Source organism: Streptomyces callyspongiae (genome assembly GCF_047200695.1).
Lineage (GTDB): Bacteria > Actinomycetota > Actinomycetes > Streptomycetales > Streptomycetaceae > Streptomyces.
Map to the genome: position 1 here is coordinate 1 of NZ_JBJZOM010000016.1, position 57,671 is coordinate 57,671.

Here is a 57,671-nt window from a genome sequence, read left to right on the forward strand (position 1 = left end):
CCCGCCGCCGGCCCCGGCGGCCCCCGCCCCGCCCCCCCCCCCCCCCCCCCCCCCGGCTCGCTGTGTTTTTCACGCTCCCCGCGGCAAGAACTCTGCCCCCCCCGACCGGCGGGTGAACGACGGACAGTCGACCTGTCGTCCCGCCGAACCCCAGAGTAAAAGAGGGATCCACTCAAAGCTCTCTTACTGCTGTGGAGGTACGCATGATCCATTGTGGTCCGGTGTCATTTCATGACGAATTACGTGTCGTCGCGTCCCCTGTGTTGCGTCCCTTTCCAGAATGTGCCCTTCCCCGGTCATGCGTAGCGAGGAATCTGCCCCTGAAGGGGGCGTTTCCGTTCTCCGCGGCGTTCGCGGGCGGGGATGAACGCATCGGGGTTCGACGTACGGGACGGTGCCGTCGACGTGGCTCCTCCGAGGGGCGGAGGCGAGGGGCAGGGGCGGCATGCGACCGGACGAGTCCGGTGACCGGCGGCGCCTCTCTGCCGACGGTCCTTTACCATCCATGACGCACCGAATGTCGCCGCACACAGGGGGCCATGTGAGTACGCAGACCGAGACCCACGAGTTCCAGGCGGAGGCGCGGCAGCTGCTGCGCCTCATGGTTCACTCGATCTACTCGAACAAGGACATCTTCCTCCGGGAGCTCATCTCCAACGCCTCCGACGCCCTGGACAAGGTGCGGCGGGCGAAGCTCGTCGAGCCGGACCTCGACGTCGACACCGGCGACCTGCACATCCGCATCGAGGCGGACCGGGAGCAGCGCACGCTGACCGTGCGGGACAACGGCATCGGCATGTCCCGTGACGACGTGGTCGAGCTGATCGGCACCGTGGCGAAGTCGGGGACGGCCGAGCTGCTGGAACGGCTGAAGGAGGCGGAGGACGGCGAGGGCTCCCGGGAGCTGATCGGCCAGTTCGGCGTCGGCTTCTACGCCACGTTCATGGTGGCGGACCGGGTGACGCTGGTGACCCGCCGCGCGGGCGAGGACGTCGGCACCCGCTGGGAGTCCGACGGCGACGGCACCTACACCGTCGAGCCGGTCCCGGACGCCCCGCAGGGGACCGCGGTCACCGTGCACCTCAAGCCGAAGGACGAGGAGGACCGCCTCTTCGACTACACCGAAGAGTGGAAGATCCGCGAGATCGTCAAACGGTACTCCGACTTCATCGGCTGGCCGATCCGGATGGAGGTGGAGCGGCCCGGTGACGGGGACGCCGAGGCGGACGCGCCGAAGCGCGAGCTGACGACGCTCAATTCGATGAAGGCGCTCTGGTCCCGCCCCCGCTCGGAGGTGAAGGACGAGGAGTACAAGGAGTTCTACCGGCACGTCAGCCACGACTGGAACGATCCGCTGGAGACGATCTCGCTCCGGGCGGAGGGGGCGTTCGAGTACGAGGCGCTGCTGTTCATCCCGTCGCAGGCACCGTTCGACCTGTACACGCGCGACAGCCGTTCCGGGGTCCAGCTGTACGTGAAGCGGGTGTTCATCATGGACGACTGCCAGGAGCTGATGCCGGAGTACCTGCGCTTCGTCAAGGGTGTGGTGGACGCGCAGGACCTGTCCCTGAACATCTCCCGCGAGCTGCTCCAGCAGGACCGGCAGATCCATCTGATGCGCCGGCGCCTGGTGAAGAAGGTGCTGTCCACGGTGAAGGGGCTGATGAAGTCCGACGAGGACCGCTACCGCACCTTCTGGCGGGAGTTCGGCCGCGCCGTGAAGGAGGGCCTGCTCAGCGACACCGACAACCAGGGCGCGATCCTCGACATCGCCTCGTTCTCCTCCACTCACGACCCGGAGCAGCAGACGACGCTGGCCGGATACGTGGAGCGGATGAAGGAGGGGCAGGAGGAGATCTACTTCATGACCGGTTCGTCCCGGTCGCAGATCGAGAACTCCCCGCACATGGAGGCGTTCCACGCCAGGGGCTACGAGGTGCTGCTGCTGACCGACCCCGTGGACGAGATGTGGGTGGAGGCGGTGCGCGAGTTCGACGGGAAGCGGCTGCAGTCCATCGCCAAGGGGCAGGTCGATCTCGACGAGGCGGAGGGCGAGGACGACGCCAAGCCGGAGGACGAGGAGCGCAAGGAGGAGTTCGCGCCGCTGCTGTCCTGGCTGCAGGGCCGGTTGGGCGAGCAGGTCAAGGAAGTCCGCCTGTCCACCCGGCTCACCACCTCGCCGGCCTGTCTGGTCAACGATGCGCACGACATGACGCCGACGATGGAGAAGATGTACCGCGCGATGGGGCACAGCGCCCCGCCCGTCAAGCGGATCCTCGAGCTCAACCCCGGGCATCATCTGGTGACGGGGCTGCTCGCGGCCCACGGCAAGGATGCGGACGATCCGGCGCTGGCGGAGACCGCCGAGCTGCTGTACGGCACCGCTCTGCTGGCGGAGGGCGGGGAGTTGGGCGACCCGGCCCGGTTCGCCCGTCTCGTCTCCGACCGTCTGGCCCGTTCCCTGTAGGGGGCGGATGCCTCCCGGCACGTCCGTGCGGGATGTGTCGGGAGGTATGAGGAAGGGCCGGGTCGGGGTGACCCGGCCCTTCGCCTGTGGGCCCGGTCGGGCCGGTGGTCGGTCAGGTGGTGCCGAGGAGCTGCTTCACCGGTTCGATGGCGAAGTACACGAGGAAGAGTGCCGCGGTGCCCCAGAGCAGCCAGTGGACCTCGCGGGCCTTGCCCAGGCACGCCTTGATGACGACGTAGGCGACGAAGCCGGCGCCGATGCCGTTGGTGATGGAGTAGGTGAACGGCATGACGGCGATGGTGAGGAACGCGGGGACGGCGAGTTCGTAGCGGTCCCAGTCGATGTGCCGGACCTGCGTCATCATCAGGAATCCGACCGCGACGAGGGCGGGGGACGCGGCCTGGAGGGGCACGATGGTGAGCAGCGGTGTCATGAAGAGCGCGAGAGTGAACATGCCGCCGGTGATGACGCTGGCGAAGCCGGTGCGGGCGCCCTCTCCGACGCCGGCGGCGGACTCGATGTAGGTGGTGGCGGAGGAGGCGGAGGCGGCGCCGCCGGCCACTGCCGCGGTGCTGTCGATGAGCAGGACACGTCCCAGGCCGGGGACCTGGCCGCGTTCGTCGAGGAGTCCTGCCTCCGCGGTGACGCCGACGACCGTGCCCATGGTGTCGAAGAAGTCGGACAGGATCAGGGTGAAGGTCAGCAGGACCACGGTCAGGATGCTGACCTGTCCGAATGCGCCGAGGACGTCGAACTGGCCGAGGAGTCCGAAGTCGGGGGCGGCGAGGGGGTGGTCGGGCAGCGCGGGGGTGGTCAGGCCCCAGGTCTCGATGTCGGCGAGGGCGTTCACGACGACGGCGAGGACGGTCATCAGGACGATGCTGATGAGGATGGCGCCCTTCACCTTGCGGCTGAGGAGGACGATCGTGACGAGCACGCCGAGGCAGAAGATGAGCATCGGCCAGCCGGTGAGGGTGCCGGTGCCGAGCTGAACGGGCACGGTGGTGTTCGCGGCGTCCGGGATGCGGGTGACGAACCCGGCGTCGACGAAACCGATGAAGGCGATGAAGAGGCCGATGCCGACGCTGATGGCCTGCTTCAGTGCCTGCGGGATCGCATGCATGACGGCCTCCCGGAGGCCGGTCAGCACCAGGACGCAGATCAGCAGGCCCTCGAGCACGATGAGGCCCATGGCGTCGTCCCAGCTCATCAGGGGAGCGACCTGGAACGCCACGACTGCGTTGAGGCCCAGGCCGGCTGCCAGCGCCAGTGGCAGGTTGCCGCCCACTCCCATGATCACCGTCATCACCGCTGCCACCAGGGCCGTGGCGGTGGCCAGTTGGGTGGCATCGAGAGTCTGGCCGAATTTGTCCTCGGTGCCGCCGAGAATGATCGGGTTGAGTACGAGGATGTAGGCCATCGTGAAGAAGGTGGCGAACCCACCGCGTATCTCCCGGCCGATTGTCGAGCCGCGTTCGGTGATGCGGAAGAACCGGTCGAGCGGGCCGACGGGGCCGGTGGCCGGTGGGGCCTTCGTCGGACTGGTCGTGCTGGTCTGCATGACTGCGTCTCCTGGATCTGGCAGGGAGGTGGGGCAGAACGTGCCGCACGGTGTGTGACAGGAATCGTGCGATCACACATGTGGCATGACGGGAGCGGATCTTACGCGGCTGATTCGGGGCCGCAATCGCTCTGCGAAATCCCGTAGTTGACGCCAGAACAGACCGTTGTAGCTTCCTACGGAATCCGCAGGGAGTAATCAGTTCATGTCGGGAACGGGCGAAACCTGTCATGGTGTTGCCGTGGGTAACTCCCTACTCTCTGCCCGTGCATCCACCGCTCTCCTTCAATGCGCGCGCTGCCCGCACCTTCCGGGAGAAGCTCGCCATGACACCCGGTCACGTCGCGCACGGCATGCGTGTCTCCTACGGCATGACGCACATCACGCCTCACCACGTCGCCGCGTGGGAGCAAGGCGAGGCCCTTCCCGATTCCTCGGAGATCGCCGCCCTCGCAGGTGCTCTGTGGTGCGCCCCCGGCGACATCATGGGCAGGCCGCGCACCCTGTTCGAACACCGTCTGGCGCGCGGAGTCGCCGCCGAGGACATCGCCAGGGCCACCGGGATCCGGCTCGGCGACTACCAGCGCATGGAGGAGACCGGCCGCTGGACGGGCGACAGACGCCAGTCCGCCAAGCTGGGAAGCCTTCTCGAACTTCCGCCGCGAGACTTCGTCGCCGTGACCGGACTCGAGGACGAACTCGCCGAACTTCTGAGAGAAGCCGTCTCCACCCGCTGGCAGGCGCACATCCGCGCCATCGCCAAGCTGGTCTCCATGGACCGCAGCGAGCTCAAGGAGCCGCTGCGGTCCATGCATCACGAGTACCAGACCCTGATCACCGCGACCCTCAGCAGAGCCGGCAGCGACACCGCCGCCGGCTCCGCCGGCAACCGCTACCTCGACGAGATCGTCCAGCACTTCTGGGACCGGCTGCCGGACAGCTGACAGCCCGGGCCGGTTCCGCCCCCCCCCGAACGCGGGTGCAGGCCCGGGCCCGGGCGTCGCTCAGGTCGCGGTGCGGGTCTCCGGCGTGCTCGTGGAGGCCGGGGCGGCGGTTACCGACCGCAGGGCGGCCCGGTGGGTGAGCCAGCCGACCACCTGCCGCGAAGCGGAGCCGTCGGCCTCGGCGCTGCTCCGTGACGCGTCCGCGAGGACCGGGATGCCGGAGGGCGGGGCCTCGGCGAGCACGGTCAGCGCGCCGGGCAGCGGGGTGTCCGCGGTGACCGGTGTGGGCCGGGCCGCGACGTCCGCCGCGGTGCGGGGTGCGCTCTCCCGGCCGGTCCGGTCGCCCAGCGCGTCGGCCACGGTCCGGACCGTCAGCGTGCCGAGATACCTCCCGTCGGTGTCGCACACCGGGAGTGCGCCGTGGGCGGAGGCGTTGACCAGGCGCGCGGCGCTCTCCAGTCCGGCGTCGGCCGGGACGTGCGGCGGCGCGGCCTCCATGACCTCCCGGACGGCATGGTTCGCCGCCCGTACCGGAGGCGGCGGCCCGTTCAGGTCGATGCCGCGGCGGCGGAGCTTGAGGGTGTAGATCGTGTCGTTGCTCAGCAGGCGGCTGGTCACGGTGGCCAGCACGATCGCCAGCATCATCGGCAGGATGATGCTGTACTGCCCGGTGAGTTCGAAGAGGATCACCACCGCGGTGATCGGGGCCCGTGAGGAGCCCGCGAAGACCGCACCCATGCCCACCAGCGCGTAGGCCCCGGCGGCGCCCGCGATCCCGTCGGGCAGCAGCGCCTGCGTCCCGGCGCCGTAGGCGGCGCCGAGTGCCGCACCGATGAACAGGCTGGGGGCGAACACCCCGCCGGAGCCGCCGATGCCGATGCTGAGGCTGGTGGCGAGCATCTTCCCGACGACGAGCAGCAGCAGGAATCCGGCGGCGTATCCGCCGTGCACCGCGTTCTCCAGCACCGGGTAGCCGACGCCGTACATCTCGGGCAGCACGAGCAGCACGGTCCCGAGGAGCAGTCCGCCGGCCGCGGGGCGCAGCCATTCCGGGCCGCGCCAGGCCCAGTCGCAGGCGTCCTCGACGAGGTACAGGATCCGGGTGAAGCCGATGCCGACGACTCCCGCCGCCGCACCCAGCACGGCGAAGAGGGGGTACTGGGCGAGGTGGTCGACGTGGAAGGGCGGCAGGGTCAGGAACGCGACGTCGCCGAGGACGGCGCGGCTGATGACGGCCGCGGTGACGCTGGAGAGCACCGCGGCGGCGAACGCCTCGACCGTGAAGGCGCGCAGGATCAGCTCCATGGCGAAGAAGACGCCGGCCAGCGGGGCGTTGAACGTGGCCGCGATGCCGCCGGCGGCTCCGCAGGCGACGAGCAGGCGCATCCTGCCCTCGGTCACCTTCGCGACGCGGCCCAGCGTGGAGCCCAGCGCGGACCCGATCTGGACGATGGGGCCCTCGCGCCCCACCGAGCCGCCGGAGCCGATGCACAGCGCGGAGGCGAGGGACTTCACGACCGCGACGGCGGGTTTGATGCGGCCGCCCTTCCGGGCGACGGCGTACATCACCTCGGGCACGCCGTGGCCGCGGGCCTCGCGTGCGAAGCGGTGCACGAGCGGGCCGTAGAGGAGTCCTCCGGCCACGGGGGCCAGGAGCACGAACCACGGTCCGAGGGCGGGCAGCTGCGGGTGTGCGGCGTGGCCCGCTCCGGCGTAGTCGGCGTGGCCGGAGAAGACGACGGTGAAGGTGTCGACGAGCCAGCGGAAGGCGATGGACCCGAATCCGGCCATGGCGCCGACGACGAGCGCGAGGAGCAGCAGCGTGCCGGAGACGTGGGGCGCGCTCGAAGGCAGAGGGCGGGGGCTCGCGCGCCGGGTTCCCGGTGGTGGTTCGGGGGGTGGTCCGCTCGCGGCGGGGGCGGTGCGGCCGGGACGTGCGGTGCGGGTGTCGCGGGTGGCGGTCTCGGTCGGTGCGGCGGACTTCTCTGGCTCGGTGAGGCTCATTCCTTCCCTTCTGTCTTCTTTGTATTATGCAAAGTTTGTCAAGTGCGGGTTTCCGGGGGCCGGGCGAAGTGGCACGGTTGCCGATCCGGGCGGGCGCGCGATTGGTAGAACGGGAGGCATGACCGAGCACGTACGCGCCCCGGGGGGCTGCGAGGACGCCTGTGGGGATGCCGGTGGAGGGGTGGTCCCGCCGGCCGGTGGGGCCCAGGAGGACGTGGCCGAGGTGACCCGTGCGGTGCTCACCGCGTCACGGCTGCTGGTCGCGGTCTCCGCCCGGTCGCTCGCGGCGGTGGAGGGGCGGGTCACGCTGCCGCAGTTCCGGTTGCTGGTGATGCTCTCCGAGCAGGGCCCGGGGAAGCTGGTGGTGCTGGCCGCCCGGCTGGGTGTGAACCCGTCCACCGCGATGCGGATGGTGGACCGCCTGGTCGCCGCGGGGCTGGTGGACCGGCGCACGAATCCGGAGAACCGGCGCGAGAACGTGCTGAGCCTCACGGACCAGGGCAGGGAGTTGGTCGCGGAGGTCACGGCCGTGCGGCAGCGCGAGATCGCGGAGATCGTGACGCGGATGGAGCCGGAGCACCGCACGGCGCTGGTGGTCGCCCTGGACGCCTTCGGCCGGGCGGGCGGCGAGGCGCCGGCCGCCGCTCCGGAGGGCCGCGACCCCTACCCGCTGGGTTGGCCGGAGCCCGGCCCCCGGCCGGCCGCCGACTCCTAGTGCCCTGCCGGTGCCGGCAGTCCCCTCCGTTCCCTCCGGCACCTCGGGCGTCCCGTCGTCCGGAGGCTCCGTGCGGATTCTCGCCGTTCACCCGAACGAAGGGTTGCGGATAGCCAGGGCGGGGTATGACCTCTACCCTCTCAAAGCATGGTCGAGATACCCACTGAGGACGTACACGCCGAGCAGGCCGCCGAGCCCGCACCCCGCGCGGCCGGCCCGCCGGTGTTCGTCGGCGGCTGCCCCCGTTCGGGCACCACACTGCTCCGCACGATGCTGGACAGCCACCCCGACCTGGCCGTCCCGCACGAGACGCAGTTCGTCGTCCCCGCATGGCGTCGGCGGAACGAGTTCGGCGACCTCTCCCGGGCGGACAACCGCCGTGCCGCCGCGCGCTGGGTTCTCGAGCTGCCCAAGAGCCGCTTCTCGGAGCGGATCGGCATCCCGGAGGACGAGCTGGTGGAGGCCTTCGGCGAGGCCTCGCCCACGATCGGCTCCCTGATGGCCACCCCGTTCGTCCGGTACGCGGTCCACGCGGGCAAGCCGCGCTGGGGGGACAAGCGGCCGTCCTACTCGCAGAACCTGGACGCGCTGTTCGCCATGTTCCCGGACGCACGGTTCGTCAACGTCGTCCGCGATCCGCGTGCCTGCGTCGCCTCGATGGGCAAGCACTGGAAGGGCTGGGGCAACCTGCCGTCCGCGGTGAACATCTGGGAGCGCACCGACGAGAGCGTGCGCCGCGCGATGCGCAGGCTGCCGTCGCACCAGATCACCGAGATCCGCTACGAGGACCTCGTCGCGGATCCGCGGGCCGCGATGGAACGCCTCTGCGCGTTCTACGACCTCGACCCCGCGGGCATCCCGCACATGCTCGCCTACCACGAGGGCGAGAACCTGCCGACGGGCGCCATGCACGAGAACGCCGGCAAGCCGGTGACGGACGCGCCGCTGGAACGCTGGCGCGAGGAGCTGAACAAGCGGGCCGTCGCGTTCGTGGAGCATGTGCTCGCCGAGAACATGGAGCACCACGGCTACGAGCGCTCCGGCGTGAAGGCCGAACCGAGGCCGCAGGCCCTCGAGAAGCTCGAGGCGGTCCGGAAGCGCCGTGCCAAGGAGGACCGTCGGCGGCGCCTCGTCGAGTTCAGCCGGAAGTTCACCTACCGGCAGCCCGTCGCGGCCGTTCCGCCGCAGTAGTCCGCCGCGCCGGGGAGCGGAAGTCGAAGGACAGGCTTCCGTCCCCGGCGGTGCGGACCCGGGTGCCGAAGGGCTCGCACGCCTGCTGAAGGGTGCTGCGGAGCCAGGCGGTTTCCTCGCGGGAGGCGCGTCGCAGCCGCATGCGGCGCGCCCGGACGGGCACGGCGCGCAGGGCTGCCGTTCGGCCGGTGCCGGCCCCGACCTCCGCGAACCACAGGAGTCGCAGGTCGTCGCGGTACTCCTCGTGGCCGGTGATGCCCTCGTAGTCGTCGACGAGATCGCCGCAGCCGTGGAGCACGAGCCTGCCGCGGTGGACCTCGACGGCACGCGGGTGGTGCGAGGAATGCCCGTGCACCACGTCGACCCCGCGGTCCACCAGGGCGTGCCCGAACCGGACCTGCTCCGGCGGGATGCGGTGGCCCCAGTTGCTGCCCCAGTGCACCGACGCGAGGGTGACGTCGCCGGGGCGCGCCGTTGCGGCGAGGCGGGCGGCGACGGCGTCGGCCGCGGCGTCGGAGGGCTCGGTGACCAGGTGCACCCCGGCCGTGTCCCGGGAGGCGGCCCAGCTCACCGGGATGCCGCTGGACGGCATCCCGAAGGAGAGGACGACCACCCGGCGGCCGCCGCCGACGGGCACCGTCACAGGGCGCGCGGCCTGCTCGAGGTTCCGCCCCGCGCCCGCCGCGGGGAGTTCCGCGGCCTCCAGCGAGTGCAGCGTCTCGGCCAGTCCGCGGCGGCCGAAGTCCAGCACGTGGTTGTTGGCCAGGGCGCAGACGTCGGGACGCGCGGCCGCCAGGCACGGCAGGTTGGCGGGATGCATCCGGTAGTGCACCTGCTTGCCGGGAGCGAACGCGCCGCTCCGGGTGACGCTGGTCTCCAGGTTGACCACCCGGACGTCCGGGGCGTTCTCGTCCAGCACGGCGAGGGCGTCGCCCCACGGCCGGGCGGGGTCGACGGGGTGGGGGAACGGGCCGTTCGCGGCACGGGCCAGGGCGACGTAGGAGCGGGCGTCGGTCAGTGAGGGTTCCCGCAGGGCGGGGTCGCCGGGGTGGGGAAGGATCTGGTCGACGCCCCGGCCGAGCATCACGTCGCCGCACAGGAACAGCGACACCGTGCCGCCGTGCACCTCTCCACGCTAACGCCGGTGCCGTTCGTCCCAGGTGGTCACGTGCAGCCGCCCGGGCGGGGCCGAGGGGGCCGGAGGTGCCGGGAACCCGTCCCGGCCCGGTGTGAGGGAGCCGAGCACGCTCGCATGCCGGGCGCCGGTGCACGAGGGCGCGGTGCCGGGCAGCCCGTGCACGCTCAGCCAGCCGAGGACCGCGAACGCGTACGCCTCCTTGGCCGCCGCGGGGACGCCCAGCGCGTCGGAGGGGTGCAGCGCGACGCCGTCGCCCAGTTCGGCGCCGAGTCGCCGCATCATCTCCGGGTTCCGGACGCCGCCCCCGGAGGCGAGCACCTCGCTGCCGCCCACGCTCCGCACCGCGTCGGCCACGGTGCGGGCGGTGAGCGCGGTCAGCGTGGCCGCCAGGTCCTCCAACGCGGGCTCACGCCCGGCCAGCGCCGCGCGCAGGTGCCCGAGGTGGAACAGTTCCTTTCCGGTGGTCTTGGGGGCGGGGCGTGCGTAGTAGGGGTCGTTCAGCAGTGTGCGCAGCAACTCGTCGTCGACGCGCCCGCGGGCGGCGAGCGCGCCGTCCGCGTCGTAGCGCAGGCGTCCGTGGGTGGCGTCCGCGACGGCCGCGTCGAGCAGGGCGTTGGCCGGCCCGGTGTCGAAGGCCAGTGGCGCGTCCCCGTCGACGACGGTCAGGTTCGCGATGCCGCCGAGGTTCAGCGCGACGGGCCGCCCCGGCCTGCTCGCCAGCCACAGCGCGTCGAACAGGCCGACCAGGGGGGCGCCCTGCCCGCCGGCGGCGACGTCCCGGGTGCGCAGGCCGGAGACGACGGGCAGGCCGCTCTCCTCGGCGATCCACGCCGGCTCGCCGAGCTGCAGGGTGCCGAGTACCCGGCCGTCGTCCACCCAGTGGTAGACGGTCTGGCCGTGGGAGACGGCCAGGTCGGCGCGCGCATCGCACAGTTCCTCGTTGGCGCGGCACGCGGCGCGGGCGAAGGCCCGGCCGATGCCGGTGTCCAGCCGGCACACCTGGTGCAGGCTGGTCGCCGACGGGGGGAGGGCCGCGGCCAGTTCGTCGCGCAGCGCGGCGTCGTAGGGCTCGGTGAGCATGCCCAGCGGGTGCAGCACCAGGGTGTCTCCGTCCTGGTGGAGATCGGCGGCAGCCGCGTCGATCCCGTCGTGGGACGTGCCGGACATGAGGCCGATGACGCGCCTCACTCGGCGGCCTTCCCGGTCGTGCCGGATGCCGTGCCGGGCTCGGGGGTCGCGATGCGCTCGGTTCCCGCGGTGCGCCGCAGGGGGCGCAGGTGGTCGTCGCCGCGCAGTGTCCACAGCGCGAGGGCGCTGACGGCACAGGTCGCGGCGGCGTAGTAGGCGGGGATGTCGACGTCACCGGTGCGCTTCACGAGTTCGGTGATGATCAGGCCCGCGCTGCCGGAGAAGACAGCGTTCGAGAGCGCGTAGGTCAGCCCCAGGCCGGTGTACCGGACGGAGGTCGGGAACATCTCCGACAGCATGGCGGGGCCGGGGCCGGCGAGCATGCCGACGGCCGCACCGGCGGCGAACACTCCCGCGCCCTTCACGGCCGTGGACGTGTCCGGGGCCTGCAGCAGGTTGAGCAGCGGCCAGGACAGCACGGCGATCAGCAGGGCCCCGGTGAGCATGACGGTGCGTCGGCCCAGGCGGTCGCTGAGGCGTCCCGCGGGCAGGATCATCGCGGTGAAGCCGGCGTTGGCGACGACGGTCGCCAGGAGTGCCTGCTGGAAGGAGGCGTCCAGGGTCGCCTGCAGGTAGGAGGGCATGACCACGAGGAAGGTGTAGCCGGCGGCGGACCAGCCCATGAGTCGTCCCGCTCCGAGGAGGATCGCCTTCGCGGTCTCCGCGGCGGAGGGCTTCCCGTCCGGCGCTGCGCTCGGCGCGTCCGCCGCGCCGGAGGCGCTCTCCCCGCCCTGTTCGCGGACGAACTCGGGTGTCTCGTCGAGCCGCAGGCGCACCCACAGTGCGACGAGGCCCAGCGGCAGGGTCAGCAGGAACGGGATGCGCCAGCCCCAATCGGTCAGCGCCGATTCCGTCAGTGCGGTGGCGAGCAGCGCGGCCATGCCCGCGCCGGCGAGCAGACCGAGGCCGACGGTGAAGGACTGCCAGGCGCCGTACAGGCCGCGCCTGCCGGGCGGGGCGAACTCGGTCATGACGGACACGGCGCCGCCGAACTCGCCGCCGGCGGAGAGGCCCTGGAAGATCCGCAGCAGGGTGAGCAGCCAGGGTGCCGCGGCGCCGACGGTCGCGTACGTGGGCAGCACGCCGATGAGGGTCGTCGACACGGTCATCAGCAGCAGGACGAGGACCAGCGTCGGCTTGCGTCCGAAGCGGTCCCCCACGCGGCCGAACAGGGCGGCGCCGACCGGGCGGAAGAAGAAGGCCAGTGCGAACGACGCGTAGGTCTTCACCAGCGACTCGAGGTCGCTCCCGCCGTTCGCGCTGAAGAAGTTCGCGGCGATGACGGTGGCGAAGTAGCCGTAGACGCCGAACTCGTACCACTCGATGAAGTTGCCGACGGAGCCGGCGACGAGCGCCCGGCGCGGCGGTGCGGGAGATCTCGTCGCGCCGGTGGTGGCGGCGGGAGGCGTGGACGACATGGCAGGAGCCCTCCTGGTGCCCACGGCGGGGCGGAAGCGGGTGCGGCGATTCCCCCGGGTGGAGTAGACCAATTCCGTGCTGGGTGGTCAAGAGTCGGGGCGCCCCGCTCCGGGCCTCCGCTGCGTACGCTGTGGCGGTCCGTCCCGGCGGCTTCCCGGGGCGCACCCGCGACGGAAGGACGGCAGCACGTGACCGTTCACGACTCCCCGGTTCCGCGTTTCCACCTGGCCGTACCGGTCGACGACCTGGACGCGGCCCGCCGCTTCTACGGCGGGCTCCTCGGTCTGGAAGAGGGCCGCAGCGCCGACAGGTGGGTGGACTGGAACCTGCACGGTCACCAGTTCGTCACCCACCTCGCCCCCGGGGTTCCCCGACCCGCCCACAACCCTGTGGACGGGCACGACGTTCCCGTTCCGCACTTCGGGCTGCTCCTCGCGGTGCCCGAGTTCCACGCACTGGCCGACCGGCTCCGTGCCGCGGGTACCGCGTTCGTCATCGAGCCCCATCTGCGTTTCGAGGGCGAGCCCGGCGAGCAGTGGACGATGTTCCTCCTCGACCCGGCCGGAAACGCCCTGGAGTTCAAGGCGTTCGCCGACGACGCGCAGGTCTTCGCCCGCTGAGGCAGGGAGGGGCGGACGACCGGCAGCCGTCGCGCCCCGTACCGCCGGCGCGACGACCGCACTACCGTGGCGCCATGAACGCCGCTCTCCGCGCCGTGCGTGCCGCTGCGGCGGCCGTCCTGGACACCGCCGGCCCGGCCGCGCGCACGTGGCGGCCGCACCGGGGGCGAAGCCGGCGCGGCGCCGGTGACCGTGCGGAGGAGGCGGCCTTCGAGGCCCTGCACCTGGCGTCGCTGGCCTCGCCGGAGCTGCGCGGTGGGCTGACCGAGCGGTCCGCGGGCGCGGCGGCGGGACATCTGCGGGCGCTGCTGGGGGTGCCGGCACTCGCCCTCACGGACACCGACCGGCTGCTGGCCTGGGACGGCGTCGGGAACCCGTGCGGCGCCTCCGCGCTCGGCGGCCGGTCGGAACGCCGCGGGCGGGCCGGACACCACGCGGACCACGCGGACCGCACGGTGGAGCTGGCGACCCCGGCGCTCCACGGCGGGCGGGTGTCCGTGGCCTCCGGCCAGCGGGTGCGCTGCTCCGCACCGCAGTGCTCGCTGCGGCAGGCGGTGCTCGCCCCCCTGGTCGTCGACGGTTCGGTGACCGGGGCGCTCGTCGCCCACGCCCGTGACGTGACCCCCGGCCTGGTCCGGGCGTGCCGCGAGGTCGCGCGCTGGGTGTCGGGGCAGCTGGAGATCGCCGAGCTGCAGCGCTCCCGCACCCTGCTCGTCGAGGCTGAGCTGCGGGCGTTGCGGGCGCAGATCTCGCCGCACTTCATGTACAACGCGCTCGGCGCGATCGCCTCCTTCGTGCGGTCCGATCCGGAACGGGCGCGCGAGCTGCTGCTGGAGTTCTCCGACTTCGCGCGCTACTCCTTCCGGCGGCACGGCGATTTCACGACGCTGTCCGAGGAGCTGCGCTCGATCGGGCAGTACCTGGCCCTGGAACAGGCCCGGTTCGGCGACCGCCTCCGGGTGACGGTGCAGGCCGCGCCCGAGGTGCTTCCGGTGTGCGTCCCGTTCCTCTGCCTGCAGCCGCTGGTGGAGAACGCGGTGCGTCACGGCCTCGAGGGGAAGGCCAGCACCGGCCACCTCCTCGTCGTCGCCGAGGACGCCGGCGCCGAGGCGCACATCACGGTCGAGGACGACGGCGCGGGGATGGACCCGGCGCAGTTGCGGCGCGTGCTCGCCGACGAGGCGGACGGCGACCCCTCGGCCGCGGCGGGTTCCGGCAACGGCATGGGGCTGGCGAACGTGGACAGCCGGCTGCGTCACATCTACGGGGACGCGTACGGGCTCGTCGCCGAGACCGCACCGGGGGCCGGCACGAAGGTCCATGTCCGGGTGCCGAAGTATCAGCCCGGCGTGGCCGCCTCATGACCGGCCGTCCACGACCGGGCCCGCGCGCCGGAGCGGGGGTGCCGCCGTGGTTGACCGGCTCTGTCACGGGTGCCCACAATCGCCGGATGCTGCACCTGCTGGCGGTCGACGACGAACCGCCCGCCCTGGAGGAGCTGTGCTACCTGCTCCGCCGGGACCCGAAGGTCGGCCGCGTCGAACCCGCTGCGGACGGCTCGGCCGCGCTGCTGGCCCTGGACCGCGCGCTGGAGGCGGGAACCCCGGTGGACGGGCTGTTCCTGGATGTCAGCATGCCGGGCCTGGACGGGCTCGGCGTCGCCCGCGTCCTCTCCCGGTTCGCGGTTCCGCCGCCCGTCGTCTTCGTCACCGCCCACGAGGACTTCGCCGTCCCCGCCTTCGAACTCCGGGCCGTCGACTACCTGCTCAAGCCGCTGCGCCCGGAACGCCTCGCCGAGGCGGTGCGCCGCGTGGCCGCGCTCCGCGGCGGCGGCGACCGTACGGCGGCCGGTCCGGCCGTCCCGGGGCAGGCCCCGTCGACGGCGGCGGACGACCCGGTGCTCGCGGTCGAACTCTCCGGAGTGACACGCTTCGTGCGCCGCTCCGAGGTACGGCACGTGGAGGCGCGGGGGGACTACGCCCGGTTGTGCCTGGCGGCCTCCGACCACCTGGTGCGCGTGCCGCTGAGCACCCTGGAGGAGGAGTGGGCGGACGCCGGCTTCATCCGCATCCACCGCCGGCACCTGGTGGCCGTGGACCACATCGAGGAGGTGCGCTTCGAGGGCGGTCGGCTCACGGTGCGCGTCGGTGACGCGCTGCTGCCGGTCAGCAGGCGCAGCACCGGGCGTCTGCGTGAACTCCTCGTACGGAGGAGGCCCGTGGCAGCGGCCGCGGACGCCGGCACCGAGGAGGCGGCGGATGGCTAGGCGTCCGAAGCGGGAGGTCGTCACCCACCCCCGCACCAGGGCCGCGCGCCCGGGGCCGCACCACACGGTCGCTCGCGAGGTGCGGGAACAGACGCCGCTGGGCGAGGTGTACCTGCGGGCACTGATGCGTTCCCAGCTCCGCCTGGGAGTCGCGGTGGCTGCCGGGGTCTGCGTGCTGCTCGGATCGTTGCCGCTGGTCTTCGCGCTGTGGCCGGAGGCGGGACTGTGGGGTCTCTCCCTGCCGTGGCTGGTGCTCGGTGTGCCCGCGCACCTGCTCCTCGTCGCTTCCGGCGCCCTGTACGTCCGGCGGGCCGAACGCAACGAGCGCGCTTTCGCCGAACTCGTCGACCACTCCTGACGTGTGACGGGACGGCGCCCATGAGTCTGCTGCTGAACTCGGTCGCGGTGGTCCTCGTCTCGGTCGCCAGCGTGTGCGTCGGCGCCTACGGCCTGCGTTCGCGCAGCACCTCGGACTTCTTCGTGGCCTCCCACAGTGTGTCGCCGCTGCGCAACGCGGCGGCCGTCGGAGGCGAATACTTGTCGGCCGCCTCCTATTTGGGGATCGCCGGGCTGGTGCTGGCCTTCGGCGCGCCCATGCTCTGGTACGGCATCGGCTACACCGCGGGATTCCTGATGCTCCTGGTGCTGGTTGCCGCACCGCTGCGCCGGAGCGGGGCCTACACGGTCTCGGACTTCGCCGAGGCCCGCCTGGGATCGCTCGCGGTGCGCCGGGCCGCCACCGCCTTCGTCGTGCTCATCGGCTGGCTCTACCAGGTGCCGCAGCTCCAGGCCGCGGGGCTGGCGCTGCGCACCGCCTTCGAGGCCCCGGCCTGGGCGGGGGCGCTGCTGGTGTCCGCGGTGGTGCTGCTCAACGTGCTGGCGAGCGGGATGCGCAGCGTCACGCTGGTGCAGGCCTTCCATTTCTGGTTCAAGCTCGCCGCCCTGGCGGTCCCCGCGCTGGTCATGGTGGTGCTGTGGGGCAACGGCTGGCATCTGGACGGCGGTTCGGCCGACGACGGTTCGGCCGGCCCGGGTGTGCCGGCACCCGCCGCGTCCGGACCGGGGCCGCTGCCCTCCGGCGCCGGACCGGAACTGTACGGCCTGTACTCGCTCATGGTGGCCACGTTCTTCGGCGCGATGGGCCTGCCGCACGTCGTGGCACGCTTCTACACCAACCCCGACGGCCGCACGGCCCGGCGCACCGCGGTCGGCGTGCTCGGACTCCTCGGCGCCTTCTACCTGCTGCCGGCGGTGTACGGCGGGCTGGGGCGGCGCTACGCCTCGGACCTGGTCGGGTCGGGCCACGCCGACGCCGTGGTGGTGCTTCTCCCCGGACGGCTGGTTCCGGGCCCGGCCGGGGCCGTGCTGACGGCCGTGGTCATCGCCGGCGCGTTCGCGGCCTTCCTGTCGGTGTGCTCCGGCCTGACGCTCTCGGTGGCCTCGGTGCTGTGCCAGGACGTGTTCGGGGGCGGGGTGCGGGGCTTCCGGAGGGCGACGGTGACGGCTGCGGCCGTGCCGTGCGGGCTGGCGCTGCTGCTGTCGGCCCCCGGCATCTCCATCGCCCGGGAGGTCGGGCTGGTGTTCGCGATCGCGGCGTCCTCCTTCTGCCCCCTGCTGGTGCTGGGGATCTGGTGGCGGCGGCTGACCGCCGCCGGGGCGCTCGCCGGCATGCTGGCCGGGGGTGGCCTGGCGACGGCTGCGCTGGTGCTGACCCTGCTCGGCGTCCCCGGCGGCGGCTGGTGGGGGGCGCTCGTGGGGCAACCGGCCGCCTGGACCGTCCCGCTCGCTTTTCTGACGATGGTGGCCGTCTCGCTGGCGACGCAGTCCCGGGTTCCGGCCGGGGCATCGCGGGCCCTGGCCCGGCTCCACCTGCCCCAGACGCCGGCCTGACGCCCGGGGATCCCGGTGCCGGGCGCACCGTTCGCCGCGCCCGGCCGACCGTTCGTCGCGCGCCGGGCACCGTCCGCCGCACCGGGGCCACCATCCGGCGACCGGCGGTGCGTGACGCCTCCCCGGCCGGGTGCCGACTCCCTACCGTCGGGCTCGACCGGCATCCGTGCGATGCAGCTCGACCGTGCCGCGCGCCGTGCGCGCACGGCACCGACAGGAGGTCCTCCTGTGAAGGAAACACCACCGGCCGCGAGAGCGGGCGCGTCCCGGAGCTACCGCGACGTGCAGGGCAGTGCCGAGTTCGGCGCGCTGCGCCGCGCCCACCGGTCCTTCGCCTTCCCGCTGACCGTGGCGTTCATCTCCTGGTACTTCCTCTACGTCCTGTTGTCGATCTACGCCGGCGGCCTGATGGGCACCGAGGTCATCGGCAACGTCAATGTCGCCCTGGTGTTCGGCGTGGCCCAGTTCCTCTCCACCTTCGTCATCGCCTGGTGGTACTCCCGCCACGCCGCGACGAAGCTCGACCCGCCGGCCGATGCCATCAAGTCCCGTGTGGAGGGCGACGCATGAACACCATCACACAGCTTGCGGCGTCGGACGCGAGCGAACACCGCACACTGATCATCACGCTGTTCTCCGTCTTCGTGGCCGCGACCCTGGGCGTCACGGTCTGGGCCGGGCGGCGCACGAAGGACGCCACCGACTACTACGCGGGCGGACGTTCCTTCAGCGGTTTCCAGAACGGCCTCGCGATCTCCGGCGACTACATGTCGGCCGCCTCGTTCCTGGGCATCGCCGGCGCCATCGCGCTGTTCGGCTACGACGGCTTCCTGTACTCCATCGGCTTCCTGGTCGCCTGGCTGGTGGCGCTGCTGCTGGTCGCCGAACCGCTGCGGAACTCGGGGCGGTTCACCATGGGCGACGTGCTCGCCTACCGGATGCGCCAGCGCCCGGTGCGCACCGCGGCCGGCGTGTCGACGATCGTGGTGTCCATCTTCTACCTGCTCGCGCAGATGGTCGGCGCCGGTGCACTGGTGGCGCTGCTGCTCGGCGTCTCCGGCGACGCGGGCAAGAACCTCATCGTCGTCCTCGTCGGCGTCGTGATGATCCTCTACGTCACCATCGGCGGCATGAAGGGCACCACCTGGGTGCAGATGATCAAGGCCTGCCTGCTCATCGCGGGCACGCTGCTGATCACGTTCCTGGTGATGCTCAAGTTCGACTTCAACGTCTCCTCGCTGCTCGGCGCGGCGGCGGACAACAGCGGCCACGGTGCCGCGTTCCTGGAACCCGGGCTGAAGTACGGCGTCTCGGCCACCTCGGAGATCGACTTCCTCTCGTTGGGGCTCGCGCTCGTCCTGGGCACGGCGGGACTCCCGCACATCCTGATCCGCTTCTACACGGTGCCCACCGCGCAGGCCGCGCGGAAGTCGGTCATCTGGGCCATCGGGATCATCGGCGCGTTCTACCTGATGACCATCGCCCTCGGGTTCGGCGCTGCCGCGCTGCTCTCGCCGAAGGAGATCACCGAGTCGAACGCCGCGGGCAACACGGCGGCACCGCTGCTGGCACAGGAGATCGGCGGCGGCGCCGACTCGACGGGCGGAGCGATCCTTCTCGCGGTGATCTGCGCCGTGGCCTTCGCGACCATCCTCGCCGTGGTGGCCGGTCTGACGCTGGCTTCGTCGTCGTCCTTCGCGCACGACCTGTACGCCAACGTCATCCGCAAGGGCCGGGCCAGTGACCAGGAGGAGGTGCGTGCCGCCCGGATCGCCGCGGTGCTCATCGGCGGTGTGGCGATCGTGCTCGGCATCTTCGCCGGGAAGCTGAACGTGGCGTTCCTGGTGGCACTGGCCTTCGCCGTCGCCGCGTCGGCGAATCTGCCGACGCTCCTCTACAGCCTGTTCTGGAAGCGGTTCAACACCACGGGCTCGTTGTGGTCCATCTACGGCGGCCTGGTCTCCTCGGTGGTGCTGGTGTTCTTCTCGCCCGTCGTCTCCGGCAGCCCCAGCGCCATGTTCCCCGGAGCCGACTTCCAGTGGTTCCCGCTGAACAACCCCGGCCTGGTGTCCATCCCGCTCGGTTTCTTCCTCGGGTGGCTGGGCACAGTGCTGTCCCGGGGGAACGAGGACGAGGACGGCGAGAAGTACGCCGAACTGGAGGTGCGGTCCCTGACGGGAGCAGGCGCCCACTGACGGACCATTCCCGGGGGGTAGGGGACGGTGGGGCCGGCCGCGGCGGTGGGCCGGTCGGCCCCGCCCCGGCACGGCGCGCGGGACGCGATTTCGCGTCCCGCGCCCGATGCCGTACAGTAGAGATCACGACGCGGGGTGGAGCAGCTCGGTAGCTCGCTGGGCTCATAACCCAGAGGTCGCAGGTTCAAATCCTGTCCCCGCTACTGAAGGCGAAGGCCCGGCAGCGCAGCTGCCGGGCCTTCGCTCTGTTCGGGGGACGGTCGGGCCGTGGGGTGCCGCCAGAAGGGTTCGGGTGCGCGGGCCGTCCCGTGTCCCGGGGCGGACTGTCCGGGGGCGGTGGGACGCTGAGCGCAGCGAGCACACTGCGAAGGGACATCGTCGTGATCACCACTGATGCCGTGCACGGATCCCCCTGCTGGCTGGATCTGGGAGCGCCCGACATCCAGGCCGCCGCCGACTTCTACCGCGCCGTGTTCGGCTGGGAGTACCAGTCCTTCGGGCCGGAGGCCGGCGGGTACGGGGCCCTGCGGAAGGACGGCAAGGCCGTGGCGGCGCTCGGGGCGCTCTCGGAGGAGGGGGCGCGGTCCGCTTGGATGGTCTACTTCCGTACCGACGACGCGGCGGCCACCGCCGACGCCGCGTCCCGGGCGGGCGGCGCCGTGCGAGTGGCCCCCACCGCCATGGGCGAGTGGGGCAGCATGGCACAGCTCACCGATCCCCAGGGAGCGCAGTTCGCGGTGTGGCAGCAGGGTGAGCAGAAGTCGGGTCTGGAGCGCACGGACGACGCCGGCTCGCTCGGCTGGATCGAGCTGTTCGCGCCGGACGCCGCGGCGGCGAAGGACTTCTACCGCGACCTCTTCGGCTGGCAGTACCAGGAGATGCCGCTGCCCGGGAACGCCGACATGACCTACACGCTGATCACGCCCGCCGGCCGGCCGCCGGAGCGGATGCACGGCGGCCTGATGCAGTTGTCGGCCGACCAGTTGCAGCACATGGGCGGCAAGGCCTACTGGCACCCCGTCTTCGGCGTCGAGGATTGCGACGCGACCGTGGAGACCGTTCGCGGGAACGGGGGGACCGTGATGATGGGGCCGGAGGACACGGAAGGAGTCGGCCGTCTGGCCGTGTGCACCGACCCGTCGGGTGCCGAGTTCGTGGTCCTGAAACCCGTGGCCGAGTCGAGCTGACCGGTAGCGGCCCGCGGGTGCCGCGCCGTTCGTGCAGGTTCCCCGGCGGCAGGGAGAACACCCTGCGTGGGACCGGTGAATTCCACGCAGGGCACGTTTGAGAACCCCGGGCGGGGCAATCAGGGTTTCCATGTACCCTGCCCAAGAACCTATGCCGGTAAACGACAACTACGAGCAGAACCCGCGTCGTTCGTCTTCCCGTCGCGCTGCTGTGGTGATCTGCACGGTGGCGGACATCGCCGCATCCTTTCTCGGACTCTGGATTCTGCTGTATCTGCTCGGCGCCAACCAGGCGAACGTGTTCGTCGGTTTCGTGGAAAGTGTCGCGGACCTCCTGGCTTTCTGGTCCCAGGACATCTTCACGATGGAGAGCGAGGCGCTGCGTGTCCTCCTCAACTACGGGCTGCCGGCGCTTCTGTACCTGGGTGTCGGCCACGGCTTGGCGATACGCATGCGCAGCGTGTGACCCTCTCTGCACGACCGGTGGTGCCGCAGTGGATTTCGGTGCCACCGGTCCGCACGCGCTACCCGGCGCCCGGATGACTCGCGCTCACATGCACGTCATCCGACATCTGTTCACCGTTCCTCCAGACGGTTACGCTCCCCGAGGTTCGGCCCGATGCCGCAACGGGGCGCTGCGCGGAGGGAGCGTGTGCTGTGCAAGACCTGAGTCCGGTTTTCACCGAGGTGAACGATCTGAGGAAGCAGCTCGGAGAGAGGTCCTCCTACCGTGACCCCGGGACGCTGCGGCGTCTGGCCCGGAGTATCGAGGACTCGCCCGCGCTGCGCCGGCAGCCCGTCGCGCAGGCCTTCCTGGAGGACCTGGCCACGTTCGAGCCGGGGCGCAGGCTGGAGGCCACCAAGGCCCACATCAACGGCCGCCGCGACGGGCACATCTTCTCCCTGTTCGACGCCTCGTACTTCCCCCGGCTCTCGCTCGACTACCTCACCTACCAGGAACTTCCCGCCGATCCGCACCTGGCGCGGCAGTACGCGAGCAACACGGCCCCGGTCCGGATCACCGGACGCTCCGAGGGCTTCGGGTCGCGGGTGGTGGTGGCGCTCTTCCCCGAGAACCATCTCGACGGCATCCAGCAGCCGGACGACCTGATCTTCTACTTCATCGACAAGTTCCTCGAGCGGCACAACCGCATCACCCGGAAAATGATCGACGAGGTGATGGCGGAGGGCAGTTTCCCCCGCATCCAGGGAGCTCCCGACGACGTGATCGAGCAGGCCTCCTCATGGTGGGTGCGGATGCACGAATACCACCATCGCCAGGGCGACATGCCGATCCCGGAGTTCCTCGACGCCAAGAAGTACAAGCCGCTCGCGGGACTGGAGGAGCTCCGTGTCGACGTCTCCGGAATGCTCGCGCTGCTCGGTGACCAGGAACTGCCCCGCGAGGAGGCCCTGACCGCCTACGAGTACATATTGGCCGAACGCCTCCTGCGGTATGCCGTGGAGGGAATCCCCCGACCCAACTACGACGCCGTCGCCTCGCAGCTGCTCTTCGGCTATCTCGAACGGCACGGCGGGATACGGGTCGAGGGCCACACCATCCGACTGCTCCCCGCGGTGAACGAGGCACTGGCCTCGTTCCTCGGCGAGATCCAGCGGATCGAGCACCGCATCCACACCGAGCCGCTGGAGGCGGTTCGCAAGCAGCTTCTCGAACTGACCAACGCGTACACCGACTACGACCCCGTGGCACGCGACTACCGGTACGTGCCGTTCTTCGCCGAAGTGAAGCAGAAGCTGGGTGTCTAGAGCCGTAGAGGAGAGAAGAATCGTGACTGCTGTTGCCGAGTTCTCCGCACAGGACCGTGACGTGCTCGACGAACGGGTGGAGAAGGAGATAGACACCGCCGGCCTCCGCCGGGCGGACAACCCCTTCTTCTCCACCGCACGCGGCGTCGAGTCGGTGACCCCCGAAGCGGGACTCGCCATCGGGCTGTGGTGGCGCGACATGACCCACGGCTTCATGTTCAGCACCCTCGCGGGCCTTGGGGTGATGGCCCGGCGCTTCCTGAACGACCGCGCCCCCTCCCGCGACATCCTGGGGGCCTTCCAGACCGTGTACCAGGTCATCGGGGACGACCTGGACAACGCCGCGCCCGAGTTCAGCGAGGTCGCGCCGCGGGGACCCGCGGGCATCCACTACGTGTGGTGGGACGACACCATCGTCGCCCCGCTGGAGAAGCACGTCGGAGAGGAGGCGCGGGCCGGGGCGGCCGGGAGGCCGCCGGAGGTGGAGGCACTGCTGGCCAACATGGACCGCCTCGCCACCTCCCCGCTCGGCGCAGCAGTGCAGCTGCGTGTCGTGGAGACCATCGCGCTCGACATCGCCGTGGGCTTCCGCCGGATGTACGGGAAGGTCCTCGTGGACGGCGAGCGCCTGTTCACCACCACCGAGCAACTCGCCTGGATCGACGCGCACATCAAGGCGGAGACGGTGCACGCCGCCCAGGTGAGCGACGACGAGACGGGCATGACCCACCTCGTCGAGAGCCCGCAGGAGGCCGAGGAGTTCACCCGCCTGGTGACGGAGTACGCCGGGAACTGGTCGCGCGCCCTGGCGACGTTCGCGGACCGTCTGCAGGCGGCAGCCTGAGCATGGAGATCGTCGACCACTACGGCCTGGCGCTCGCGCTCGTCCCGCCCGACGAGGTGGCGGACGAGCCGTGGCGCCGGGCCGAGCGGCACATCGACGTGGCCCGCGTGCCGGACCCTCCCGACGGCGGCCTCGGTGTGCTCGCCGCGCACGGTTTCCTGCGCAAGCCCGCCACCGTGACGTGGCTGGCCGAACTCGGGCCGGACGAGGACGCCTTCCTCGAACGGCTGCCTCGCCTCCGTCGCCAGGACGTCCGCCGCGCCCGGCGGCACGCCGTCGCCGGGGGACTCCGTGAAGTCGTGGAGGAGCCCGTCAGCCCCGAATCCCTCGACGCCTTCTTCGCCCTGTACGCGGAACGCGTGGCGGACATGCGGTTCGGCGTGCCCTTCGCGCTGGGGTACCGAGAGGCGATCCTGCAAGGGCCCGACAAGTGGTTCGGCGTGTACGCCCACGAGGCATCGGGCCCGTTGGCGGGGGCCTGTCTGGTGCGGGAGGAGCCGGAACGCGATGCTGCCGTGCTGCGCTTCTCCGCCGTGACGGCGTTGCACCGCCGCTCCAGCCTGGCTCGTGTGCTCTATCTGAGCGCGCTTCGCGTCGCCCGGCGCAAGGGCTACCGGTACGCCACGCTCGGCAACGAGCCCAACCTGATGGGCCATCTCACCAAGCCCGGCCTCTTCGGGTTCAAGTCGGGACTCGGTTTCGAGCCGATCCCCTCGCACCGGTTCGGTGACCCCGATGCCGCGGACGAGGCGGATCTGGTGCTCGACCTGAGCAACCTGGGCGATCCCACGTTCCTGCTCGCCTATGCCGCCCGGGACCGGTCCGGTGCGCACGCGGAGAAGCCCGAACTGGCGGGACATCTCTTCCACACCGGCACGGTCGACACGGCCCGGTACGGTGCGCCGTTCCTCGCGCCCACCACGGTCCACCGGATGGCCGCAGAGGCGTGACGGCGGCGGGGCGGGCGGGTCCGGGGGCGGACGGATGTCCTCCCCCGGGCCCGCCCGCAGCCGTCACGCGACCGGAGGAGACGCGTCGTCCACCCGGGAGGAGTCCCCTCCGAGGAGCGACTCCCTGACCAGGCCGGTGATCTCGTGGGGACTGCCGGGCTCGATGGCGCTGGCCTTGTCGAGCCGCGCAGCCTGCTCGCCGCTCAGCGAGGTCGTGAGCGCCTCCAGGTAGTGGTCGAGCTGCTCCCCGGTGCGCGGGCCGATGATGGGTATGTACGCGGTTGCCGCACCGGCCGCCCGGTTCCGCAGCCAGGCGAGGGAGACCTGCGACGGCGACATGCCGGTCTCCTCGGCGACGTCCAGCACCGTGGAGACGATCTCGGCGATGCGGTCGGTGTCGTTCCGGGGGTGGCGACGGTTCTCTTCGCTGACCCACCCCTGCTCGGTCCGGCGGTACTTGCCGGTGAGCAGACCCCCGGCGAGCGGAGACCAGAGCGCCGCGCCCAGGCCCAGCGCGTCCGCCATCGGGAGCAGTTCCCGCTCCCCGGTCCGATTGACCAGGTTGTACTCGGTCTGCACCGCCACGATGGGTGACCAGCCGCGCAGCTCGGCGATGGTGACCGCACGGGACACCCGCCATGCGGGGAAGTTGGACAACCCCGCGTAGAGGATCTTGCCGCTGCTCACCAGATGGTCGATGGCGGCGAGAATCTCCTCGGCGGGCGTGAGACCGTCCGGGAAGTGCGCCCAGTAGAGGTCGATGTAGTCGGTCCCCAGTCGGCGCAGGCTGCCCTCCACCGAGCGGATCATGTTCTTCCGGCTGTTGCCGGTGTCCGAGATGCGTGGCCGGGTGGAGGCGCTGTTGGTGTACTTCGTCGAGACCACGAAGTGGTCGCGGTCCGCGGCCAGGAATTCGCCCAGCAGCGTCTCCGCCTCTCCGAACTGCGCGCTGTCCGCGGTGTCGAGGAGGGTGCCGCCCGCTTCCGCGAACCGGTCGAAGACCCGCCGGCATTCCTCCCTGCCGGAGCCGTCGCCGCGCCGCCCCCACAGCAGCCGTCTCGCGTCGTCGCTGTCGCCCACGCCCGCCCCGAAGTTGGAGGTGCCCAGCGCGAACTCGGAGACGCGCAGACCGGTGCTCCTGCCGAACGTCGTGTAGCGCATCCCGGCCTCCTCAGCCATTCTGCGGGCCGGTCGTGTCCACGGCCGCTGCCGTCCGGGCCGCGGGGCCCGTCTCCCGTTCGACCCAGTCGTACACGCCGTCCAGCACCTGCCGGTGCTGCGCGGGGCCGAGGATGCTGAGGAATCCGGGCACCTCGTTCACCTCGAGGATCAGGTAGCCGCCCTCGTGCGGCAGGATGTCCAGACCCGCCAGGGTGAGGCCCAGCGCCCGGGTGGCGCGCAGCGAGATGTCGAGGAGCTCCTCGGGGGCGTCGTACCGCTCGAAGCTTGCGCCCTCCAGGGTCTTGCACCGCCAGGAGCCGGGCGGCGGCAGTTTGAGGATGTTGATGGGCGCGGTGTCGCCGGCCACCGTGATGCGGAACTCGCCGCCCTTGGTGGGGTAGAAGGGCTGGCAGAGCAGGTTCGACGTCCGCGCCAGGAGTTCCTCGGCTATGTCCTTCTCGGCCCCGAAGTCGGCGATGCGCTCCACGTCGGCGCCGCCGTACCCGTCGCTCGGCTTGAGAATGACGTCGCCCCACTCGGCGCAGGCCGCCTCCACCTCCGGGAGGGAGGAGATCGACCGCACGGGAGGGGTCGGGAGCCCGGCCCGGGCCAGGCGCTGGGCCGTGAGGAACTTGCTGCTGGCCGTCTGCCAGGCGTCGGCCGGTGCGAACAGCCGGACGCCCGGCGTGCTGCCGATCATGCGCAGGCGCTCCATGCGCTCCTGGGAATCCGCGCCGAAGCAGCGCGAGCGGTTGATGAACGCGTCGAAGGACCGCACGGGTTCGCCGGCCAGCAGGACCTCGACACCGTCCGGCCCGGGCACGTACGTCACCTCGTCCAGCGTGGCGAACGAGGTCTCGTGCCCCCGCCGCCGGCCGTGCTCGACCAAGCTGTGGCCATCGGGGTCGATGCCCGAGTAGTCCCATCCGAGCACGCCGATCTTCACGCCGTCATCGCCTCCCCGCCTGATCGTCTCCGCGCGGAAGCCTCACCCGGGCCCCACTGGGTGTCAATACTTTGCACACCCATAAAAGTTGGTTCGCATTCTCCACAACCGAGTCCGGTATTCAGGACTTCCGCACTCGATGGTCATCCTCTAGGCTCACCGCCCGGATTCGTGGTCGAGTACGAAGGGACCGGAGTGGGCATGTGGGACACGCTGGTGAGGCCGGGGCCCGAGCAGGCCGCGAGGTACTACGCCAAGGGGTGGTGGCGGGAGACGACCTTCGTGGACGATCTCGACGACGCGGCGAGGGAGCGGGGCGATCACCCGGCCGTCATCGCCTACGAGGGCCGGGAACTCGTCCGGACCATCGACTACGCCGAGCTCCAACGTCTCGTACGACGCTTCGCCGCCGCGCTCCTGGAGCTGGGCATCGGGCGGGGTGACGACGTCGCTGCCTACATGCCCAACCGCTGGCAGCTCCTCCCGCTCTACCTCGCCTGCCACGAGATCGGAGCGGTCATCACACCGGTGATCCCGCTGCTCGGCGCGCGCGAACTGGAGTTCGTGCTGCAGCAGAGCAGCGCCAGGATCTGCGTGACGGTGGACCAGGTCGACGGCGCGGACTTCGGGGCCCGCCTGGCCGGTGCGGACGCCCCGGCCCTGGAGCACCGTGTGGTGATCGGGGACGCCGCCGCGTCGGACGCGATCGACTTCGACGAGTTCTTCGTCAGGACCCCGTGGGAGGAGCGGCACACGCTGGATCCGGAGGACCGGCTGCGTCCCGACGAACCGTCGCTGCTGCTCTACACCTCCGGCACCACCGGCCGGATGAAGGGCGTGGTGCACAGCCAGAACACGCTGTACGCCTCGGTGCTCGCCGTGTCGCGTCCGCACCGCCTCGGTCCGGACGACGTCATCTCGATCCCCAACTTCCTCACGCACATGGCGGCGCTGACCTACGCCTGCTACATGCCGCTCCTGGTGCACGGCACCACGGTGCTGCAGGACAACGGCAAGGACAGCGGACTTCTCCTGGACAACGTGGCCCGGCACAAGGTGACCTGGGCGTACGCCTCGCCCGCGTTCCTGCTGGACCTGCTGGACGAGCAGCGCAGGGAGCCCCGGGACACCTCCAGCGTCGGCCAGATCGTGTCGGGCTCGGCGCCGATCCAGCCCCACATCATCAGCGACGTGCGGGAAGTGTTCGACCTCCCCGTCCGCGCACTGTGGGGCATGACGGAGAACGGCGCGGTCACCGTCACCCGCGGCGACGACCCGGAGGGCTGGGCCGCGCACAGCGACGGCCGTCCCGAGGAGTCGATGGAGATACGCATCGACTGCGAGCCGGGCAACGAGGAAGGCAGGCTGCTGGTGCGCGGCGCGTCGCAGTGCCTCGGCTACCTCGGCCAGCGCGAGGTCTACGAGGCCTGCCTCGACGAGGACGGCTGGTTCGACACCACCGACCTCGCCCGTGACGACGGGCGTGGCGGCATCCGCATCACCGGGCGCACCGCCGACCAGATCATGCGGTCCAGCGGTCACCTGGTGTCCACGCTGGAGGTCGAGTCGGTCCTCACCCGCCATCCGCAGGTGCGGGAAGTGGCGCTGGTCGGCTACCCCGATCCGCGGATGCCCAGCGGCCAACTCGTCTGCGCCGTGGTGGTCGCCGAGGGCGACCCGCCCACCCTGGAGGAGCTGCACGCGTTCCTGGAGAAGGAGCGGATGGGCAAGATCCTGTGGCCGGACCGGGTGCAGTTCGTGTGGCAGCTGCCCAAGAACGCGCTCGGGAAGGTGCTTCGGCAGCCGCTGCGCGAGCGGCTGGAGACCGAGTTCGCCAGCCGCCGATGACGACGCCTCGGCAGGCGACCGCGTCGGCCGCGAAGGAGGACACGGCCGAGCACCGGCGCAAGTCCGTGGCGCTCGCCCTGATCTCGGTGGCGCAGCTGATGTTCCTGCTGGACGCGACCATTGTGAACGTGGCCCTGCCCAGCATTCAGAACTCGCTGGCGCTGGCGGGCTCCCAGCTCGAATGGGTGGTCGCGTCCTACTCGATCGCGTTCGGCGGGCTGCTCATGCTCGGCGGCCGGCTGGGGGACATCCTCGGGCGGCGACGGGTGTTCGCCCTGGGCGTCGCGCTGTTCACCGCGGCGTCCCTGGTGGGCGGGTTCGCCGGTGAGCCGTGGCTGCTGATCGTCTGCCGCACGCTGCAGGGCGTCGGTGCCGCGGCCGCCTCGCCGGCGGCACTGTCGCTCATCGCCGTGACCTTCCAGGAGGGGCCGCAGCGCAACCGGGCGGTGGGGTGGTACACGGCCGTGGCCACGGCCGGAGGCGGTGTCGGACTGCTGGCAGGAGGTCTCATCGCCGCGTACCTGTCCTGGCGTTGGGTGATGTTCGTCAACGTTCCGGTGGGTGCGGCGGTGCTGGTCGCGCTGCGGCGGGTCCTGCCGGAGACCGCGCGGCAGCGGGGTTCCTTCGACGCGACCGGTGCGTTGACGGGAACGCTCGCCGCCCTGTTACTGGTGTACGGGCTGGTCGGGGGCGCCTCCGAGGGCGGGGACTGGACCGCAGCCCCGGTGCTGGTGAGCCTGGCGGCCTCGGCGGTACTGCTGCCGGCATTCGTCCTGGTGGAGCGGCGGTCCGCGCAACCCCTGGTGCCCTTGCGGCTGTTCACGGACCGGACCAGGTTCGGCACGTACGCGGTCCTGGCGCTGGTGAGCACCGCGATGTTCGGCATCTTCTTCTTCCTCACCCTCTTCCTGCAGCGCGTCTGGGACTACTCCCCGCTGCACACCGCGTTCGTCTATCTCCCGCTCACCTGCCTGATGGTGACGGGCGCGAAGCTGAGTTCCCGCCTGGTGGCCCTGATGGGTACCAGGCGTCTGGTCTGCGGCGGGCTCCTGGTCGCGGCGGTCGGGATGCTGTGGCTGTCCCGGATCGGTGAATCGAGCGGCTGGGCCGCCGGGATGCTCGTGCCGACGGTGCTGGTCTACTCCGGGCTCGGGGTGACGGGCGTCCCGCTCACCCTCGCCGCGCTGGCCCGCGTCGCGGACGAGGACTCCGGTGCCGCATCCGGCCTGTTCAGCATGGCCCGCCAGATCGGCGGCGCCATCGGACTCGCCGCGCTCGGCGCGGTGGTGTGGCCGTCGGTGGCGGCCGCGGCCGACGGGACGACCGCGGAGGCCGCGCTCTCCGACGGTGCGTCACGCGGCTTCCTGGTGGCGGCCGGTGTCACGCTGCTCGCGCTGCTGATCGCCCTGGCCACGGTGCCGAGGAAGGAGCGAGACGTATGACGGGAGGCACGGAAGGGGCCGGCACCGGGCCGGTCGGCAGCGACTTCCTGGTCGTGGGTGCCGGGATCGCCGGGGCCGCGGCCGCCTACTTCCTGAGCCGCCACGGGGCGGTGACGGTGCTGGAGGCCGAGCGCGCGCCGGGCGTCCACGCGACGGGTCGTTCCTCCGGCCTCTTCTCCGAGTACTACGGGAACCCCACGGTCCGGTCGCTCACCGAGGCGTCACGGGGCTTCTACACGCGGCCGCCGGAGGGGTTCTGCAGCGCCGAACTCCTCCATCCGCGCGGCGTCCTCGCCCTGGAGACACCCGGCTCGGCGGAGGCGTTCGACGAGGCGAAGGTGTCCGGCGCGCGCGCCCCGCAACCGGTGGTGGAGGTGGATCCGGCCGAAGCGCGGCGTCTCTGCCCGGCCCTGCGGCCGGAGGCGTTCGGCCGGGCCCTGTACAAGCCCGGGGCCTGCGACGTGGACGTCGACGCCGCCCATCAGGGTTTCCTGCGCGGTGCGCGTGCGGCGGGCGGCCGCATCGTCACCTCCGCACGCGTCATGGGCCTGTCGCACCGCAGGGGCGCCTGGTGCGCCCGCACTCCCGCGGGAGAGTTCACCGCGCCGCTCCTGGTGGACGCCGCCGGGGCGTGGTCGGACGAGCTGGCCCGCCTCGCGGGTGTTCCTCCCGCCGGGCTGGTGCCCCGCCGCCGGACGGCGGCTCTCGTACCGGTCCCGCCGCACGACGACGGCCGGGAACGAGGGGTCGCGGACTGGCCGATGGTCGCGGACGTTGCCGGCACCTTCTACGGCAGGCCCGAGTCCGGCGGCCTGCTGCTCTCCCCGGTGGACGAGACGCCCGTTCCGCCGGGCGACGTGCGGCCGGAGGATGTCGACGTGGCCCTCGCGCTCGAACGCTTCACCGCCGTGGTGGACCTTCCGCTGCGGCACGTACGCCGTGCCTGGGCAGGGCTCCGCACCTCGCCCGCCGACGACGTGCCGCTCGTCGGCCCCGCCCCCGGGGCCGACGGGTTCCACCGGCTCGCCGGTCTCGGCGGCTACGGCATCCAGACCGCCCCCGCGGCAGGCGCCCTGCTCGCCGCACTCGTGACAGGAGAACCCCCGCCCACCGGTCTCGAAGCCGCGGTTCCGGCGCTGTCCCCGGCCCGGAACGCCGGCTCCGTCCTCCGGTGAACCGTCGTCCCCTTTCCCGAGGCGAAGAGTTCGGAGTTATGTCGGAAGCAACGCTGCAGTCCGCCGGCAGACGCGCGGACCTCGGACCGTACAAGCCCGTGACCGCCCTCATCGAGGAGCAGACCGACCGCACCCCGCACCGGCCCGCCCTCACCCACCGCGGTGAGGAGACCGAGACGACGCTCACCTACGCGGAGTTCGACGCGCTGGCGAACGGGCTGGCGGCGGAACTCACCTCCTGCGGCGTGCGCGAGGGCGACATGGTGCCCGTCGTGATCGGCAACAGCGTCGAACTCGCGCTGTGCACCGTGGCGGTGATGAAGATCGGCGCGGTGTTCACGCTGTGCGACCCGGCCTGGCCGGAGGAGCGGCTGCGGGCGGTGTTCACCGTTCTCCGGCCGCCGCTCGCCCTCACGTCTGCACCGCTGGCGAGCACCGGCCCCCGCGCCCACCTCGTCTCCTGGCGGGACATCGCCCCGAGCCGCGAACGGCCGGGCGTGCGTCCCGGCCCGGACAGTCCCGCCTACGGCGTGTTCACCTCCGGCACCACCGGGGTGCCCAAGTGCGCGGTGAACCTGCACCGCGGACTCAGCAACCGTTTCCGCTTCATGACGCGGTGGTTCGCCGCCACCGGTGACGAGGTGGTGCTGCAGAACAGCCGCCACACCTTCGACTCGGCGATCTGGCAGATGCTCTGGCCGCTGACGACGGGCGGTCGCACGGTCATCCCCGAGCAGGGCGAGTTCCTGGACCTGGAGCGGACGGTGGAGACCATCGCCCACCACCGGGTCACGGTCACCGACTTCGTGCCCGCGATCCTCGCGATGCTGGTCGCCCTCCTGGAGGCGGACCCCTCCGCCGTGGACAAGGTGTCCTCGCTGCGTCACCTGGTGGTGGGCGGCGAGGAGATCATCCCGCGGGCCGTGCACCGGCTGCGCGAACTCGTTCCCGCGCTGACCGTCACCAACGGGTACGGGCCGTCGGAGACCTCCATCGGCATGGTGTTCCACCGGGTGACCGAGGACGACGGGGACCACATCCCGCTCGGGAGCCCCATCGACAACTGCTGGACCGTGGTGGCCGACGAGGACCTGCGGCCGCTGCCGCCCGGAACGACCGGCGAGATCCTGGTGGGCGGCGAGTGCGTGGGTGCCGGTTACCTCGGCGATCCCGCGCGCACCGCGGAGGTCTTCGTCCCCAATCCGTTCCCGGAGATCCCCGGCAGGGTGTTGTACCGCACCGGGGACCTCGGCAGGATCGGCACGGACGGGCTGCTCCGCTTCGGCGGTCGGCGTGACCGACAGGCGAAAGTGGACGGTGTGCGCATAGAGCCGGCCGAGATCGAGACGGCGGGTGAGGGGTGTCCCGGAGTCGTCCAGGCCAAGGCCATGACGCTCCGCAGGGGCGGCCGCACCCGGCTGGTGCTCGTGGCGGCGGCCGACGAGAGCCTGACTCCCGCAGCGCTCCGCGACCATCTGCGCGGCGTGCTGCCGCGCGTCCAGGTGCCGCAGCACTGCTTCGTGCTCCAGGCTCTTCCGCTCTCCGACACCGGCAAGGTCGACCTGCGCGCGCTGCGCGACGTCGTCGAGGAGAAGCTGGATTCCGAGGCCGACTCCGCTCCGCCCGCCGACGCCTCCGCCGCCGAGCGCATCGCGCACGTCATGCGCACCGTGCTCGCGCTGCCCCGCTTCGGTACCGAGGACGACTTCTTCGCCCACGGCGGGGACTCGCTCACGGCTCTGAGCGTCGTCATCCGCATCCGGGACGGCGCCGGCCTTCCCGTGGTCCTCTCCGACCTCTACGGCCACCGCACCCCGGAACTCCTCGCGGAGGCGCTCACCGGCCCGGCCGCCCCGCCGCCCGACGCGGCGGGCGGTGACGAGGCGCTCATGGCGCGGGACGCGGTGTTCAGCGAGGAACTCGCGGGCCTGGTGGCACAGGCCGTCCGCGGCGGCACCCCGTGTGCGGACCGGCCGGTGCCGCCGCGGAACGTCCTGGTCACCGGCGCCACCGGCTTCGTGGGCACCCGTACCCTCCACACCCTGCTGACGACCACCGGTGCTCGTGCCGTGTGCGTCGTACGGGCCCCCGACGACGCGGCCGCGGCACGGCGCGTCCTGCGCGCCCTGGAGGACCACGGCCTGTGGGACCCGACGTTCGCCGCGCGTATCGACGCCCGCAGCGGCGAGTTGGGCAGCCCGCGGTTCGGGCTGGCCGCCGCCGAGTGGGACCGGCTGACCGCCGAGTGCGACGCGGTGCTCCACATCGGGGCGCTGGTCAACTTCCTCCTCGACTACCGGGCCCACCGCCCGGCCAACGTGCTCGGAACCACGGAGGCCCTGCGCTTCGCCCTGACCGGACGTCCGAAGCCGTTGCACCACGTCTCCACCCTCGGAGTGCTCGACCGGCATGCCGCGGACCACGGTCGGCGCCTGGGGGAGGACTGCGATCCGGGCACCGTCACGCCGCCGTTCAGCGGTTACAGCCGCTCCAAGTGGGTCGCGGAGCGGCTGCTGCTGGAAGCCGCGCGGCTCGGCGCGCCGGTGACCGTGTACCGGCTGGGCGAGGCGATGCCGGCCGCCGACAACGGGCTGCCGAACGCGAAGGCGCTGACCCACCTGCTGCTGTCGGCCTTCCACCGCCTCGGGGTGCGGCCGGACGTGCCGATGCTGTCCGACTGGACACCGGTCGACGAAGCGGCGGCCCGGCTCGTCGCCGGGGTGTGCGAACCGGCCGCGGGCGCCGTGTACCACGTGTACCGCGACCGCAGTGTGGACTTCGCGGGAGTCGAGGCCGCCGGGGGCCCGGGGACGCGTGCCGTCCCCCCGGGCGAGTTCATGGCCGCACTCCAGGCCCTCGCGGAGACCGACAGGCAGTCGGACGCCGCCCTGCTGCACGCCATGCTGACGTCCCTGCCCGCGGCCGCCCCCGGGTGCGCCTTCCCCGACTTCCGCCGGCTCCTGGCGGACAACCCTGCCCTGTTCACCCGGCACGCCTGCGCCGCGCTCGACGCGCGCCACGCCCTGAGGGACGCCTCTCTGGAACCGGCGCTCGCCGCCTATCGCACCACCCTGGGCGCACCCGTCGCCCTTTCCCGTTCCTGACACCCCGACAAGGAGACGAATCACCGTGCACTACCGGACCATGGGCCGCCTCGGCTGGCAGGTCAGCGAGATCGGCTACGGCATGTGGGGCATCGGCGGCGGCCCCGGCGGCTTCACCGGCTGGGACTACGACACTGCCCCCGACTGCCTCGACCTGGCGGTGGAGCTCGGCTGCACCTTTTTCGACACGGCCTGGGTCTACGGGCGCGGCGTCAGTGAGCAGATGCTCGGCTCCCTGCTGCGCCGCCACCCCGACAAGAAGCTGCGTGTCGCCACCAAGGTGCCGCCGCTCAACCGCGAGTGGCCTCCCGGCCCCGAGGACACCCTGGACGACGTGTTCCCGCCCCACCACATCAGGGAGTACGTCCACAAGAGCCTGGAGAACCTGGGCACCGACCGCATCGACCTGCTGCAGTTCCACGTCTGGGAGGACCGCTGGGCCGGTGACGAGCGCTGGCAGCGGGTCATCGACGACCTGAAGTCGGACGGCGTCATCGACGGCTTCGGGATCAGCGTGAACCGCTGGGAGCCCGCCAACTGCCTGCGGGCCCTCGACTCCGGCCTCGTCGATGTCATCCAGGTCATCTACAATATCTTCGACCAGGCCCCCGAGGACGAACTCTTCGCGCGCGCCCAGCAGGACGACATCGGCATCATCGCCCGTGTCCCGTTCGACGAGGGCGGGTTGACCGGCAGGCTCAGCCGCGACACCGTCTTCCCGGAGGACGACTGGCGCGCCGTCTACTTCGGTCCGGAGAACCTCGGCCCGACCGTCGACCGGGCGGAGGCGCTGCAGAAGGTACTGCCCGAGGGGCTGACGCTGCCGGAGGCTTCCCTGCGCTTCATCCTCCACCACCCCGCCGTGACCACCGTCATCCCCGGCATGCGCCGCGAGCCGCACGTGCGCGCCAACCTGGCGGTCTCGGGCAGGCCTCTGGACGAGGGGCTGCTCCGGGAACTGCGGGAGCACCGGTGGGACCGGCAGCCGACTGCGTGGTCCATGTGACCGTCATCGCGATGTGGGCGCACCCGCGGGCGGTGTCGACGGCGTTCCTGCGCATGATGATCGAGCGCGGGGACGTCACCGTCGTCCACGAACCGCTGGTGCTCCTCACCGACCACGGCGAGGTGGCGCTGCCCGCCCTGGCGGCGGACGGCGGCGCGGACGGCGCCACCACGACGGTCCGTGACCCGGGCGCGCTGCTGGACCACCTCGCCGCGCTGGGCGAGGAGGGGCCGGTGTTCTTCAAGGACACGTTGGAGTACAGCTACCGGCACCTGTTCGACCACCCGGAGCAGATCGCCGGCTTCGTCCACACCTTCATCGTGCGTGACCCGGCCCGGGCGATCGCCTCGCACCATGCGGTCAAGCCCGAGATGGCCTGCCGCGAAGCGGGCTACGAACACCAGTGGGCGCTGTTCGAACTGGCCCGGCGGGCCACCGGCGTGGATCCGGTGGTGGTCTCGGCCGAGCGTCTCCTCGCCGAGCCCGCTGCCGTGGTGGCCGCCTACTGCGCGCAGGTGGGGCTGCCGCACCGTCCGGAGGCGCTGAGCTGGAAGCCGGGAGAACGCGCCGAATGGGAGCAGAACCGGCGGTGGCACCTGGACGCCATCGCCAGCTCCTCCTTCCGGCTCCCGGACCGGGAGTACACCGTCACCGTCGAGAACGACGCCCGGCTGCGTTCCTACTACGAGCACCATCTCCCGTACTACGAACGGCTCGTCGCCCACGCGCTCTGAGCCCCGGCAGAACCAGGAGACCCGATGAACCAGGATGCCGCCCCGCAGGGTTCCGTACCCACGCCCGGCGAGGAGTTCGCCCGTGCCTTCGCCGAGAACCCCGAGAAGGCGGAGGTGCGCTTCGACTACACCCTGACCGACACGTTCCGGCCGGGGAAGGAGCGGCACCGGCTGACCGCGCGCAACCTGTTCCGCAAGCAGCCCGCCGACTCCGACGTGGTGCGTTCCTGGCACGAGACCCGGCCCGACCCGGAGCATGCCGACACCGCCTCCGGGCTGCGCGAGGACGCCTTCCGCTTCAGCCTCGCCGAGTACCGGGTGACGCCGATCGACGCCTGGGTGCAGATACCGGAGGGGCTGGGGGACGAACCGGCGGGCCTGGCGGCCTTCATCGACCGGCGGCTGATGGTGCGGCTGGGCACGGCGGAGAACCGCGCCCTCACCCACCAGGTCGTCCACCACCCCGACGTCGCGGAACTCCCCTACCGGAACGGCTACGAGACGGGTCTGCTGGCGGCGTTCGACGAGATCGAGCAGTCCGGCGGCACCGGGCACGCGATCATGGTGAATCCCTCGGACTACTACGGGCGTCTCGCCGGCTCGGGCAGTCTGCTGGACGATCTCGCCCGCGAGGGCGTGATGGTGTGCCGCCACCGCCAGGTGGAGCGCGGCTGCGCGCTGGTCGGCGACTTCGCCATGGCAGCCGTGCTGCTGGACGCGCGGCGTTCGGCGATCCGGGTCGCCGAGCCGCCGGCCGGTACCTTCGACGGCTCCGGCACGGCGGTGTGCGCCACGGTGCACGAGTCGGTCGCGGTCCAGCTGCCCACGCACTTCTTCCACGTGGTGCCCGCCTGAGCCTGGGCCGACGGGAACCACGGCACCGCGGCGCCCTGCGTGAGGCGGGCGCCGCGGTGCTCGGTGGCGGAGGAGCGGGACACGACGTACCCGCGAGTATTGACAGGGCGACCGCCGGCAAGCATGCTCCCAAGAACTTACCGGTGCGTAAGTTACTGTGGGTCACCTCACACGGGTGGCCCTCGTCCGGAACCACCCCCTCCGACTGCTCCCGTGAGGAGTCGCCCGTGACGTTCCGTCCGTCCGCCCGCGCCCGCGCGCTTCCCCGAAGAGCGTGCACCGCCCTGCTCGCCGTCCTGACCGCGGTCTCCGCCGGCCTCGTCGCCGCACCCGCCGCGCAGGCCGCCGAGGCCGAACGGCCGCCGTTCTACGAACCGCCGGCCGCGCTGCCCGCCCACAACGGTGACGTGATCCGCTCCGAGCCGTCCGACTTCTACCTCGATCCCCTCAAGCTCCTGAAGGCCGACGCCGTCGTCAACCGGGTGATGTACCGCTCGACCGACGGAGGCGGCGCGCCCATCGCGGTCACCGGGACCGTGCTCACACCCCGCACACCCTGGAAGGGCGAGGGCGAACGTCCCGTCATCGGGTACGCGCCGGGGACGCAGGGGCTCGCCGACCACTGCGCGCCCTCCCGCAGGCTCGCCGCCGGCACCGAGTACGAGGGCCTGTTCGCCCAGGGCCTGCTCGCCCGCGGCTACGCCGTCGCCATGACGGACTACGAGGGCCTCGGCACCCCCGGGGTCCACACCTATGTCAACCGCGCGGTCTCCGGGCACGCGGTGCTGGACATGGTCCGCGCGGCGCAGCGGCTGCCCGAGGCGGACCTGCCGGACGCCGGGCCGGTCGCGGTGACGGGCTACTCGCAGGGCGGCGGTGCCGCCGCGGCGGCCGCCGAACTCGCGCACGGCTACGCCCCCGAACTCGACCTGCGGGGCGTCGCCGCCGGCGCCGTACCCGCCGATCTGCCGCCCGTCGCACGCACCCTCGACGGCGGCCCCTACTCGGCGTTCCTCGGCTACGCCGTCGCCGGCCTGGCCGCGGGCGACGACCTCGACCTCTCCCCCTACCTCAACGAGGCGGGGGAGCGGTTCGTGGCCCGGGCGAAGGAGTACTGCACCGAGGAGGCCCTGCTGCGGCTCGCGTTCACCCGCTCGGCGACGCTGACCGAGGACGGGCGGCCGCTGACGGACCACCTGGAGGAGGAGCCCTTCGCCTCCCTCGTCGCCGAGCAGGAGATCGGTGACGGCGCCCGCGCGCCCCGGGTGCCGACCCTGGTCACCCACAGCCTGCTCGACGACGTGATCCCGTACGGCGTCGGCAAGCGGATGGCCGCCGACTGGTGCGCGGCCGGCGCCGAGCACGTCCGGTTCTCCTCCAACCTCGGCCCCACCCACGTGGGGGGAGCGGTCGCCGGATTCCCGGTGGTCTTCGGCTGGCTGGAGGGCCGGTTCGCCGGACGGTCGCCGGGGTCGAGCTGCGGGTGGTTGTAGGCGGCCCGGGGGACCTGCGCCCTCAGCAGGACATCCGCACCAGCAGTACGGCGATGTCGTCGTGGAGGGAGCGTGCCGCCGCCGGTTCGGCGATGCGCTCGACGATCTCCTCCAGGTCCCCGTGACCGGCGGAGCCACCGGGTACGTCGTCCCCCTTCCCCCGAGGGGGCGGCGTGCCCGGTCCGGTACGGCGGGCGGTGCCGGCCCCGACGTACCGCGCCATGCGCCGGCAGAGCTCGGCGACGCCCTCCCCGTAGTCGGTGCCCGGCTCCTCGACCAGCCCGTCGGTGAACAGCAGCAGCGCCCCGCCCGGCGGCAGGTCGACCACCGTCTCCGGGTAGTCGTCGGCGAAGGTGCCCAGCGGCATGCCGCCCGGCACCTCCACCTCCCCGGTGCGGCCGTCGGCCTGTGCCAGCAGCGGATACGGATGCCCCGCCCGGGCCAGGAGCATGCGGCCGCTGTCCGGGGTGATCTCGGCGATGCAGCAGGTCGCCAGCAGCCCCGTCTCGAGTTCTCTCAGCGACTGGTCGCCGCGGGCCAGCAGGTCCGCCGGACCGTGGCCCTCCGCCGCGTAGGCGCGCATCGCGGTGCGGAGCTGGCCCATGACACCCGCGGCCCGCACGTTGTGCCCCTGGACGTCACCGATGATCAGGGCCACCCGGCCGCCCGGACGCGGCACCACGTCGTACCAGTCGCCGCCGACCTCCAGCCCCTCGGCACCCGGCCGGTAGCTCACCGCGACGTCCAGCCCGCGGATCGGGGGCAGCCGCAACGGCAGCATGAGCCGCTGGAGTTCGGTCAGGTACTCGCGGCGGGTGTCCTGCAGCCGGGCGCGGGCCATCGACTGGCCCATGAGGCCGGCGACGGCCGTGAGCACGGTGCGGTCCTCGGAGGTGAACGTTCGCGGCCGGTCGTAGATCAGCGAGCAGACGCCCACGGGACCGTCCGCCGCGTTCATCGGCAGCACCGCCCAGGCGTGCTGGTCGGGGGGCGGGACCAGGCGCGGGTCCGGTACCCGGTCCGCCCACTCCTGCCGCGACTCCACGAACAGCGGGACCCCGGCGTGGAGCGGCTCCAGCACGGGGTTGCCGTGGGCGTTGCGGGCCGCCTCGTCGACGAGCCGCCTGCCCTCCTCGTCGAACCCCACGGACCCGATCAGGCGCATGGGTCCGTGCTCCTGCTGCACGTACACCGCGAGCCAGCGTGCGCCGAGTGCCGGGACCGCCTGCTCGATAAGGGTCGTCACCACGTCGTCCACGGTGATCGCGGAGGTGAGGCCACCGGTCAGACTGAGGACGAACTCGCCGCGTGCCTGCCGGGCCGAGTCCCGCTCGACCTCCTCCGTACGGTCCCGGACGACGCCGATCGCGCCCCGCGGTTCGTCCCCGTCGGCGACGACCCTGCTCTCGGTGTCGATCCAGCGCACCGACCCGTCGGCGCGGACGACTCGGCACACCACGTGGTATCTGCCGGTGCGGCGGCTCTGCGCGACGGCGTCCTCGACGAGGTGCCGGTCGGCCGGGTGCACGGCGTCGAAGAGCGTCTCGATCCTGCCGTCGAAGTCGTCGGGGGAGATGCCGAACAGCGCACACACGTGTTCGTCCCACACCAGGGTTCCGCTGTCGAAGTCCCACTCGAAGGAGCCGATGCCCGCGTCGGCCATGGCCAGGTCGCGCGTCCGGCTGCGCGTGCCGCCCGGAGCGGCGGGGGAGCCGTGGCCGCGCACCGTCGCGGGGCCCGCCTCCTGCGTGTCTTCCGGCATCCCGAGCAGGTACCGCCACCGGTGGGCGCAGACCGTTCCCACCGCGCGGATCCGGGCACGGTTCCGGTCGCCGGCGGAGTGGCCGGCCGGCAGCAGCAGAAGCAGCACGCCGAGCCGCTCGCCGTCCGCCACCAGCGGAAGGGCCGCGCGCTCGCCCGCTCCCTCCGGCAGCCGTCCGTCGTGGACCGGTGAGTACACCGGTGCGGGGCCCTCGGCGGCGCGGAGCACCGCCGGGTCGGCGGCGAGCGCGGCTGCCGCCGGCTCCCCGAGTCCCGCGGCCGCCTCGAGAGCGAGCACGCCGTCGGTGCGTCTGCGGTACAGCGCCCCCGCGATCGGGACGCCGGGCGGCAGCGCCGCCGCAGCCGCCGCGGTCAGCAACTCGGCGCCGTCGTTGCAGGTCAGCAGTCGGACGAGGCTGTCATCGCCGCCCCAGACCGTGGTGTCGACTGCCATCTGCGGCTCCTCCGGCGCCCCGCGCTCACTCCGTGGTGCCATCCTGGTCCAGGAGGGGCGGAACCGCATGGCGGGCGCACTCCTCCGGCGTCGGGTGACGGGCGGAAAAACTGTTGCCGAGCAGTGACGGAAACCCCTGGCTCACGGTGCACGAAGCGGGCATCATCGGCGTAAGTCCTCAAGTACCGGGCGAGACCCGGCAGGTAGCAGGAGACCGATCCCCATGCGTGCATCCTGGACCCACATGCTGCGCTTCTGCCGCGAAGTGGCCTACGGCATCGATTCCATGAGCGCACTTCGTCACGGTCGGCAGCCGGGTGTGCCGCCGTACCTGCCGCCGTCGCTGTTCGGCGCGTCGTCCGCGCTTCCCCGCGGAACGGCGGACCGTCCTCCGATGGAACGGCTCTGACACCACCCTCCGGGCGAGGCGGGGACCACGCGCCCGCGGCTGCGGTCAGTCCGTCGCCGAACGGGCGAGCGGCTTCACCTCGCCCCTGATCATCGCCGCGAGACCTCGCACGGCGCATCCGGCGGGGTCCTCGGCGACGTGTACGGCCATTCCGGTGCTCGCGCGGAGCCGGGTGTCCAGGCCGGGCAGCAGGGCTGTTCCTCCGGTCAGCACCATGCCGCGGTCGGCGAGGTCGGCCACCAGATCGGGCGGGCAGCGGTGCAGCACCGAGCGGATGGCGTCCACGAGACCGGTCAGCGGCGCCTGGATGGTGGCACGCACCTCGCCCGGGTCGATCCACACCGTGCGGGACAGGCCCGTCACCACGTCGCGTCCGTGCACCTCGGTGGGGCCGGCCGTGCCGGAGGCCGCGCCGTGCAGTGCCATGTGCAGCGGCCGCACCGCCTGGTTCAGCAGCATGATCTCGTGCTCGTTGCGCAGGTGCTGGACGAGCGCGTTGTGGATGGTGTCGCCGCCCGTCGGCACGGTCGTCGCCGCGACGACCGAGCCGAGAGACAGCACGGCCACCTCCGTGGTGGTGGCACCGCACACCAGGATCATGGTGGCCTCCGGCTGCTCCACGGCGAGTCCGCAGCCGACTCCGGCAGCCGTGGGCGCGTCCACCAGTTCCACACCCCGGGCGCCCACGCCCGAGAGGGTCTCGATGACCGCACGGCGCGCAAGGGGCCCCGCGTCGTGCGGCACCGACGCGGCGGCGCGGAGCGAGGGCCGGAACCGCCAGGCGCGCCGCACCTTGCCGCCGAGCATGGCTCGCAGCATGCGCTGCGCCATGTCGATGTCGGTGATGGTGCCGCCTCCCACCGGGCGGGCGACGCGGATGTGACCCGGTGTTCTGCCTTCCATCTGCTCGGCCTGCCCGCCCACGGCGATCAGCGCACCGGTGAGGGTGTTGACGGCGACCACGGACGGAGCGTCGACGAGCAGCCCTGCGTCCTTCACGTGCACCCGGGTCCTGGAGGCACCCACATCCACGGCCACGGAGCAGCGGCGCAGCTGGTCAAGGCTGAAGGTCACGGCGGATCGGATCCTTCCGGTGGGTGGCTCGGGCGGGCCGCCCACCCGGCGGCCCCGGATCTCACTCTGCGGCGGCCGCCGCCGTCCCGCGCGCTGGGATGGTCCGGACGGGCGAGGCCGGGTTGCGCGCCGGCTCCCGCCGTACTCGGCCCGCTCCCGGGCGCGGCCGAGGGGAGGTCAGGTCCCTGCCGGTGCCCGGTCGTCGCGTCCGCCGCCCGTGGTGTCGTCCTCGCTGAACTGCGTGCGGTACAGCTGCTCGTACCGGCCGCCGGCGGCCAGCAGCTCGGAGTGCGTGCCGCGCTCCACGATCCGCCCCTCCTCCAGGACCAGGATCAGGTCGGCGGCCCGTACCGTCGACAGGCGGTGTGCGATGACGACCGAGGTCCGCCCGTGCAGCGCCTCCGCGAGCGCTTCCTGGACCGCCGCCTCCGAGGTGGAGTCCAGGTGGGCGGTGGCCTCGTCGAGGATGACCACCCGCGGCCGGGCCAGCAGGAGCCGGGCGATGGTGAGGCGCTGCCGCTCACCGCCGGAGAGCCGGTAGCCGCGTTCGCCGACGACGGTGTCCAGGCCGTCCGGCAGCGCCGCGACCAGCCCGTCGAGGCGGGCCCGCCGCAGCGCCTCCCACAGCTCCTCGTCGTCCGCGTCGGGCCGGGGGAGCAGCAGGTTGGCGCGGATGGTGTCGTGGAAGAGGTGGCCGTCCTGGGTGACCATGCCGAGGGTCCGCCGCAGCGAGTGGGCGGTCAGGGTGCGGACGTCGGCGCCGGCGAGGCGCACGGTGCCGCTGTCGGGGTCGTACAGGCGGGGCACGAGCTGGGCGACCGTCGACTTGCCCGCGCCGGAGGAGCCGACCAGGGCGACCATGTGGCCGGGCTCGGCGCGGAAGGAGAGGCCGTGCAGCACCTCTTCGCCGCCCCGCTGGTCCAGCGTGGCGACCTCCTCCAGGGAGGCGAGCGAGACCTGTTCGGCCGACGGGTAGGAGAAGCGGACGTTGTCGAACTCGACGGAGACCGGGCCGTCGGGGACGGCCACGGCGTCCGGGGCTTCGGCGATGAGGGGTTTCAGATCCAGCACCTCGAAGACCCGCTGGAAGCTGACCAGGGCGCTCATCACCTCCACCCGGGCGCCGGCCAGTGCGGTGAGCGGTGCGTAGAGCCGGGTCAGCAGCAGGGCCAGGGCGACGACCGAGCCCGGGTCCAGCGATCCCCGCAGGGCGAACCAGCCGCCGAGGCCGTAGACGAGCGCGAGGGCGAGCGCGGAGACGAGGGTGAGGGAGGTGATGAAGTAGTGCTGGAGCATCGCTGTCCGCACGCCGATGTCGCGGACGCGCCGGGCGCGGGCGGCGAACTCGGCGGACTCCTCGGCGGGGCGGCCGAAGAGTTTGACCAGGGTGGCGCCCGGAGCGGAGAAGCGTTCCGTCATCTGGGTGCTCATGGCCGCGTTGTGGGTGGCGCGTTCGTGTTCCATCCGGGCCAGCCGGTGGCCCATGCGCCGGGCGGGGAGCACGAAGAGCGGCAGCAGGACCAGGGCGAGCAGGGTGATCTGCCAGGAGAGGCTGAGCATCACGCCGAGGGTGAGCAGCAGCGTCACCGCGTTGGAGACCACGGAGGAGAGGGTGCCGCTGAAGGCGCGCTGGGCGCCGATCACGTCGTTGTTGAGCCTGCTGACGAGGGCACCGGTGCGGGTACGGGTGAAGAAGGCGACCGGCATCCGCTGCACGTGGTCGTAGACGGCGGTGCGCAGGTCCAGGATCAGTCCTTCGCCGATGCGTGCCGACAGGCCGCGGGTGGCGACGCCCGTTGCCGCCTCGGCCACCGCGATGCCCGCGATGAGGGCTGCCAGGGCCAGAACCGTGCTGGAGGGGGCCTCCTGGACGATGGCGTCGACGACGCGGCCGGCCAGCAGCGGAGTCGCGACGGCGAGGCCCGCCACCGCGCTGCTCAGCAGGACGAACAGCACGATGCGGCGGTGGTGGGGGCGGGCGAAGCGCACGATGCGGCGGAGCACGGCCCGGGAGAAGGGGCGGCCGTCCTTGGCGTTGCGGGTGTGACGCAGCGCGCTCCACGCCGTCATCTCCATGCTCATGTGCGGGCCCTCCGTCAGGCGTCGCCGGGGTCGCGGGGTTCGTCCGCACAGACGCTAGAACTTCGAGCGAGGTTGAAGTCAAGGGGGTGCCGGGCGGACCGCCTGCCGTCCTGGGCTCAGCGTTCGGCGTAGACGATCCACACCTGCCCGCGGGCGAACGGCATGCGCCGGCCGTCGGGGAGGAGGAAGCGGGTGCCCGCGCCCGGGGAGGGCCGCTTCCAGCGGACCCGGTAGGCGCGGCCGTCGCGGAGGACGACCGCGCGGCCGGACCCGACGGTCTCTATGTAGGGCGTGACGGCTCCGGCGACGTCCCGGAAGCGCGAGGGCCGCATGGTGACGTACTGGACCACCACCGTGGGCGGGCCGAGCCGGGTGCCGCCGGTGACGCGTGCGGGGGAGCCGTCCATCGAGACCAGCCAGCGGTTGCCGGAGGCCGACCAGTCGAAGGCGAACCGCGCCGCCGGGTACGCCACGGTGCGGTGCCGCTTCGGTGTGCCGCCCTCGGGCGCGGGGCCGAAGCGGAAGCCGATGTCCCGCGGGGTGCTGACCTTCTGCGTGGCCCGCAGGGCGGCGGCCGGGCGCAGATACAGGTTGTTCGGCACCGGTCGCCCGGAGGTGCGCTCGAAGGCCTTCGGCGCGGTGGTGGGGTTCACCGCCCGTAGCGGGGCACGGCGCATGTCGTCCCGCAGCGCCGAGCGGACGCCCGAGTAGGCGAGGGCCGGGTGTCCGAACTGGCGCAGCAGCTCCAGGTCCGATTCCCGGGCGCTGCGCACCGGGCCGGTGCGCCGGGGGGTGCGGGAGGCGTAGACGCCCATGAGACGGCTCAGCCCGCCCTCGACCTGTTCGACGTAGACCAGGTCGGCGGCCTGCAGGCCGGTGTGGGGGCGGGCCGACCGGGTGTTGGCGAGCTTCACGGTGAGCACCGGATGCTGCGGCCCTGCCCGGCCGGTGAACGGGGAGCGGGGCGGGGTGGTCCGGGACGGGGTGGGTGTGGGAGAAGGTGTGGTGCCGGTCTTCGGGGCGGTGGGCGTCCTGTCCGGAGCGGGCTCCTCGTCCGTGCCGGTGCAGGCTGCGCTGCCCAGGGCGAGGGCCACGGCGCAGGCCAGTGCGGTGACACGTCTCCTCACCGGTCGCACCTCCCTTCGTACGGTCGTCCTCGTGTTCGACCCTGCTCTTGCTTCTACCCCGGGGAAGGGCGTGGTCACCGTCGGCGGTCGTGCGTCGATACTGCGCCCGGGTTGCCCTGTGCGCACGGCGGGGATTTCCGGCGGCATCCGCTTTTCGGGTGAGACAGGTATCACGCATTGTGATTCCGTAATTCCGCATGGCTGATCGACTCGCCCCGGAACGGCTTGTTCCTGTTGCTCGATCCACGGTCGGTCATGCTGCGCGTGCACACCGCATTCATGGGCCGCTGAATTCCGATTGTGTACGTCGTGGCCGTAGCCGTTTCTCTGACCGGCTGTGATGGCGCCGCAACCACGAGTCGCGGCGCCGTGGTGGCATATGCAGAACAGGTGACAACGTGGTTATGATCCAAGGCAGTTGAAACTGTCCGCGCCATGCGGGCCCAGAAGTACTCGGCACACAATGGAGATTGACAATGCCTCGGTCGTACAACGGCATGGCTGCCGCAGAGCTTCACGGTGTCGCATGGCAGAAGAGCCGCTTCAGCAATCAGCAGGGAACCTGCGTGGAATTCGCGAAGCTGCCGGGCGGTGACGTCGCCGTCCGCAATTCCCGCTTCCCGGGCGGTCCGGCGCTCGTCTACACGACAGCCGAGGTGAAGGCGATGCTGCTCGGCGTCAAGGCGGGCGACTTCGACCACCTGATCGGCGAGTGACCCTGGCGCGGGCGGGCTCGCCGAACCGGCGCGGCGGGTGCGGCCCGGGACGGGCCGTGATGGGCCGGGGTGCCGTCCGGCTCAGGAGCGAGGAGTGAAGCGGAACATCGCCCAGACCACCTTGCCCGGCCGGGTGCCCGTCAGGCGGTGCCAGCCCCAGTGGTCGCTGAAGGACTCCACGAGGAAGAGGCCGCGGCCGGATTCGGCCGTGGCCTCCGAACACGCCGCCGTGGTGCCGGAGGCCAGGAAGGCGTCCGGTGACGGCCCGCCGTCGAGATCCGCGGCGAGCGCGTCGGCGTCGTAGTCCCACAGTGCGGGAGGCGGGCCGGGGGCGTGGGCGGCCTTCTTCGGGCTCGCCTCACCGGGATCGCGTACGGCGCACACCAGCCGGGCGGACCAGCGGATCAGCTGCAGGCGCACCGGGTGTTCCACGCCCTGGGGTGCCCCCTCGGGGCGGGCGCCGGCGGGTGTGCCCAGCCCGTGCCGCAGCGCGTTGGTGACCAGTTCCGAGACCACGAGGGCGACCTCGTCCAGGTCGCGTGCGATCTCCCACCGCTGCAGCGTCCGGTGTGTGAAGTCCCGTGCCGTGCGGACCGCTTCGTGGCGCGGCGGCAGCACGCAGGTGGCGGATCCGGACAGGGCGTCCGTGGCGAGCGCCGGGAGGCCGCGCCGTAACGGGTCGAGCAGGGCGGTCGGTCCTTCGGTCCCCATGTCGAGCCACTCCTGGCAGTGCGGTGGTGAACGATCCCAGGCGCATGCGCTCGCCTCGTGCTCGCCGTGACGCGGTCACGTCCGCGCCATTGTCGAGCCTTCAACTTCCGTGTATACGCGTGCACTTGTGCAGTGACATGGTTGCCAATGCTGCGTACAGATGCAAGGGAAGATGCACGTGCAGATGTGACTTTCGCTTGTGAGTAACCACCTGGGCACGCAGCGGAGCCCTGCGGATGGCAGACTGCCCTTGGTCTGCGGTGGAGGTTGACGTCAGATGGACACCAGAACGGCAGGCGCTGCGGGCGCGCCGCAGGACGCCAGCGGGTCGATGGTCCGCCGCATCCTGCTCGGTTCGCAGCTGCGGCGGCTGCGCGAGGCGCGCGGCGTCTCCCGCGAGGCCGCCGGGTACTCGATCCGCGCGTCCGAGTCCAAGATCAGTCGCATGGAACTCGGCCGGGTCGGCTTCAAGACGCGCGACGTCGAGGACCTGCTCACCCTCTACGGAGTCACCGAGGCCGACGACCGCGAACCGCTCCTGGATCTCGCCCGCGACGCCAACAAGGCCGGCTGGTGGCACAGTTACAGCGACGTGCTGCCCGGCTGGTTCCAGACCTACGTCGGTCTGGAGAGCGCCGCCTCGCACATCAACACCTACGAGGTGCAGTACGTGCACGGGCTGCTCCAGACCGAGGAGTACGCCCGTGCCGTGGTGAGCAGCGGACGGAACGGCCTGCCCGCGGAGGAGGTGGACCGGCGCGTCGCCCTCCGCATGGAACGGCAGCGGCTCATCTTCGCCGACAAGGCGCCGCAGTTCCTCTGCGTCCTCGACGAGGCGGCACTGCACCGCCCCTTCGGCAGCAGCGGAGTGATGGAGCGGCAGCTGGAGCACCTGGCCGAGCTCTCGGAGCGGGACAACGTGGTGCTGCGCGTCTTCCCGCTGGACTGCCCCGCCTACTCGGCCGAGAGCGGCCCGTTCACCCTGCTGCGGTTCCCCGAGGACGACCTCTCCGACATCGTCTACATCGAGCAGTTGACCAGTGCCCTGTACCTGGACAAGGCGGAGGAGGTCGCCCGCTACGACCAGGTGCTGGAGCGCTTGGTCGAGTACGGACGCGCTCCCGCGGACGTGCGCGACCACCTGCAGCGGCTGCGCCGGTTCGTGTGAACGGGTGTGCTGCGCGACACCGCCCGGACGTGTGCCGCTGCGGGCCGCCGCAGCCCCTGGTGTTCCGCACCTGACGGAGACGGCGCCCGGCCGGGGTGGGGCGCCGGACTTCTCCGCGGCCAAGGCCGAGTGGGAGTCCGGGTTCGTGCCGCGTGAGGACGAGACCGTGTCCGGCCTGCTGTCCCTCTACGAGGAGGTCGCACGCGAGACGGAGGCGGCAGTGCGGTCCCTGGACTCGCTGGACGAGACCTTCGAGGCTCCGCGCGTCCCCTGGGACGAGGGTGGTCCGCGGACCTGGCGCTGGGCCCTGCTCCACCTGATCGAGGAGGCGGCCGGCACGCCGGCCACGCGGACGTGATCCGCGAGGCGCTGGACGGCAAGGGCGCCTTCGAGCTGGTCTTCGAGACGGGGGCCATGCCGGAGCCCGACTGGTCCGCCTTCGGCTGATCCGGCGCACCCGGCGCACCCGGCGCACCCGGCGCACCCGGCGCACCCGGCGCGCTACGGCGCGTGCCCGGTCGTCGTGCGCCGGTGCACGTGGGCGTGGTGTCGTGCATTCTGGCCCGAGCGGTCGCCTGCCGTGCGGCGTGCGACCGGCCGGGTGGCGGACGGCGTCCGGGAGAGTGTCCCTGCGGGCGGGCTCCTGTGACGCATCTCGCAGTTCCGGAGCATGGTTTCCCGGAACGGCACACCCGGGATACGGCGTTGTGTTCCTCGGCGGCCAGGGAGGCCGTCGATCAGCGAAGGAGCAGGAGGACAGTGGCCGGGGAGTCCCAGTGGAGCGGTAGCGATACGCAGACCGAGGACGCGAAACCGCAGTCGGACGAGGCGCACAGCGCCTTCACGCCGCCGCAGGGTCTGCCGTTGCCACCTCCGCCGGAGGACGACCACCCGTCCTCCGAGTTCACACTGCCGCAGGGGCTGCGGACCCAGTCGGGGTACGAGCCCGGCAGCGCGTTCACGCCCCCCGAGGGCATTCCGGCCCTCGGGACGCTCGTGCGGCCCGGGCTGCCCTGGCACGACCGGATGCGCACCATGGTGCGGCTGCCGCTCTCCGAGCGGCCCGCGCCCGAGCGCGCGGCCCCGGGCGAGGAGGAGGGGGAGAGCGGCCCGTCGATCCCGCGTGTCCTCGACCTCACGCTCCGCATCGGCGAGCTGCTGCTCGCCGGTGGTGAGGGGGCCGAGGACGTCGAGGCCGCGATGTTCGGCGTCGCGCACGCCTTCGGACTGGACCGCTGCGAGCCGACGGTCACCTTCACCCTGCTGTCGATCACCCACCAGCCGTCCCTCGTCGACGACCCGGTGACGCTGAGCCGGACCGTGCGCCGCCGGGGCACCGACTACACCCGGCTGGCAGCCGTGTTCGCCCTGGTCACCGACATCTCGCACGGCGAGGTGACGCTGGAGGACGCCTACCGCCGGCTCGCCACCATCCGACGGAACCGGCACCCCTTCACCAAGGGGGCGCTCACCGTGGCCAGCGGGCTGCTGGCCGGCGCGGCGTCGCTGCTGGTCGGCGGCGGCTGGCTGGTGTTCCTGCTCGCCGCGCTCGGAGCGATGGCAGGCGACCGCCTGGCGTGGTTCCTGGCCTCCCGCGGGTTGCCGGAGTTCTACCAGTTCGTCGCCGCCGCCATGCCTCCCGCCGCGATCGGCGTCGCGGTCAACCTGGTCAGCTCCCACCTCTCGGCAGACATCCGCGCGGGCGCGGTGATCACCGGTGGGCTCTTCGCCCTGATACCGGGGAGAGCGCTCGTCGCCGCGGTCCACGACGGGCTCACGGGCTTCTACATCACCGCCTCCGCCCGTCTGCTGGAGGTCGTGTACCTGATCGTGGCGATCGTGTGCGGCGTGCTGCTCGTGCTGTACGTGGGCGACGAGGTCGGCGCGAAGCTGAATCCGGAGGACCAGCTGCACCTGGACCGCCCGGAGGTCCAGCTGTGCGCGGCGATGCTGCTGGCGCTCGCCTTCTGCGTGCTGCTCCAGCAGGAACGCCACACCGTGGTGCTGGCGACCCTCAACGGCGGCGTCGCCTGGCTGATCTACGGCGCCCTGCACGATGTGGCCGGCGTCAACGCGGTGGCCTCCACGTTCGCCGCCGCCGGGCTGGTCGGTCTGTTCGGGCAGCTGGCCTCCCGGTACCAGTTCGCCTCCTCGCTGCCGTACATCACGGCGGCGATCGGGCCGCTGCTGCCCGGTAGCGCCACGTACTTCGGTCTGCTCAACGTGGCGCAGGGCAACGTCGGGACGGGCATGGGGAACATCGCCCGCGCGATCGCGCTGGCCCTGGCGATCGCGATCGGCGTCAACCTGGGTGGGGAGCTGGCGCGGCTGTTCATCAAGACGCCCGGTGTCGAGGCACCGCTCCCGGGCCGTCGCGCGGCCAAGCGCACCCGCGGGTTCTGACCCGGCCCCTCCCGGCGTCCCGCCCCGCGGCCCTTCGCCGTCACGGTGTCCCGCCGAGGCGATCACGCATGGTGCGTATGCGTGTACCGTGCGTGCTCGCCGGGGGGCTTGTTCCCGGCCGCACGGCGCCCGGCGGCCCGTCCGCGCGCATGGATGCGCATACCGGAGCGTTCCGGCCCTGCACAACGGGTGATCGGGGGCCGGGTCCTGGCTAGCATGTCGGCTCAGTGGGCGACGGAACCGTTTTTCGGGGGCACACTTGAGTCGGTACGGCGTCGAGCGGCGCGATGGGAGGCCAGCACGGTGAACGGCGGCAGCCGCGCTCGGCGTCTGACCAGTCGTCTGGCCGCACAGGGCGCCGCTTTCGGCCGGAACCCGGCGGCGAGGCGGTTCAAGGTCCGACGCGGCGACATCGACGGGGACGAGAGTTTCGCGATGCGCAGCCGCCTCGGCTGGCTCAACGCGGCGGGAACGCAGATCGGTACGACGCTCGACCTGGAGCGGACGGCTCAGGAACTGGCCGAATTCACCGTCCCGCGCTTCGCGGACGCCGCCGCCGTGGATCTGCTGGAGTCCGTGCTGCTCGGCGAGGAGGGTGACCGGGTGGTGGGCGCCGGGGTGCCCGTCACCCGCGCCATGGCCGTGGACGCCGTGGACGCGCTGCGCGAGCTGGAACCCTCTCCGGTCGGCGAGATCGTCGACCGGGAGCACCGGCGGGAGACCCTGCTCACCACCAAGTGCCTGCGCGCCAGGGAGTCCGTCCTCGTGAGCCGCATGACCGAGGAGGACATGGAGCGGGTCGCCCCCACGGACAGCGCCGCCGCCGCGATGCGCCGGCAAGGGGTGCACAGCTACCTGGCCGTGCCGTTGATCGCCCGCGGCGTGCTGCTCGGTTCGGCCGACTTCGTGCGGGCCGGCGACACCCCGCCCTTCACCGGCACCGATCTGGCCCTGGCCGAACAGCTCGCCTCGAAGGCCGCCGTGTACATCGACAATGCCCGGCTGTACGGCCGCGAGCGGGAGCATGTCGTCTCCCTGCAGCGCAGCCTGCTGCCCCGCGCCACCCCCCACACCCCGGGGCTGCGCGTGGCGGCGGACTACGCCCCGGCGGTCGACGCCCGCGGCGTCGGGGGCGACTGGTACGACGTCGTCTCTCTCCCCAGCGGCCGCACGGCCCTGGTCGTCGGCGACGTCATGGGGCACGGGCTGCCCGCCGCGGCGACGATGGGACGGCTCCGGTCGGTCGCGCGCACCCTCATGACGCTCGACATCGCCCCCGACCGCGTCCTGGCCCGGCTCGACCTGGCCACCCGCGACCTGGAGGACGACCAGGTCGCCACCTGCCTGTGCGCCGTCTACGACCCCGCCGACGGCAGCTACACGCTGGCCAGCGCCGGTCATCCGCCGCCGCTGCTCGTCGGCCCGGACGGCCGTACGGATTTCCTGGACGTACCGCCCGGCGCTCCGCTGGGCACCGGCGTGATCCCGTACGACCCGCTGCGTCTGGAGAGCGTTCCCGACAGCCGGCTCCTGCTCTACACCGACGGGCTGATCAAATCGCGGACCGAGGACGTCGACCGCCAGCTGGAGCAGCTGCGGGCGGCGGTCGCCGGCATGCCGGCGGAGCGGCTGGACGGCGGCGGCCTGCTCACCCCGGACACTCCCGGGGGCGACGGCCGGTTCGACGAGGCGGTGCTGCTGGTCGCCCTGGGGTGCGGGCAGTCCGGGGACGTCGACCTGCGGATCTGGGAGCTGCCGGAGGGCGGCACGGCGGCCTCGACGGCGCGGCGGCTGGTCACCCAGCAGCTCGAGACGTGGCAGTTGGGCGAACTCGCCGACGTGACCGAACTGGTCGTGAGCGAACTCGTCGGCAACGCGCTGCGCTACGGCGGCGGCCCCGGGCAGCTGCGGCTGCTGCGCGACGAACGGCTGATGGTGGAGGTGTCGGACACCGGTCCCGATCTGCCGCAGATCCAGCACGTGGACGTCCAGGACGAGGGCGGGCGCGGCCTGCAGTTGATCAACATGCTGTGCCGCCGCTGGGGCTCCTGCCGCACCGCGTCCGGCAAGGTGGTCTGGGCGGAGCAGGACATACCCCGGGCCTGACGCGGAGGACCGTGTGCTCAGGCCTGCCGGGCCGCTGCCAGCGCTTCCCGTGCCGCGGCCAGCCCGCGGGCACGGTCCTCGGGCACCAGGCCGATCCGGGTGCGGCGGTCGAGCAGGTCCTCCTCGTCCAGCGCCCCCTCGTGCCGGACGCCCCAGGCCAGTTCCGCCGCAGTGGCGCCGGCGGCGATCTCGTCCGTGCCTCCTCCGGCCAGTACGGCGGGCGCTTCCGTGCCGTAGCGGGCGACCAGGCGTGCCGGCGCCCCGATCCCGGCGAGTGCGGCCGGTGGTGCCGCGCCCACCAGCGGCAGGCGGGTCGTGCGGCACGGCCCCGCGGGGAGCCCGGCACGTGCGACGGCCGTGTCGACGGCGTCCTCGGCCATGCGGCGGTAGGTGGTGAGCTTGCCGCCGACGACGGTGACCACCCCGTCCGGTGAGGTGAGCACCGCGTGGTCCCGGGACAGGTCCGCGCTCGCCCCCTCGCCGTCCCCGGAGTCCAGCAGCGGCCGCAGCCCGGCGTAGGCGCCGAGCACGTCGCCGCTGCGCAGCGGGACGTCGAGGACGCTGCCGGCCACGTCCAGCAGGAAGTCGATGTCGGCCTGCGGCACTGCCGGCACGTCGGGCAGGGGCCCGTCGAGGGGCTCGTCGGTGAGGCCGACGTGGACGCGGCCGTCCCGCTGCGGCAGCACGAGTACGAACCGGCCGCGGGAGCCGGGCACCGGGACGGTCAGCGCGGCGCGCGGCCTGCCGAACACCTCGCCCGGCAGCACCAGGTGCGTGCCGCGGCTGGGGCGGAGCCGGACCCCCGGCACCAGCCCGCCGGCCCACACCCCCGCCGCGTTCACGACGGCGCGGGCCCGTACGTCCAGCCGTTCGCCGGTGCGTTCGTCGCGGAGTACCGCGCCGCGGCCGTGCAGCTCCGAGGCGGAGCAGCGGGTGAGGACCGAGGCGCCCCGCGCGGCGGCGGTGCGTGCCAGGGCGACGACGAGCCGGGCGTCGTCCACGAGTTGCCCGTCGTAGGCCAGCTGGCCGCCCCGCAGCCCGTGGGACCGGACCGCGGGAGCGAGGTCGAGGACGCGTTCGCGGGAGACGCGGCGCGCGCGGGGCAGTACGCCGGGCCGGGTGCCGGCCGTGGCGCGCAGCACGTCGCCGAGGACGAAGCCGGTGCGTGTCGTCGCCGCCTGCACGCCGCCCACCTCCGCGTGCAGCGGCAGCAGCATGGGCAGCGCACGGACCAGGTGCGGGGCCGTGCGGGAGAGCAGGACGTGGCGCTCCCGTGCGCTTTCGTACGCGATGCCCACCTGGCCGCGGGCGAGGTAGCGCAGCCCGCCGTGGACGAGCTTGGAGCTCCAGCGGCTGGTGCCGAAGGCCAGGTCGTGCCGTTCGGCCAGCAGTACCGAGAGCCCCCGGTCGGCCGCGTCGAGGGCGATGCCGGCGCCGGTCACCCCTCCGCCGACGACCAGCAGGTCCACCTCGGGCCGGTCCGCGAGGCGTTCGAGTTCACGGGTGCGGCGGGCGGCGTTCAGGGACGATCCGTCCGGCACGGCTGCGGGTCTGCTCACTGCTCACTCCTCGGGTCGGAGGTAGGTGTCCAGGAGGTGGTGCACCTCGGCGGTGAGGCGGTCGAGCGGCAGTACGTCGTCGACGAGGCGCCAGGACTGTGCCGTGGTCTGCACCAGCAGCATGACCATCCGCGCGAGCGCGTCGGGGTCGCCGTCGCGGACCGAGCCGTCCGCCTGCCCGGCGACGATCTGCGGCCGCAGCAGCTCCAGCGCCGCCCGCTGGCTGGAGCCCAGCCGCTGGAAGGTGTAGGTCAGCAGGAGTTCCGGCTCGGTCTGCAGGATCCGGCCGAGCAGCGGATGGGCGCGCAGCGCCCGCAGCAGGGCGGCGGCCTCCCTGGCGATGCGTTCCCGTACGCGGCCCCCTTCCGGCTCCTCGCTCTCCCGGCGCGGGCCGGCCTGTTCCGCCGCCGCGAGCAGCGCGGTGCGCATCTCGCGGGTGAGCAGGTCGGCCACGAGGGTCGTGATGTCGCGCCAGCGCCGGTAGACGGTCGGCCGGCTCACCCCCGCCTGGCGCGACACGTCGGTCAGTGTCAGGCGGCGCAGGCCGAACGCGGCGATGCACTCGTACGCCGCGTCGAGCAGGGCGCCGGCGATCGGGTCCTGCGGTGCGTCCTCGTCCCGGTCGCCCGTATCCACGTTGCTGGTTGACATCACATGTAAGACTGTAACGCATGACGACTCCCCGCACCCCCGTCGGCGAGATGGTCTGGAACGCCTGGGGCGCCCCGGAGGGCGCGACGGAACTGTCCGGACCCGTGCGCGACCTCGTGGCCTCCGTCCTCGGTGTTCCGCTCGACGACGTGCCCGCCTGCCCGGAGGCGGATCTCCCGGTGCCGCCCGGAGCCCTGCCGGCGCCGGTGCGCGAGGCCCTGGCCGAGGTCGTCGGAGCCGGAAACGTCGACACCTCCGACGCCGCCCGCATCCGGCGCGCGGGCGGGAAGAGCACGCCGGACCTGCTGCGGCGCCGGACGGGCGACGTCCGGGACGCCCCCGACGCCGTCGTCCGCCCCGGCACCCACCAGGAGGTGCTGGACGTACTCCGCGTCTGCGCCGCACAGCGCGTCGCGGTGGTGCCCTTCGGCGGCGGCACCAGCGTCGTCGGCGGCGTCGAGCCGCTCCGCGGGGAGTTCGCGTCGGTGATCAGCCTCGACCTGCGGCACATGAACCGGCTGCTCGCCGTGGACCCCGTATCCCGGACGGCCACCCTCCAGCCCGGACTCCGCACGCCGGAGGCCGAGGAACTGCTGGCCGCGCACGGGCTGACGCTCGGCCACCAGCCGCAGAGCTACGAGTACGCCACCATCGGCGGCTACGCGGCCACCCGTTCCGCCGGGCAGTCCTCGGCCGGGCACGGCCGGTTCGACGCCATGGTGCTGCGGCTGCGGGCCGCCACGCCGAGCGGCACGCTGGAACTCGGCCGCGCACCCGGGTCCGCGGCCGGGCCGGACCTGCGGCAGCTGCTGCTCGGTTCGGAGGGGACCTTCGGCGTCCTCACCGAGGTGACCGTGCGGGTGCTGCCGCTCCCCGAGGCGCACCACGACGAGGCGTGGGCCTTCCCCGACTTCGCCACCGGGACGGCCGCGCTGCGGTCCCTGGCGCAGGGCGGCTCACCGCCCACCCTGGTCCGCCTGTCGGACGAGGCGGAGACCTTCGTGAACGCGGCGCTCTCCGGCGAGCAGGCCGCCGACGGCTGCCTCGCGGTGGTCTCCCACGAGGGGACGTCCCGGCATGTCCGCGACCGCCGCGCGGAGACCGCCGCCGCCCTGGAGGCGGCCGGCGGCCGCTGCCTCGGCGAGGAGCCTGTCGCCCAGTGGCGCCGCAGCCGCTACGCGGGGCCGTACCTGCGGGACGCGCTGCTCTCGGCGGGTGTGCTCGCGGAGACGCTGGAGACGGCCACCACCTGGAGCGGGCTGGCGGACCTGCGCGGGGCGGTGACGGAGGCCCTGCGCGGGGCGCTCGGCCGGGACGGCGCCGAACCCGTGGTCGCCTGCCACGTCTCGCACGTCTACCCGGAAGGCGCCTCCCTCTACTTCACGGTGGCGGCGAACGGCGGCGAGGACCCGCAGGCCCTGTGGGCCGACGCCAAGCGGGCGGCCGGAGACGCGATCCTCGCGCACGGCGGCACCATCACCCACCACCACGCGGTGGGCAGGGACCACCTGCCCTGGATGACCCAGGAGGTCGGCGAGCTGGGCGTGGAGATGCTGCGCGCGGTCAAGCGCACGCTGGACCCGGAGGGCGTCCTCAATCCGGGCAAACTGATCCCGCCGCGGCCCGCGGGCGCCGCCTGACGGTCCGCACCGGGACGGGAGACGGGTCGAACACGGCGAGGGGCCGCACCGGCGCGCACGGCGTCCGGTACGGCCCCTCGGACCGGTGGTGGGGGCTGCCGTCAGTGGCCGCCCTGCGCCTCGAGGCGCTTCACCGAGGCCTCGACCTCGGCCTCCGCGTCGGCACGGCCGACCCAGTCGGCGCCCTCGACCGACTTGCCCGGCTCCAGGTCCTTGTAGACCTCGAAGAAGTGCTGGATCTCCAGCCGGTCGAACTCGCTCACGTGGTGGATGTCCCGCAGGTGCTCTATACGCGGGTCGGACGCGGGCACGCACAGCAGCTTGTCGTCGCCGCCCGCCTCGTCCGTCATCCGGAACATGCCGATGGCGCGGCACTTGATGATGCAGCCGGGGAACGTCGGCTCCTCGAGCAGCACCAAGGCGTCCAGCGGATCGCCGTCCTCGCCGAGGGTGTTGTCGACGAAGCCGTAGTCGGCCGGGTACACGGTCGAAGTGAAGAGGTGGCGGTCGAGCCGGATGCGACCGGTCTCGTGGTCCACCTCGTACTTGTTCCGCGAACCCTTCGGGATCTCGATGACGACGTCGAACTCCAAGGGAGGCTCCTCCGTGATCAACACATGGTCTGGTGATTAAGTGTCCCTCACGCAGGTCCGTGCTCGCGAAAGGGGCTGGTCTTCCGATGCCTGACACGACGTACCGGGCACGTTCCGCGTCCGCGGACGGCTCGTCGCCGCACGTCACCGGGGGGCTCCGCGCCCGGTGGCGGTCAGCGCCGCCCCGGCAGCGGCAGACATGGCGGCTCTCGGTGACCTCCGGTGTCGTCGGCCTGGCGGTCGCGTGCACGGCGATCGCCGTCTCCGGACCCTGGGACTCGGGTCAGCGTACGGCCGAGCGGGTGCGCGCGGGACACGTCGTGGACGGGAGTGGTGAGGAGCACACCCCCACCGGACCCGAGGGGCTCCGGCCGGCACCGAGCGCCCCCGCCGTCCTGCACGCCCTGCGGGCACCGCGCGGCGACTCCGGCACCTCCGAGGACGCCGCCGCGCCCGCCCCCGCGCCGAACCGGGCGGCGCTGGCCGACGCCCTGCGGCCGCTGCTGAAGGACGGCGCCCTCGGCTCCTCCGTCACGGCCTCGGTGGTGGACACCGCCACCGGAGCCCGCCTCTTCGGCCGGCAGGCCGACCGCCCGGTCGTCCCGGCTTCGACGATCAAGCTGGCGACCTCCGTCGCGGTCCTCACCGCCCGCGGTCCGGACCACCGGATCGGAACCCCGGTGGTCCGCACCGCCGACGGCCGCGTGGTGCTCGTCGGCGGCGGCGACCCCACCCTCACCGAGGACGACCTCGCCGACCTCGCGCGGGACACCGCACAGGCGCTGCGGCAGTCGAACGGCGGCGCCGGGCGGCCCAAGGTCCGTGTCGGCTACGACGTCTCCCTGTGGTCCGGACCCGTGCAGCACCCCATCGGCCGCAACGAGAACCTGGCGCCGGTCACCCCGCTGACCGTGAACGAGGGGAGGCTGGACGACAGCCACCACGGGCCGGCGCCGCGCGCGACGGACCCCTCGGCGGACGCCGCACGGACCTTCGCCCGGCAGTTGTCCCGGCAGGGGGTGGCCGTCTCGGGCACGCCGGAGAAGGTGACCGCGGGCGGGAAGGCGGAACCGCTGGCCGAGCACCGTTCGGCGACCCTGCGGG

47 protein-coding genes and 1 tRNA gene (1 of these 48 running past the window's edge) are annotated in these 57,671 nt (G+C 72.4%); 33 read left to right on the plus strand and 15 right to left on the minus strand.

The features are described 5' to 3' along the window. The first annotated feature begins 517 nt into the window (after window positions 1-517). Complete coding sequence (gene htpG, locus ACL06G_RS16325; protein ID WP_412786293.1) at window positions 518-2,467, plus strand: molecular chaperone HtpG; 1,950 nt, start codon at window positions 518-520, stop codon at window positions 2,465-2,467. Window positions 2,468-2,579: 112 nt separating this feature from the next. On the opposite strand, the gene ACL06G_RS16330 is transcribed toward htpG, so the two are convergent. Further along, window positions 2,580-4,028: an NCS2 family permease gene (locus tag ACL06G_RS16330; RefSeq protein ID WP_412836223.1), complete on the minus strand. Its 1,449-nt coding sequence runs from the start codon at window positions 4,026-4,028 to the stop codon at window positions 2,580-2,582. 266 nt (window positions 4,029-4,294) lie between these two features. Here ACL06G_RS16330 and ACL06G_RS16335 point away from each other — a divergent pair, with 266 nt between their 5' ends. Continuing rightward, the gene (locus ACL06G_RS16335; protein WP_412786295.1) at window positions 4,295-4,972 is read left to right on the plus strand and encodes a helix-turn-helix domain-containing protein; all 678 of its coding nucleotides are present in this window, start codon (window positions 4,295-4,297) and stop codon (window positions 4,970-4,972) included. Between the two features lie 60 nt (window positions 4,973-5,032). On the opposite strand, the gene ACL06G_RS16340 is transcribed toward ACL06G_RS16335, so the two are convergent. Continuing rightward, window positions 5,033-6,790 (minus strand): chloride channel protein, encoded by a 1,758-nt coding sequence (locus ACL06G_RS16340; RefSeq protein ID WP_412786398.1) that lies wholly within the window; start codon window positions 6,788-6,790, stop codon window positions 5,033-5,035. A 304-nt stretch (window positions 6,791-7,094) separates the two neighbouring features. Here ACL06G_RS16340 and ACL06G_RS16345 point away from each other — a divergent pair, with 304 nt between their 5' ends. Together ACL06G_RS16345 and ACL06G_RS16350 are read left to right on the plus strand one after the other, a co-directional pair. Further along, the gene (locus ACL06G_RS16345; protein ID WP_412786296.1) at window positions 7,095-7,691 is read left to right on the plus strand and encodes a MarR family winged helix-turn-helix transcriptional regulator; all 597 of its coding nucleotides are present in this window, start codon (window positions 7,095-7,097) and stop codon (window positions 7,689-7,691) included. A gap of 147 nt (window positions 7,692-7,838) precedes the next feature. Then, the gene (locus tag ACL06G_RS16350) at window positions 7,839-8,882 is read left to right on the plus strand and encodes a sulfotransferase family protein (protein ID WP_412786297.1); all 1,044 of its coding nucleotides are present in this window, start codon (window positions 7,839-7,841) and stop codon (window positions 8,880-8,882) included. Here the strand turns inward: ACL06G_RS16350 and ACL06G_RS16355 are convergent. The 3 genes from ACL06G_RS16355 to ACL06G_RS16365 are packed head-to-tail and all read right to left on the minus strand — an operon-like array spanning window position 8,842 to window position 12,626. Then, window positions 8,842-10,008, minus strand: coding sequence for a CapA family protein (locus ACL06G_RS16355; RefSeq protein WP_412786298.1), 1,167 nt, complete (start codon window positions 10,006-10,008; stop codon window positions 8,842-8,844). The genes ACL06G_RS16350 and ACL06G_RS16355 overlap by 41 nt on opposite strands. A gap of 9 nt (window positions 10,009-10,017) precedes the next feature. After that, window positions 10,018-11,208: an anhydro-N-acetylmuramic acid kinase gene (locus tag ACL06G_RS16360; protein WP_412836224.1), complete on the minus strand. Its 1,191-nt coding sequence runs from the start codon at window positions 11,206-11,208 to the stop codon at window positions 10,018-10,020. Continuing rightward, window positions 11,205-12,626, minus strand: coding sequence for an MFS transporter (locus ACL06G_RS16365; RefSeq protein ID WP_412836225.1), 1,422 nt, complete (start codon window positions 12,624-12,626; stop codon window positions 11,205-11,207). The genes ACL06G_RS16360 and ACL06G_RS16365 overlap by 4 nt, the downstream gene beginning before the upstream one ends. A 189-nt stretch (window positions 12,627-12,815) precedes the next feature. Here ACL06G_RS16365 and ACL06G_RS16370 point away from each other — a divergent pair, with 189 nt between their 5' ends. The 13 genes from ACL06G_RS16370 (at window position 12,816) to ACL06G_RS16430 (ending at window position 24,349) form a co-directional block, all read left to right on the plus strand. After that, window positions 12,816-13,247, plus strand: a complete 432-nt coding sequence (locus ACL06G_RS16370) for a VOC family protein (protein ID WP_412836226.1) — start codon at window positions 12,816-12,818, stop codon at window positions 13,245-13,247. 74 nt (window positions 13,248-13,321) lie between these two features. Then, entirely contained in the window at window positions 13,322-14,611 is a 1,290-nt protein-coding gene (locus ACL06G_RS16375) for a sensor histidine kinase (RefSeq protein ID WP_412836227.1), read from the plus strand. 86 nt (window positions 14,612-14,697) lie between these two features. Beyond that, window positions 14,698-15,513 (plus strand): LytR/AlgR family response regulator transcription factor, encoded by an 816-nt coding sequence (locus ACL06G_RS16380; RefSeq protein ID WP_412786303.1) that lies wholly within the window; start codon window positions 14,698-14,700, stop codon window positions 15,511-15,513. Continuing rightward, window positions 15,506-15,871, plus strand: a complete 366-nt coding sequence (locus tag ACL06G_RS16385) for a hypothetical protein (RefSeq protein ID WP_412786304.1) — start codon at window positions 15,506-15,508, stop codon at window positions 15,869-15,871. The genes ACL06G_RS16380 and ACL06G_RS16385 overlap by 8 nt, the downstream gene beginning before the upstream one ends. 20 nt (window positions 15,872-15,891) lie before the next feature. After that, window positions 15,892-17,403 carry a sodium/solute symporter gene (locus ACL06G_RS16390; RefSeq protein WP_412836228.1) on the plus strand — a complete coding sequence of 504 codons (1,512 nt, stop codon included), beginning with the start codon at window positions 15,892-15,894 and terminating at the stop codon, window positions 17,401-17,403. Window positions 17,404-17,574: 171 nt separating this feature from the next. Next, on the plus strand, window positions 17,575-17,973 hold the full coding sequence (locus ACL06G_RS16395; protein WP_412836229.1) for a DUF485 domain-containing protein: 399 nt from the start codon (window positions 17,575-17,577) through the stop codon (window positions 17,971-17,973). Beyond that, window positions 17,970-19,598, plus strand: a complete 1,629-nt coding sequence (locus ACL06G_RS16400) for a monocarboxylic acid transporter (protein WP_412786307.1) — start codon at window positions 17,970-17,972, stop codon at window positions 19,596-19,598. The genes ACL06G_RS16395 and ACL06G_RS16400 overlap by 4 nt, the downstream gene beginning before the upstream one ends. 129 nt (window positions 19,599-19,727) lie before the next feature. Continuing rightward, window positions 19,728-19,801 (plus strand) — tRNA-Met (locus ACL06G_RS16405). 177 nt (window positions 19,802-19,978) lie between these two features. After that, window positions 19,979-20,785, plus strand: coding sequence for a VOC family protein (locus ACL06G_RS16410; RefSeq protein ID WP_412786308.1), 807 nt, complete (start codon window positions 19,979-19,981; stop codon window positions 20,783-20,785). A gap of 151 nt (window positions 20,786-20,936) precedes the next feature. Then, window positions 20,937-21,251, plus strand: coding sequence for a hypothetical protein (locus ACL06G_RS16415; protein WP_412786309.1), 315 nt, complete (start codon window positions 20,937-20,939; stop codon window positions 21,249-21,251). Window positions 21,252-21,442: 191 nt separating this feature from the next. After that, window positions 21,443-22,555 (plus strand): DUF6421 family protein, encoded by a 1,113-nt coding sequence (locus tag ACL06G_RS16420; protein WP_412786310.1) that lies wholly within the window; start codon window positions 21,443-21,445, stop codon window positions 22,553-22,555. Window positions 22,556-22,577: 22 nt separating this feature from the next. After that, window positions 22,578-23,399 carry a DUF6202 family protein gene (locus tag ACL06G_RS16425; protein WP_412786311.1) on the plus strand — a complete coding sequence of 274 codons (822 nt, stop codon included), beginning with the start codon at window positions 22,578-22,580 and terminating at the stop codon, window positions 23,397-23,399. A 2-nt stretch (window positions 23,400-23,401) separates the two neighbouring features. Further along, the gene (locus ACL06G_RS16430; protein WP_412836230.1) at window positions 23,402-24,349 is read left to right on the plus strand and encodes a GNAT family N-acetyltransferase; all 948 of its coding nucleotides are present in this window, start codon (window positions 23,402-23,404) and stop codon (window positions 24,347-24,349) included. A gap of 63 nt (window positions 24,350-24,412) precedes the next feature. On the opposite strand, the gene ACL06G_RS16435 is transcribed toward ACL06G_RS16430, so the two are convergent. Further along, window positions 24,413-25,510 (minus strand): aldo/keto reductase, encoded by a 1,098-nt coding sequence (locus ACL06G_RS16435; protein ID WP_412836231.1) that lies wholly within the window; start codon window positions 25,508-25,510, stop codon window positions 24,413-24,415. Window positions 25,511-25,520: 10 nt separating this feature from the next. Beyond that, window positions 25,521-26,456, minus strand: a complete 936-nt coding sequence (locus tag ACL06G_RS16440) for an ATP-grasp domain-containing protein (RefSeq protein WP_412786314.1) — start codon at window positions 26,454-26,456, stop codon at window positions 25,521-25,523. 171 nt (window positions 26,457-26,627) lie between these two features. On the opposite strand from ACL06G_RS16440, the gene ACL06G_RS16445 reads away from it, so the two are divergent. From ACL06G_RS16445 to ACL06G_RS16480, 8 genes are all read left to right on the plus strand, one after another. Continuing rightward, window positions 26,628-28,304, plus strand: a complete 1,677-nt coding sequence (locus ACL06G_RS16445; protein WP_412786315.1) for an AMP-binding protein — start codon at window positions 26,628-26,630, stop codon at window positions 28,302-28,304. Next, the gene (locus ACL06G_RS16450; RefSeq protein WP_412786316.1) at window positions 28,301-29,746 is read left to right on the plus strand and encodes an MFS transporter; all 1,446 of its coding nucleotides are present in this window, start codon (window positions 28,301-28,303) and stop codon (window positions 29,744-29,746) included. Before ACL06G_RS16445 ends, ACL06G_RS16450 begins: the two co-directional genes overlap by 4 nt. Further along, complete coding sequence (locus ACL06G_RS16455; protein WP_412786317.1) at window positions 29,743-30,921, plus strand: NAD(P)/FAD-dependent oxidoreductase; 1,179 nt, start codon at window positions 29,743-29,745, stop codon at window positions 30,919-30,921. The genes ACL06G_RS16450 and ACL06G_RS16455 overlap by 4 nt, the downstream gene beginning before the upstream one ends. A gap of 38 nt (window positions 30,922-30,959) precedes the next feature. Then, entirely contained in the window at window positions 30,960-34,025 is a 3,066-nt protein-coding gene (locus tag ACL06G_RS16460; protein ID WP_412836232.1) for a non-ribosomal peptide synthetase, read from the plus strand. A gap of 25 nt (window positions 34,026-34,050) precedes the next feature. Next, window positions 34,051-35,031, plus strand: a complete 981-nt coding sequence (locus ACL06G_RS16465; protein WP_412786319.1) for an aldo/keto reductase — start codon at window positions 34,051-34,053, stop codon at window positions 35,029-35,031. Continuing rightward, complete coding sequence (locus ACL06G_RS16470) at window positions 34,998-35,765, plus strand: sulfotransferase-like domain-containing protein (RefSeq protein WP_412836233.1); 768 nt, start codon at window positions 34,998-35,000, stop codon at window positions 35,763-35,765. Before ACL06G_RS16465 ends, ACL06G_RS16470 begins: the two co-directional genes overlap by 34 nt. 24 nt (window positions 35,766-35,789) lie before the next feature. Next, complete coding sequence (locus ACL06G_RS16475; protein ID WP_412836234.1) at window positions 35,790-36,620, plus strand: family 3 encapsulin nanocompartment shell protein; 831 nt, start codon at window positions 35,790-35,792, stop codon at window positions 36,618-36,620. Window positions 36,621-36,847: 227 nt separating this feature from the next. Beyond that, window positions 36,848-38,113 (plus strand): lipase family protein, encoded by a 1,266-nt coding sequence (locus ACL06G_RS16480; protein ID WP_412786322.1) that lies wholly within the window; start codon window positions 36,848-36,850, stop codon window positions 38,111-38,113. 22 nt (window positions 38,114-38,135) lie between these two features. On the opposite strand, the gene ACL06G_RS16485 is transcribed toward ACL06G_RS16480, so the two are convergent. Beyond that, window positions 38,136-40,328, minus strand: coding sequence for a SpoIIE family protein phosphatase (locus ACL06G_RS16485; protein WP_412836235.1), 2,193 nt, complete (start codon window positions 40,326-40,328; stop codon window positions 38,136-38,138). 223 nt (window positions 40,329-40,551) lie between these two features. On the opposite strand from ACL06G_RS16485, the gene ACL06G_RS16490 reads away from it, so the two are divergent. Further along, window positions 40,552-40,737 (plus strand): hypothetical protein, encoded by a 186-nt coding sequence (locus tag ACL06G_RS16490; protein ID WP_412836236.1) that lies wholly within the window; start codon window positions 40,552-40,554, stop codon window positions 40,735-40,737. Window positions 40,738-40,782: 45 nt separating this feature from the next. Here the strand turns inward: ACL06G_RS16490 and ACL06G_RS16495 are convergent, their stop codons facing one another. From ACL06G_RS16495 to ACL06G_RS16505, 3 genes are all read right to left on the minus strand, one after another. Beyond that, on the minus strand, window positions 40,783-41,811 hold the full coding sequence (locus ACL06G_RS16495; RefSeq protein ID WP_412786325.1) for a rod shape-determining protein: 1,029 nt from the start codon (window positions 41,809-41,811) through the stop codon (window positions 40,783-40,785). Window positions 41,812-41,988: 177 nt separating this feature from the next. Then, window positions 41,989-43,893 carry an ABC transporter ATP-binding protein gene (locus ACL06G_RS16500; RefSeq protein ID WP_412836237.1) on the minus strand — a complete coding sequence of 635 codons (1,905 nt, stop codon included), beginning with the start codon at window positions 43,891-43,893 and terminating at the stop codon, window positions 41,989-41,991. Between the two features lie 116 nt (window positions 43,894-44,009). Beyond that, entirely contained in the window at window positions 44,010-45,020 is a 1,011-nt protein-coding gene (locus ACL06G_RS16505) for a DUF3048 domain-containing protein (RefSeq protein ID WP_412786327.1), read from the minus strand. Window positions 45,021-45,496: 476 nt separating this feature from the next. On the opposite strand from ACL06G_RS16505, the gene ACL06G_RS16510 reads away from it, so the two are divergent. After that, window positions 45,497-45,736, plus strand: coding sequence for a DUF397 domain-containing protein (locus ACL06G_RS16510; RefSeq protein WP_412786328.1), 240 nt, complete (start codon window positions 45,497-45,499; stop codon window positions 45,734-45,736). Window positions 45,737-45,817: 81 nt separating this feature from the next. Here ACL06G_RS16510 and ACL06G_RS16515 read toward each other — a convergent pair whose 3' ends face one another. Next, the gene (locus ACL06G_RS16515; protein ID WP_412836238.1) at window positions 45,818-46,447 is read right to left on the minus strand and encodes an ATP-binding protein; all 630 of its coding nucleotides are present in this window, start codon (window positions 46,445-46,447) and stop codon (window positions 45,818-45,820) included. Between the two features lie 277 nt (window positions 46,448-46,724). Here ACL06G_RS16515 and ACL06G_RS16520 point away from each other — a divergent pair, with 277 nt between their 5' ends. The 4 genes from ACL06G_RS16520 (at window position 46,725) to ACL06G_RS16535 (ending at window position 52,124) form a co-directional block, all read left to right on the plus strand. After that, on the plus strand, window positions 46,725-47,615 hold the full coding sequence (locus tag ACL06G_RS16520; RefSeq protein ID WP_412786330.1) for a Sco1979 family transcriptional regulator: 891 nt from the start codon (window positions 46,725-46,727) through the stop codon (window positions 47,613-47,615). Between the two features lie 4 nt (window positions 47,616-47,619). Beyond that, the gene (locus tag ACL06G_RS16525; RefSeq protein ID WP_412836239.1) at window positions 47,620-47,973 is read left to right on the plus strand and encodes a mycothiol transferase; all 354 of its coding nucleotides are present in this window, start codon (window positions 47,620-47,622) and stop codon (window positions 47,971-47,973) included. Window positions 47,974-48,374: 401 nt separating this feature from the next. Then, window positions 48,375-50,018 carry a threonine/serine exporter family protein gene (locus ACL06G_RS16530; protein ID WP_412786332.1) on the plus strand — a complete coding sequence of 548 codons (1,644 nt, stop codon included), beginning with the start codon at window positions 48,375-48,377 and terminating at the stop codon, window positions 50,016-50,018. 435 nt (window positions 50,019-50,453) lie between these two features. Beyond that, window positions 50,454-52,124, plus strand: coding sequence for a SpoIIE family protein phosphatase (locus ACL06G_RS16535; RefSeq protein ID WP_412836250.1), 1,671 nt, complete (start codon window positions 50,454-50,456; stop codon window positions 52,122-52,124). A 17-nt stretch (window positions 52,125-52,141) separates the two neighbouring features. Here ACL06G_RS16535 and ACL06G_RS16540 read toward each other — a convergent pair whose 3' ends face one another. Both ACL06G_RS16540 and ACL06G_RS16545 read right to left on the minus strand, forming a co-directional pair. Then, on the minus strand, window positions 52,142-53,683 hold the full coding sequence (locus ACL06G_RS16540; RefSeq protein ID WP_412786333.1) for a glycerol-3-phosphate dehydrogenase/oxidase: 1,542 nt from the start codon (window positions 53,681-53,683) through the stop codon (window positions 52,142-52,144). A 3-nt stretch (window positions 53,684-53,686) separates the two neighbouring features. Further along, window positions 53,687-54,334 carry a TetR/AcrR family transcriptional regulator gene (locus ACL06G_RS16545; protein WP_412786334.1) on the minus strand — a complete coding sequence of 216 codons (648 nt, stop codon included), beginning with the start codon at window positions 54,332-54,334 and terminating at the stop codon, window positions 53,687-53,689. Window positions 54,335-54,354: 20 nt separating this feature from the next. On the opposite strand from ACL06G_RS16545, the gene ACL06G_RS16550 reads away from it, so the two are divergent. Further along, window positions 54,355-55,974, plus strand: a complete 1,620-nt coding sequence (locus ACL06G_RS16550; RefSeq protein WP_412836240.1) for an FAD-binding oxidoreductase — start codon at window positions 54,355-54,357, stop codon at window positions 55,972-55,974. A 101-nt stretch (window positions 55,975-56,075) separates the two neighbouring features. Here the strand turns inward: ACL06G_RS16550 and ACL06G_RS16555 are convergent, their stop codons facing one another. Beyond that, window positions 56,076-56,567, minus strand: coding sequence for an inorganic diphosphatase (locus tag ACL06G_RS16555; RefSeq protein ID WP_412786336.1), 492 nt, complete (start codon window positions 56,565-56,567; stop codon window positions 56,076-56,078). 86 nt (window positions 56,568-56,653) lie between these two features. Here ACL06G_RS16555 and dacB point away from each other — a divergent pair, with 86 nt between their 5' ends. Further along, window positions 56,654-57,671, plus strand: partial view of a D-alanyl-D-alanine carboxypeptidase/D-alanyl-D-alanine endopeptidase gene (gene dacB, locus ACL06G_RS16560; protein WP_412786337.1) — the 5' portion only. The gene runs 521 nt beyond the window's last position; only the first 1,018 of its 1,539 coding nucleotides appear in the window; it begins with the start codon at window positions 56,654-56,656; its stop codon lies off the right edge, out of view.

What these genes read in the sequence shown, in the direction of transcription:
- ACL06G_RS16550 (WP_412836240.1), top strand. Translation starts at nt 54,355, where the DNA reads ATGACGACTCCCCGCACCCCCGTCGGCGAGATGGTCTGGAACGCCTGG.
- ACL06G_RS16435 (WP_412836231.1), bottom strand. Translation starts at nt 25,510, where the DNA reads ATGCGCTACACGACGTTCGGCAGGAGCACCGGTCTGCGCGTCTCCGAG.
- htpG (WP_412786293.1), top strand. Translation starts at nt 518, where the DNA reads ATGTCGCCGCACACAGGGGGCCATGTGAGTACGCAGACCGAGACCCAC.
- ACL06G_RS16400 (WP_412786307.1), top strand. Translation starts at nt 17,970, where the DNA reads ATGAACACCATCACACAGCTTGCGGCGTCGGACGCGAGCGAACACCGC.
- ACL06G_RS16375 (WP_412836227.1), top strand. Translation starts at nt 13,322, where the DNA reads ATGAACGCCGCTCTCCGCGCCGTGCGTGCCGCTGCGGCGGCCGTCCTG.
- ACL06G_RS16385 (WP_412786304.1), top strand. Translation starts at nt 15,506, where the DNA reads ATGGCTAGGCGTCCGAAGCGGGAGGTCGTCACCCACCCCCGCACCAGG.
- ACL06G_RS16455 (WP_412786317.1), top strand. Translation starts at nt 29,743, where the DNA reads ATGACGGGAGGCACGGAAGGGGCCGGCACCGGGCCGGTCGGCAGCGAC.
- ACL06G_RS16520 (WP_412786330.1), top strand. Translation starts at nt 46,725, where the DNA reads ATGGACACCAGAACGGCAGGCGCTGCGGGCGCGCCGCAGGACGCCAGC.
- ACL06G_RS16345 (WP_412786296.1), top strand. Translation starts at nt 7,095, where the DNA reads ATGACCGAGCACGTACGCGCCCCGGGGGGCTGCGAGGACGCCTGTGGG.
- ACL06G_RS16485 (WP_412836235.1), bottom strand. Translation starts at nt 40,328, where the DNA reads ATGGCAGTCGACACCACGGTCTGGGGCGGCGATGACAGCCTCGTCCGA.
- ACL06G_RS16490 (WP_412836236.1), top strand. Translation starts at nt 40,552, where the DNA reads ATGCGTGCATCCTGGACCCACATGCTGCGCTTCTGCCGCGAAGTGGCC.
- ACL06G_RS16475 (WP_412836234.1), top strand. Translation starts at nt 35,790, where the DNA reads ATGAACCAGGATGCCGCCCCGCAGGGTTCCGTACCCACGCCCGGCGAG.
- ACL06G_RS16350 (WP_412786297.1), top strand. Translation starts at nt 7,839, where the DNA reads ATGGTCGAGATACCCACTGAGGACGTACACGCCGAGCAGGCCGCCGAG.
- ACL06G_RS16510 (WP_412786328.1), top strand. Translation starts at nt 45,497, where the DNA reads ATGCCTCGGTCGTACAACGGCATGGCTGCCGCAGAGCTTCACGGTGTC.
- ACL06G_RS16450 (WP_412786316.1), top strand. Translation starts at nt 28,301, where the DNA reads ATGACGACGCCTCGGCAGGCGACCGCGTCGGCCGCGAAGGAGGACACG.
- ACL06G_RS16430 (WP_412836230.1), top strand. Translation starts at nt 23,402, where the DNA reads ATGGAGATCGTCGACCACTACGGCCTGGCGCTCGCGCTCGTCCCGCCC.
- ACL06G_RS16380 (WP_412786303.1), top strand. Translation starts at nt 14,698, where the DNA reads ATGCTGCACCTGCTGGCGGTCGACGACGAACCGCCCGCCCTGGAGGAG.
- ACL06G_RS16330 (WP_412836223.1), bottom strand. Translation starts at nt 4,028, where the DNA reads ATGCAGACCAGCACGACCAGTCCGACGAAGGCCCCACCGGCCACCGGC.
- ACL06G_RS16535 (WP_412836250.1), top strand. Translation starts at nt 50,454, where the DNA reads ATGCGCAGCCGCCTCGGCTGGCTCAACGCGGCGGGAACGCAGATCGGT.
- ACL06G_RS16390 (WP_412836228.1), top strand. Translation starts at nt 15,892, where the DNA reads ATGAGTCTGCTGCTGAACTCGGTCGCGGTGGTCCTCGTCTCGGTCGCC.
- ACL06G_RS16415 (WP_412786309.1), top strand. Translation starts at nt 20,937, where the DNA reads ATGCCGGTAAACGACAACTACGAGCAGAACCCGCGTCGTTCGTCTTCC.
- ACL06G_RS16395 (WP_412836229.1), top strand. Translation starts at nt 17,575, where the DNA reads ATGCAGCTCGACCGTGCCGCGCGCCGTGCGCGCACGGCACCGACAGGA.
- ACL06G_RS16515 (WP_412836238.1), bottom strand. Translation starts at nt 46,447, where the DNA reads ATGGGGACCGAAGGACCGACCGCCCTGCTCGACCCGTTACGGCGCGGC.
- ACL06G_RS16500 (WP_412836237.1), bottom strand. Translation starts at nt 43,893, where the DNA reads ATGAGCATGGAGATGACGGCGTGGAGCGCGCTGCGTCACACCCGCAAC.
- ACL06G_RS16460 (WP_412836232.1), top strand. Translation starts at nt 30,960, where the DNA reads ATGTCGGAAGCAACGCTGCAGTCCGCCGGCAGACGCGCGGACCTCGGA.
- ACL06G_RS16365 (WP_412836225.1), bottom strand. Translation starts at nt 12,626, where the DNA reads ATGTCGTCCACGCCTCCCGCCGCCACCACCGGCGCGACGAGATCTCCC.
- ACL06G_RS16545 (WP_412786334.1), bottom strand. Translation starts at nt 54,334, where the DNA reads ATGTCAACCAGCAACGTGGATACGGGCGACCGGGACGAGGACGCACCG.